The organism is Shewanella vaxholmensis, assembly GCF_031932135.1.
Lineage (GTDB): Bacteria > Pseudomonadota > Gammaproteobacteria > Enterobacterales > Shewanellaceae > Shewanella > Shewanella hafniensis.
This window is the reverse complement of the sequence record NZ_JAUOEV010000017.1, coordinates 57,672-115,342: the sequence shown is the minus strand read 5'-3', so window position 1 is coordinate 115,342 and position 57,671 is coordinate 57,672. Positions and strand designations below refer to the sequence as shown.

General features: G+C 46.3%; 42 protein-coding genes, 2 pseudogenes and 1 riboswitch. Of the genes and pseudogenes, 19 read left to right on the top strand and 25 right to left on the bottom strand.

The window, feature by feature from the left end; translation table 11 throughout:
* Window positions 1–275 precede the first annotated feature (275 nt).
* From Q4Q46_RS15030 to Q4Q46_RS15020, 3 genes are read right to left on the bottom strand one after another with little or no spacing between them, the layout of a single operon-like run.
* The gene (locus tag Q4Q46_RS15030) at window positions 276–1,499 is read right to left on the bottom strand and encodes a lipocalin-like domain-containing protein (RefSeq protein WP_311906368.1); all 1,224 of its coding nucleotides are present in this window, start codon (window positions 1,497–1,499) and stop codon (window positions 276–278) included.
* Entirely contained in the window at window positions 1,499–4,123 is a 2,625-nt protein-coding gene (locus tag Q4Q46_RS15025) for an FtsX-like permease family protein (protein ID WP_311906367.1), read from the bottom strand. Before Q4Q46_RS15025 ends, Q4Q46_RS15030 begins: the two co-directional genes overlap by 1 nt.
* The gene (locus Q4Q46_RS15020; RefSeq protein ID WP_311906366.1) at window positions 4,113–4,823 is read right to left on the bottom strand and encodes an ABC transporter ATP-binding protein; all 711 of its coding nucleotides are present in this window, start codon (window positions 4,821–4,823) and stop codon (window positions 4,113–4,115) included. The genes Q4Q46_RS15025 and Q4Q46_RS15020 overlap by 11 nt, the downstream gene beginning before the upstream one ends.
* Before the next feature lie 451 nt (window positions 4,824–5,274).
* Window positions 5,275–5,404: riboswitch (glycine riboswitch) on the top strand.
* Window positions 5,405–5,654: 250 nt separating this feature from the next.
* Between Q4Q46_RS15020 and Q4Q46_RS15015 the strand changes: the two genes are divergently transcribed.
* The 3 genes from Q4Q46_RS15015 to Q4Q46_RS15005 all read left to right on the top strand — a co-directional run bounded on the left by Q4Q46_RS15015 (window position 5,655) and on the right by Q4Q46_RS15005 (window position 13,552).
* Window positions 5,655–7,013: an alanine/glycine:cation symporter family protein gene (locus Q4Q46_RS15015; RefSeq protein WP_311906365.1), complete on the top strand. Its 1,359-nt coding sequence runs from the start codon at window positions 5,655–5,657 to the stop codon at window positions 7,011–7,013.
* Between the two features lie 143 nt (window positions 7,014–7,156).
* Window positions 7,157–12,487, top strand: coding sequence for a PAS domain S-box protein (locus Q4Q46_RS15010; RefSeq protein WP_311906364.1), 5,331 nt, complete (start codon window positions 7,157–7,159; stop codon window positions 12,485–12,487).
* Window positions 12,488–12,535: 48 nt separating this feature from the next.
* Window positions 12,536–13,552 carry a response regulator gene (locus Q4Q46_RS15005; RefSeq protein WP_028759378.1) on the top strand — a complete coding sequence of 339 codons (1,017 nt, stop codon included), beginning with the start codon at window positions 12,536–12,538 and terminating at the stop codon, window positions 13,550–13,552.
* An 88-nt stretch (window positions 13,553–13,640) separates the two neighbouring features.
* Here Q4Q46_RS15005 and ygfZ read toward each other — a convergent pair whose 3' ends face one another.
* Both ygfZ and serA read right to left on the bottom strand, forming a co-directional pair.
* On the bottom strand, window positions 13,641–14,603 hold the full coding sequence (gene ygfZ / locus Q4Q46_RS15000) for a tRNA-modifying protein YgfZ (protein ID WP_311906363.1): 963 nt from the start codon (window positions 14,601–14,603) through the stop codon (window positions 13,641–13,643).
* A 178-nt stretch (window positions 14,604–14,781) separates the two neighbouring features.
* A complete protein-coding gene (gene serA / locus Q4Q46_RS14995) occupies window positions 14,782–16,011 on the bottom strand; it encodes a phosphoglycerate dehydrogenase (RefSeq protein ID WP_012088338.1) in 1,230 nt (409 codons plus the stop codon).
* Window positions 16,012–16,165: 154 nt separating this feature from the next.
* Between serA and Q4Q46_RS14990 the strand changes: the two genes are divergently transcribed.
* Together Q4Q46_RS14990 and Q4Q46_RS14985 are read left to right on the top strand one after the other, a co-directional pair.
* Window positions 16,166–16,774 carry a DUF2238 domain-containing protein gene (locus Q4Q46_RS14990; RefSeq protein WP_012088339.1) on the top strand — a complete coding sequence of 203 codons (609 nt, stop codon included), beginning with the start codon at window positions 16,166–16,168 and terminating at the stop codon, window positions 16,772–16,774.
* A 396-nt stretch (window positions 16,775–17,170) separates the two neighbouring features.
* Complete coding sequence (locus tag Q4Q46_RS14985) at window positions 17,171–17,836, top strand: helix-turn-helix transcriptional regulator (protein ID WP_006085993.1); 666 nt, start codon at window positions 17,171–17,173, stop codon at window positions 17,834–17,836.
* A gap of 172 nt (window positions 17,837–18,008) precedes the next feature.
* Here the strand turns inward: Q4Q46_RS14985 and Q4Q46_RS14980 are convergent, their stop codons facing one another.
* The 10 genes from Q4Q46_RS14980 to sfsA form a co-directional block, all read right to left on the bottom strand.
* Entirely contained in the window at window positions 18,009–19,499 is a 1,491-nt protein-coding gene (locus tag Q4Q46_RS14980) for a curlin (RefSeq protein ID WP_261273448.1), read from the bottom strand.
* Between the two features lie 14 nt (window positions 19,500–19,513).
* Entirely contained in the window at window positions 19,514–19,933 is a 420-nt protein-coding gene (locus tag Q4Q46_RS14975; RefSeq protein ID WP_107946592.1) for a curlin, read from the bottom strand.
* A gap of 563 nt (window positions 19,934–20,496) precedes the next feature.
* Complete coding sequence (locus Q4Q46_RS14970; RefSeq protein WP_261273446.1) at window positions 20,497–21,024, bottom strand: DUF4124 domain-containing protein; 528 nt, start codon at window positions 21,022–21,024, stop codon at window positions 20,497–20,499.
* 408 nt (window positions 21,025–21,432) lie between these two features.
* Window positions 21,433–22,278 carry a pantoate--beta-alanine ligase gene (panC, locus tag Q4Q46_RS14965; RefSeq protein ID WP_259513117.1) on the bottom strand — a complete coding sequence of 282 codons (846 nt, stop codon included), beginning with the start codon at window positions 22,276–22,278 and terminating at the stop codon, window positions 21,433–21,435.
* Window positions 22,279–22,305: 27 nt separating this feature from the next.
* On the bottom strand, window positions 22,306–23,100 hold the full coding sequence (panB, locus tag Q4Q46_RS14960) for a 3-methyl-2-oxobutanoate hydroxymethyltransferase (RefSeq protein ID WP_106649539.1): 795 nt from the start codon (window positions 23,098–23,100) through the stop codon (window positions 22,306–22,308).
* A gap of 56 nt (window positions 23,101–23,156) precedes the next feature.
* Window positions 23,157–23,645 (bottom strand): 2-amino-4-hydroxy-6-hydroxymethyldihydropteridine diphosphokinase, encoded by a 489-nt coding sequence (gene folK / locus Q4Q46_RS14955; protein ID WP_311906362.1) that lies wholly within the window; start codon window positions 23,643–23,645, stop codon window positions 23,157–23,159.
* Window positions 23,645–25,186 (bottom strand): polynucleotide adenylyltransferase PcnB, encoded by a 1,542-nt coding sequence (locus Q4Q46_RS14950; protein ID WP_311906361.1) that lies wholly within the window; start codon window positions 25,184–25,186, stop codon window positions 23,645–23,647. Before Q4Q46_RS14950 ends, folK begins: the two co-directional genes overlap by 1 nt.
* 19 nt (window positions 25,187–25,205) lie before the next feature.
* Entirely contained in the window at window positions 25,206–26,120 is a 915-nt protein-coding gene (gene gluQRS / locus Q4Q46_RS14945; protein ID WP_311906375.1) for a tRNA glutamyl-Q(34) synthetase GluQRS, read from the bottom strand.
* A 163-nt stretch (window positions 26,121–26,283) separates the two neighbouring features.
* The gene (dksA, locus tag Q4Q46_RS14940; RefSeq protein ID WP_006082967.1) at window positions 26,284–26,727 is read right to left on the bottom strand and encodes an RNA polymerase-binding protein DksA; all 444 of its coding nucleotides are present in this window, start codon (window positions 26,725–26,727) and stop codon (window positions 26,284–26,286) included.
* Window positions 26,728–26,890: 163 nt separating this feature from the next.
* The gene (gene sfsA, locus Q4Q46_RS14935) at window positions 26,891–27,595 is read right to left on the bottom strand and encodes a DNA/RNA nuclease SfsA (protein WP_105251524.1); all 705 of its coding nucleotides are present in this window, start codon (window positions 27,593–27,595) and stop codon (window positions 26,891–26,893) included.
* 201 nt (window positions 27,596–27,796) lie between these two features.
* On the opposite strand from sfsA, the gene pepB reads away from it, so the two are divergent.
* Together pepB and Q4Q46_RS14925 are read left to right on the top strand one after the other, a co-directional pair.
* Window positions 27,797–29,089, top strand: coding sequence for an aminopeptidase PepB (gene pepB / locus Q4Q46_RS14930; protein WP_311906360.1), 1,293 nt, complete (start codon window positions 27,797–27,799; stop codon window positions 29,087–29,089).
* 177 nt (window positions 29,090–29,266) lie between these two features.
* Complete coding sequence (locus tag Q4Q46_RS14925) at window positions 29,267–29,776, top strand: GNAT family N-acetyltransferase (protein ID WP_311906359.1); 510 nt, start codon at window positions 29,267–29,269, stop codon at window positions 29,774–29,776.
* A gap of 572 nt (window positions 29,777–30,348) precedes the next feature.
* Here the strand turns inward: Q4Q46_RS14925 and Q4Q46_RS14920 are convergent.
* The 3 genes from Q4Q46_RS14920 to Q4Q46_RS14910 form a co-directional block, all read right to left on the bottom strand.
* Window positions 30,349–31,236: a phosphoribulokinase gene (locus Q4Q46_RS14920; protein WP_311906358.1), complete on the bottom strand. Its 888-nt coding sequence runs from the start codon at window positions 31,234–31,236 to the stop codon at window positions 30,349–30,351.
* A 90-nt stretch (window positions 31,237–31,326) separates the two neighbouring features.
* Window positions 31,327–31,572, bottom strand: coding sequence for a YheU family protein (locus Q4Q46_RS14915; RefSeq protein WP_311889706.1), 246 nt, complete (start codon window positions 31,570–31,572; stop codon window positions 31,327–31,329).
* A complete protein-coding gene (locus Q4Q46_RS14910; RefSeq protein ID WP_311889704.1) occupies window positions 31,556–32,599 on the bottom strand; it encodes a hydrolase in 1,044 nt (347 codons plus the stop codon). Before Q4Q46_RS14910 ends, Q4Q46_RS14915 begins: the two co-directional genes overlap by 17 nt.
* Window positions 32,600–32,787: 188 nt before the next feature.
* Here Q4Q46_RS14910 and Q4Q46_RS14905 point away from each other — a divergent pair, with 188 nt between their 5' ends.
* From Q4Q46_RS14905 to Q4Q46_RS14895, 3 genes are all read left to right on the top strand, one after another.
* Complete coding sequence (locus Q4Q46_RS14905; RefSeq protein WP_006082960.1) at window positions 32,788–33,294, top strand: hypothetical protein; 507 nt, start codon at window positions 32,788–32,790, stop codon at window positions 33,292–33,294.
* Between the two features lie 69 nt (window positions 33,295–33,363).
* Entirely contained in the window at window positions 33,364–34,959 is a 1,596-nt protein-coding gene (locus Q4Q46_RS14900) for a GMC family oxidoreductase N-terminal domain-containing protein (protein ID WP_311889702.1), read from the top strand.
* Window positions 34,960–35,010: 51 nt separating this feature from the next.
* Window positions 35,011–35,421, top strand: a complete 411-nt coding sequence (locus Q4Q46_RS14895; RefSeq protein ID WP_311906357.1) for a GFA family protein — start codon at window positions 35,011–35,013, stop codon at window positions 35,419–35,421.
* A gap of 86 nt (window positions 35,422–35,507) precedes the next feature.
* Here Q4Q46_RS14895 and Q4Q46_RS14890 read toward each other — a convergent pair.
* A pseudogene (locus Q4Q46_RS14890) lies at window positions 35,508–35,966 on the bottom strand (TIGR02444 family protein); the annotation flags it as partial.
* Window positions 35,967–36,017: 51 nt separating this feature from the next.
* Complete coding sequence (locus tag Q4Q46_RS14885) at window positions 36,018–37,931, bottom strand: ABC transporter ATP-binding protein (protein WP_311906356.1); 1,914 nt, start codon at window positions 37,929–37,931, stop codon at window positions 36,018–36,020.
* Window positions 37,932–38,184: 253 nt separating this feature from the next.
* On the opposite strand from Q4Q46_RS14885, the gene Q4Q46_RS14880 reads away from it, so the two are divergent.
* Entirely contained in the window at window positions 38,185–38,388 is a 204-nt protein-coding gene (locus Q4Q46_RS14880; protein ID WP_012088350.1) for a YheV family putative zinc ribbon protein, read from the top strand.
* Window positions 38,389–38,663: 275 nt separating this feature from the next.
* Here the strand turns inward: Q4Q46_RS14880 and Q4Q46_RS14875 are convergent, their stop codons facing one another.
* Window positions 38,664–38,795 carry a hypothetical protein gene (locus Q4Q46_RS14875; protein WP_311906355.1) on the bottom strand — a complete coding sequence of 44 codons (132 nt, stop codon included), beginning with the start codon at window positions 38,793–38,795 and terminating at the stop codon, window positions 38,664–38,666.
* A 292-nt stretch (window positions 38,796–39,087) separates the two neighbouring features.
* On the opposite strand from Q4Q46_RS14875, the gene Q4Q46_RS14870 reads away from it, so the two are divergent.
* The 4 genes from Q4Q46_RS14870 (at window position 39,088) to Q4Q46_RS14855 (ending at window position 47,456) form a co-directional block, all read left to right on the top strand.
* The gene (locus Q4Q46_RS14870) at window positions 39,088–43,047 is read left to right on the top strand and encodes an NACHT domain-containing protein (protein WP_311906354.1); all 3,960 of its coding nucleotides are present in this window, start codon (window positions 39,088–39,090) and stop codon (window positions 43,045–43,047) included.
* Between the two features lie 453 nt (window positions 43,048–43,500).
* On the top strand, window positions 43,501–44,358 hold the full coding sequence (locus Q4Q46_RS14865) for a pirin family protein (RefSeq protein ID WP_311906353.1): 858 nt from the start codon (window positions 43,501–43,503) through the stop codon (window positions 44,356–44,358).
* A 334-nt stretch (window positions 44,359–44,692) separates the two neighbouring features.
* Complete coding sequence (dbpA, locus tag Q4Q46_RS14860) at window positions 44,693–46,069, top strand: ATP-dependent RNA helicase DbpA (RefSeq protein WP_011847678.1); 1,377 nt, start codon at window positions 44,693–44,695, stop codon at window positions 46,067–46,069.
* 283 nt (window positions 46,070–46,352) lie between these two features.
* Window positions 46,353–47,456 carry a hypothetical protein gene (locus tag Q4Q46_RS14855; protein ID WP_311906352.1) on the top strand — a complete coding sequence of 368 codons (1,104 nt, stop codon included), beginning with the start codon at window positions 46,353–46,355 and terminating at the stop codon, window positions 47,454–47,456.
* 177 nt (window positions 47,457–47,633) lie between these two features.
* On the opposite strand, the gene Q4Q46_RS14850 is transcribed toward Q4Q46_RS14855, so the two are convergent.
* Window positions 47,634–49,178, bottom strand: coding sequence for a DEAD/DEAH box helicase (locus Q4Q46_RS14850; RefSeq protein ID WP_311906351.1), 1,545 nt, complete (start codon window positions 49,176–49,178; stop codon window positions 47,634–47,636).
* Window positions 49,179–49,760: 582 nt separating this feature from the next.
* On the opposite strand from Q4Q46_RS14850, the gene Q4Q46_RS14845 reads away from it, so the two are divergent.
* A complete protein-coding gene (locus tag Q4Q46_RS14845) occupies window positions 49,761–50,807 on the top strand; it encodes a DUF3626 domain-containing protein (protein WP_311906350.1) in 1,047 nt (348 codons plus the stop codon).
* A gap of 112 nt (window positions 50,808–50,919) precedes the next feature.
* On the opposite strand, the gene Q4Q46_RS14840 is transcribed toward Q4Q46_RS14845, so the two are convergent.
* Window positions 50,920–51,438, bottom strand: coding sequence for a type II secretion system protein (locus Q4Q46_RS14840; protein WP_311906349.1), 519 nt, complete (start codon window positions 51,436–51,438; stop codon window positions 50,920–50,922).
* Between the two features lie 278 nt (window positions 51,439–51,716).
* On the opposite strand from Q4Q46_RS14840, the gene cydD reads away from it, so the two are divergent.
* From cydD to Q4Q46_RS14825, 3 genes and pseudogenes are all read left to right on the top strand, one after another.
* Window positions 51,717–53,645, top strand: a complete 1,929-nt coding sequence (gene cydD, locus Q4Q46_RS14835; RefSeq protein WP_311906348.1) for a heme ABC transporter permease/ATP-binding protein CydD — start codon at window positions 51,717–51,719, stop codon at window positions 53,643–53,645.
* Window positions 53,642–55,393 carry a heme ABC transporter ATP-binding protein/permease CydC gene (cydC, locus tag Q4Q46_RS14830; RefSeq protein ID WP_311906347.1) on the top strand — a complete coding sequence of 584 codons (1,752 nt, stop codon included), beginning with the start codon at window positions 53,642–53,644 and terminating at the stop codon, window positions 55,391–55,393. Before cydD ends, cydC begins: the two co-directional genes overlap by 4 nt.
* Window positions 55,394–55,486: 93 nt before the next feature.
* Window positions 55,487–56,074, top strand: a pseudogene (locus Q4Q46_RS14825) (class IV adenylate cyclase).
* Window positions 56,075–56,423: 349 nt separating this feature from the next.
* On the opposite strand, the gene Q4Q46_RS14820 reads toward Q4Q46_RS14825, so the two are convergent.
* A complete protein-coding gene (locus Q4Q46_RS14820) occupies window positions 56,424–56,600 on the bottom strand; it encodes a helix-turn-helix domain-containing protein (protein ID WP_006082937.1) in 177 nt (58 codons plus the stop codon).
* 93 nt (window positions 56,601–56,693) lie between these two features.
* Complete coding sequence (locus tag Q4Q46_RS14815) at window positions 56,694–57,437, bottom strand: DUF599 domain-containing protein (RefSeq protein ID WP_006082936.1); 744 nt, start codon at window positions 57,435–57,437, stop codon at window positions 56,694–56,696.
* Window positions 57,438–57,671: the final 234 nt, after the last annotated feature.

Genomic DNA, 57,671 nt, shown 5'->3' with positions numbered 1-57,671 from the left:
TAAATACGAGAGTTAAACTGTTTCTTTTATGTTATGACAACGTTGTCATTTGATTTTATGATAATGTATTTGGGTTGACTTTAAAATGCAACAATTGGTTGATTATTAGTCTTTAACTCGATCGCAAATAGGGCGTTATTGTGGGCTTGGTCACGTATCTGATGTTGATATATCTTTATGTAACAGTGGCTTAAGATGATTTTTCAACATGGCTATCTTGTTATGTTACTTCGCGCTGACTTAGCATTTCTGGTTATTAATAGCGATGTTTAGGCTCAATAGCCCGTTAGCTCCATATAACCCGTACCTGTATGGCTGCCAGAGAGTTGCACTGGGCCTTCCCAGTAGGGCGTTGATAATGGCATAGCGCTATTGGTATTGAGCGGGGTGATAGTGAGATCGATATTTTCGCTGGGGATTTTTACCTGCCAGCTAACGGGATAGTCGCCATTGACTGTGTGTTGCCATTTAAGAGGCGTCATCTGAATGTCATTGGGATTGTCAGTGGAATTAATGTTGCGCCCAGTGCCATCGGCAAACATTCTTCTGGCGCTATAAAATGCTGAGATAGGTGCATTCTTTGCGGACTCTGCTGGCGACTGATCCCGTAGCTGAAACAACATCAGCGTCGAGCCATCATTTAACCTGAGCGCGAACCAATCCCAGCCCTGTTGCGTTTTAGTGAGAAATTGCGAGCTCCATTCCCTGTCGAGCCAACCTTGGCCTGTGACTCGCTCCACTTTGCCATTGCGGTTGATTTCACCTGAAATTTCAATAAAGGGTTGGCTGTAATAGTAAGAGGCTACTTGGCCGTCGCGGCTTTTAAGGCTATAGCCGTTAACGCCTTGGTATTGCAGTGGCGCTTGGCTATTAAGCTGAAGTCGATAGCTAAAATCAGGATTCTCCACCGTTAAGGTCGCGGGAAAGAGTGCATTGGTTTCGCTCTGCCAGTGCCAGTTATCGAGGCGGATTTGATAAGGATCTAATTTCACCTCGGCAAACTCGCTATGGCGGCGCGACCACTTTTCTTGAGCCAGATGAGTTTGACTCGAGGTTAATGCGCTATGAGCTAAATAAAGCTGCTGAGTCGCCCAAGTGGATTCATTTTGAGGAACCACATCTGTTGCTTGCGGTACTGTTGTTTGTGGCGCGATTGTTTGCAGAGTTGTTTTTTGTGGAGCAAGGGGGTTAAGGGCGACTCTAAACTGCGTCCACTGGGCACCGAGTTGCTCACCTGTTTCTGTGGTTAAATTGGCGGTCAGATACCACCATTCTTGGCGAAAGTTATTGTGCGCCAAGTGATCTCGGGGAAATTCAAATCTATAACCGGGAACAACAGGCGTAAAAGCTAGATCATCTTGATTATTCGAGTTTTTCCCTACCACATTGGCCATGGATTTGGATTGAGTGTTTTGCGTCGATGGCGTTTTATCGCAGCCGCCGATAAGCATTAACCCAACCACTGCCCATACAATACTGTTCAGATTGAGTGTTTTCATCACAGTGTCTCCTGCTGCAGACTGGCGACCAGTGGTTTGCGGGTTTGCCAATACAGCGGCAAGAGCACGGCTAAGGTGCAGGTGGTTAAGGCAATCAGTATTGCTTTGCCATAGGCTTGCCAATCCCAAATCATTTTTATCGTCCAGCCAAAGGCTTGCAAGGTGATCTTATTGATGAGCAGGTAACCTAGCAGTGCACCCGTTGGCATAGCGAGCAGACAAGTGATCAGCACTACAATCAGCATTTGCATAAACACCATACCGCGCAGCGCATTACGACTCACGCCAAGGGAATACAGTCGTGCCAGTGGCGCTTGCCGTGCCTGAGTTAACATTAAACAGGCACTAAAAAGGCCAATCGCGGCGACAATCAGCGTCAAACTATTCAGCACTAAGGTAATCGAAAAAGTCCGCTTAAACATGGCGATAGCTTGGGTTTTAATCTTAGTTTGACTGTAGATTTGCGCTTGCGATAAGCCTAACTCGGCAGCCAGTTGGATTTGCAGTTCATCGAGTTCCGTTTCACTGATCTTGCTGCCTCGCTCTTTACCGTAAAAATTCGCCGCCAAGCTGATCGGCAGCACAGGTAATTGTGCCTTTTGCCATAATGGCTGGCTGATAATCACCTCGTTGCGGGTATTACCGTGGTCATAATAAATGCCGCCGATAATGGCTTGGCTGTTACCGGTTTTCTTAAGCGCATCCAATGACACGCTATCGCCAAGCTGCAATTGGTATTTGATGGCTAAGGGCTCGCTCACTAAGATCACGGGGGCATTAAAGTAGGATTGCCACAGAGTCGGTAGGCTTTCTTTTAGTGCACTGGTGTGGCGAATCGAATATTCATCACGGCTAAGTAGGCTAATTGGAATTGTTTGTGCGCTCGAATTATCCGTCGATACCGGGAGTGAAAGCTGGGCTTCAATTTGCCATTGCTGATAAAGACCGCTGACTCTAGGATCCTGCATCAGTTGGGTTTGAATCGTGTCGATGCGCTGGCTCGGTGGACGGATGTAGAGATCGGCATGCAAGCGGGTTTCTAGCCAAGTCCGCAGGGTTTGCTCGAAGCTACCCACTAGGGTGTTCATCGACACATTGGCACTGAGCGCCAGCAAGATTGCCATCATAGCTAGGGAGAGTGGTGCTATAAGCTCGCGGGTTTCGGCGAGCAGATATTGCCATAATCCGGGGCGCGCCAAGGGCATTAAGGCACTGACGCCCCAATGCAGCAATTGCGGCAACAACAAGGGGATCGCGATAGCGACGATACCGAGCAACACTAAGCTGATGTTATAGCTTTGACTGAAGGGAAATAGCAGCGCCGCTACGGTCAGTAAACCACAGGCTAAGACAAATTGAATACTATGGGTTTTGCGGTGTGCCTGCATCTGCTGATAACGATTCGCCCCTTGTGCCAGTGCTTGGCGCGTAAGATCTAAATACAAGGGCAAGCAAGCGGCAAATGCGGCGCCTAAGGTGAGGGCAATTGCCTCGATAAGCCAAGTCCATTGCCAAATACCGGGGAGTAAGTGGGCGCCATACATTTGCTCTAGGGTCATGGCGACCATAGGTTGCAGCCAGTGGCTGAGTTGTAAACCACTGATAAAGCCCAAACTTGAGCCTATGACAACCAACAAAATTAATTCTAACATTAGCGCCGTCATCAAGGCGCGGCGCTCGATTCCCTGTTGTAATAACTGCACTAACAGTTTTTGTCGTTTCATTAGGCTGTAGCGCACACCGTTATAGGCGATAAAGAGGCCGACAACGAAGGCTAACATGCTCATGGCATTAAGATTAAGGTGAAAACTGCGGGTCAGCGCTATCAGCGCTTGGCCTTGATCTTGCTGGCTAAAACTGGCCTTTTGCGGCGTAATGCCCAAAGTGTCGAGATGGGATTTTAGTTGAGGTAAGTTTTCTCGCTCGCTGAACATGGCGATATAGCTTAATCGGCCTTGCATGTTCAGTAATCGCTGGGCGAGGGAAATATCGGCCAAGATGGCGCTGCCGAGGCCAAAACTGTCATCAACTGTAATAACGTCTAAGGTGCTATTTTCTAAAGCAAGTTTACCGTCGGGTGCTACTTTGGCAGCTAGGCTGCGGCTGATTATCACTGTGGGGGCGCCATTCAGCAGATCGGCAAGCGGTAAGGCATTCATCTGCGGCGAGGTGGTTGAGTGCGTTTCACTCGAGGCGTGACTTCTCGATTTTTGTAGCGTTAATGCGGCAATCAGATCGCTGCCTTCCAGTTGCCAAAACTGACCATTCTTACCGGAGATTTTGCCATTCACGACGGCGAGACTCTGACTTAATCCGGCTCGTCTTAAGTCGAAATAAACAGATTCATCTAAGGTATTTTGTCCAAGAGGCGGCGTGAGTAACACATCGGCGCGTTGACTCAAAAGCTCAGTCGCATCGCTATAGCTGCGCACGGCATTATCGTTGGTCGCTTTAACCCCAATCAGTAGCGTCACGGCCAAGGCGATACCGAGCAGAATGGCTCCTGCTTGTATGGGCGCATGGCGATAATGGGCGATAAACACCTTTAGGCTGAGCCATGTCAGTCTCAGCCCAGTCTGCTGAAGTCCAGTAGATGTTGCTTTCGTGAGCCGTTTATTGTTCATAGATAGCGACTGCACCTTGGGATAAGTGCCAACGTTTTTGCATAAAGGCGGCGCACTCTTCGCTATGGGTCACCATTAAGATACTGGTTTGGCTTTCTCGCGCCAGTTCACACAGTAATGCCATGACTTGCTTACCCGATACATCATCTAAGTTACCTGTGGGTTCGTCGGCTAGCAGCAAGGTCGGTTTATGGGCTAAGGCGCGGGCGATGGCGACCCGCTGTTGTTGACCGCCGGACAGGGCTTCAACTGGGCGATGAAGTAATGGCATCAGCCCAAGTTTTTCAACCAGATAGTCACACCAGGCAGACCACGGCTGCGCGGTTAAACTTAAGGAGAAGGCGATATTGTCTTTCACGTTGAGTGGCGTGAGTAAGTTAAATTGCTGAAACACGACACCTAAGGAATTGCGCCTGAAACGGCTCCAATCTTTGTCTTGCCAAGTTGAGGTGGACGCTTGTTCTAGTAAGATTTCGCCCGAGTCTGGCATTTCAAAACCGGCGATCAGGTTGAGTAAGGTGCTCTTGCCGCTGCCGCTGGGACCTGTGAGTGCCACGGTTTCGCCTCTATGGATCTGCAGGTCAACCGCTTGCAGCACTTGATGATATTGCTCGCCATCACGAAAGCACTTGCTGACTTGGTTAAGCTTGGCGACTGGGTGAAGCTTGTCGACAGGATTTGGTTTAGCGACGTCGGCCATTGAGCAACTCCTTTATATCTATTGGCGGCTTATGTGGTAAGCAGTGTTTGCAACATATCCTGGCTGCAATTTAGCATTGCAATCCCGTGTTCAAGATAAAGCATTTTCTATTCAGATAGATACTGATTTTTCCTGTAATGGGATCATAAACGGGATCACAAAACATAAATCGTCACTTGCCGTAAAAATAGTCAATTGAATTAAATCCTCGACGAACTGTGAGCAAACGGCTTGAGCTGACGCCGCGTTTGTTGCATTCTGTGCGTCCTGTTAGCTTGGGAGTTAATCTCAATCTAACAATCCGTTCGGATGAAGGTAGCAGGAGAGTGGGGAATTGACCCCACACCGACGAGGCAACTTTGGTTTTATTTGAAGCGACGGTTTTATTGAATCGAATCTTCCCATAAAAACAAAGCACTCTTTCAGGTGCCGTAAGGCGTGGACTGTTACTGGACGAGCCTCTGGAGAGACTACCAGTTGCACTCATTGTGCAATCAGGTGGCGCCGAAGGCGAAAGTGTCGTGGTGTTATTGTATAACCTGCGACGCGAAACGCTCAGGCAAAAGGACAGAGGAGAGGATGACTGCACAGTCCCTGTCGTTTGTCGTCGTGGGCTATTTTTACTCTTTTGCTTGAGATGGAGTACTTTTGCTCTTATTGAAAGCACTCGTGTAGAGCTCTCGCTTGCTACGCTTTTAGCGTTCAGCTTAGGCGATTCTCGGCTGAGATTAGGTCAAAATAGCTCGCTATAGCGTCCGACTGCGGCGCGTCACAGCCATTTCTTTTCCTCCTCCGTTTATTAATTTTGTTGTTTAATATTCGAGGAATATCATGAGTTTTCAAGCTTTACTTGCCAGTATTAATGGCATCGTCTGGGGCCCAATCACCCTTTGTTTGCTGGTGGGCACGGGGATTTATCTCACTGCGCGCCTCAAGCTTATCCAAGTTTTTCGTCTGCCTATGGCGCTGGGATTGTTATTTAAACCGGCAAAAGGTCATGGGGATTTATCTTCCTTTGCGGCGCTTTGTACGGCGCTGTCCGCCACTATCGGTACCGGTAATATTGTTGGCGTGGCGACGGCAATAAAAATGGGTGGCCCTGGGGCGTTATTTTGGATGTGGCTGGCGGCATTTTTTGGCATGGCGACTAAATATGCTGAATGTATGTTGGCGGTAAAGTACCGTACCACCGATGCTCGTGGGCAGATTGCGGGTGGCCCTATGTATTATATCGAGCGCGGCCTTGGTCTGCCTTGGATGGCGAAATTGTTCGCTCTTTTTGGGGTTGGTGTGGCCTTTTTCGGTATCGGTACTTTTGCACAGGTTAACGCCATCAGCGATGCGCTGACGATTGCCTTTGAGGTGCCGACTTGGTTGACCGCAACTGTGTTGACTGTGTTAGTTGCCGCAGTCACTTTGGGTGGCGTAAAGCGCATTTCAAATGTGGCGCAAAAACTTGTGCCTGCGATGTCGATTGGTTATGTGCTGGCCTGCGTGTGGATCTTAGTCGGTTTCTCCGAGCAGATTTTACCCGCCTTAGCTTTAGTGATTGAATCTGCCTTTACGCCACTCTCAGCTGCGGGGGGCTTTTTAGGGGCGACAGTTGCACAGGCGATTCAAATAGGTATTGCCCGCGGTGTGTTCTCGAACGAATCTGGATTAGGTAGTGCACCCATTGCCGCCGCTGCCGCTAAGACCAATGAACCCGTTGAGCAAGGTCTCGTCAGCATGACGGGTACTTTCTTCGATACCATTATCATTTGCACTATGACGGGGTTAGTGCTGATCATCACTGGGGTATGGAGTGGTGAGACGGCGGGTGCCGCGATGACGAGCGCGGCATTTGCCCTCGGCGGCTCAGCGGTTGTGGGTCAGTATCTGGTGACCATTGCGCTGGTGTGTTTTGCATTCACGACGATTTTGGGCTGGCATTATTATGGTGAACGCTGTTGGTATTACTTGGTCGGCGAGCGCGGGCTACGCATGTATCAAGTGGTGTTTTTGGTGCTGATTGCCGGTGGTGCTTTTATCAAACTGGATGTGATTTGGTTGTTGGCCGATACGGTTAATGGTTTGATGGCGATCCCTAACTTGATCGCCATTGTGGGCTTGAGGCATATCATCATCGCCGAAACCCAAAGTTATTTTGCTCGTATCTTACCTAATCAAACCTTAGAGACGGCTTCTTAGAGACGGCTTATTAGTGTTGTTAAAACAATAAATTACTTCACATTATTTTAACGTTCGCATTGTCGTCACTGGTTTCTTGGTTTACTTTATATGCACTATTTAAAAAATAGTGCATATAAAATCGAGGACTTTAAGGCGACGCCATGGACAAAAGTAAACTTCGTACTTTTCGCAGCAGAATATTATCCCACATAGCCTTGCCTCTCGTTTTAATCATGGCGAGCGTTTATGCTGTCAATGCTTGGTTTAGTTATCTCTCCACTGAGAATCGGCTTTACCATAGCCTGACGCAAGAGGCGAGTCACTCGGCTTCGCGTCTGCAATTGTTACTCGAGCACGCACAAGCTAATACCCAAGGCCTTGCTGATTTTATTGGTTTTTTGTCGAGTAAAGAAGATATGAATGACACTGAGAGCGTGAAAAGTGTCTTGATGAATCGGCTCAAACGTAATCCTGATTTCTTTGGCTCCGCAGTCGCGTTTAAACCCAACACCTTTCCCAATCGCAAACTCTTTTCTCCCTATGTTTACCGCGACACCAGTGGTAGCGACGATCTCCATTATATCGATATTGGTGCCGAGGGTTACGATTATACCGATGGCACTTGGGATTGGTGGAACAATGCCATCAATCAAGCGGCGGGCTACTGGTCAAAGGCCTACTTTGATGAGGGGGCGGGCAATATTCTGATGGTGACTTATTCGGCTCCTTTTGGTGAGGCGGAGCATTATTTTGGCGTCGCGACGGTTGACTTAGCGTTAGATGGCTTGCCAAAACAATTAGGAATTGCGCCTAATCGACTGGTGGTTTTAGACGATCAAGGACGGCTTATTTATCATGTTGATAAAGACAAAGTACTGGCCACGACTTCGACACAGTTGTTTGATAAAAATAAACATAGGAATGCTGACTTTTGGGGCTTACAAACGAAAGGACTTGATGGTCAGGCTAGGTTTGTTGACGACAAGGATGTGGTGTACCTCGCGAGTATTGCGACTGTCCCACAGCTAAAATGGCGCGTTATAGTGCTAGCACCAGAGCAAGATTTGTACACAGCACTGCTCGATGATATCGCATCCATAATACTCAATTTAAGCTTATTAACCCTCTTATTATTGCTGACTTGTTATCTGGCGGCGAAACGGTTAACTCGGCCGTTAGAGCTACTCGAGTCGGGTATCTTGTCCTTTGGACAGGGTAAAACTCAGCAGCTCATAATTCCCCAAGGTGCTGTGAGTGAGATTGTGACGCTGAGTAATACCTTCAATCAAATGGCGGAATTACTTGCAGAACGTGAACAAGCCATTCTTGATTCCCGCGGTAATCGCTTTGCGCGCCTAATTGATGGTATGAGCGATAAGTCTTTCTATTGTTCCCTCGAACCTAATGGCCAACTCGCCCAGGTTAGTGAGGGGGTAACTAAGGTGCTGGGGATCTCCCCTGATTTGCTCAAGCGCAAATATCAAAGACTCTTCTCGGCTAATCCCCTCAATGAGAAGAACTGGGAATATACCGATTTAGCCTTAAAGGGCCAGAATGTGCCTTCGCATCAAGTGGAAATGCTAGATGAAAAAGGGTATTTAAGAAGGCTCGATGTCTTTATGCAGCCATTATTATCAGATACTGGTGAGTTAATGTCGGTGGAAATGTTATTTACCGATGTCACAGAGCAGTTTTCAGCGGCGGCTTGGTCAAATGCCGTGCTTGAGGCTGCGCCTGAGGCCATGTTGATTGTCGACCAACAGGGGTTAATCGTTTTTACTAACAGTCGTTGCCAGCAGCTTTTTGGATTTGATACAGGGGCTATGTTGGGTTTGCAAGTTGAGCAGTTACTACCACAAGAATTGGGTACCCGACATGTTCTTGAGCGACAACAATTCCTTCGCGAAGGCCGCGATAGAGGCATGGCAAATGCGCGTCATGTTCGGGCTTTAAAAGCCGATGGTAATGAATTTATTGCTGAAATTGCGCTGAGTATGCTCCCTGCGGATGCGGATGGACAAAAGCAAGTTGCAGCTTCGATTCGCGATATGACGGATAAAATTGCGGTTGAACTTAAAATTCGGGAGAGTGAGGAGCGTTTTCGTGGATTGGTCTCCAATATCCCTAGCGCCGTATATCGTTTACGTATTGGCGATATTTGGGTAATGGAATATATCAGTGACAATATTGGTGAAATTACGGGATATGCCGCAAGCCAATTTATCAATAATCAGAATCGTACTTATATCTCTTTGATCATCGAGGAAGATCGGGGCTTCTGCCTGCACGAAATGGATAAAGCACTCGCACTTCAAGCTACCTTTGAAGTGGAATATCGTATCCGCCATCGCGATGGCAGTGTGCGCTGGGTGCATGAGAAAGGTAAGGCAAGTTATACCGAAGAGGGCGTTCCACTTTGGTTCGACGGCAGTATTGATGACATCACAGAGAGTAAGTTTGCTATAGGGCAGCTAGAGGCTTCGCGCCTGCAATTGACCAATATTACAGAGTCTATTCCTTGTACCGTGTACCAATTGTTGTGGCACTCGCCTACTGATCGCAGATTTACCTTTCTCTCTGGTGCGGCAATGAAAATGCTGGGGCTACATCGTGATGATCTTATTAGTAATTTTGACATCATCGCTGAGCGAATTTTTGATGAAGAAAGGCCGGATGTCGTGCTGGCACTTTCGGGTAAGAGTGAAGATAGGTTTCAATGGATCCGCGAGTTTCGTTATCGCCATCCCAATGGCAGCATACGTTGGATGGAAGCTGGTGCGAGCGGCCATGTAGAAGAAGATGGCGCTATTACTTGGAATGGGTATGTAATGGACATCACCCAACGCAAGAGCATAGAACAAGAGTTAGCCCTCAGTGAAGCGCACTTTAAGGCACTGTTTGATGGTGCGACCATTGGTATCGTCAATGTGGATGTTAAAGGCGTTATCTTAGATTGTAATGATCAATTCTGTGCCGATATGGCGCGGTCACGGGAGAGTTTACGCAATACCGCAATTTTTGAGGTCCTTAGCGCGCAAGATAAGCTTATCGCCAAGGAGCAATTTAAGGAATTGGTCGGTGGCAAAATTGACCATTATCGTGGCGAGAGAAGCTTTATTCGTCCTTCTGGTGCACCTTTATGGATGACGGTCAATGTGTCGGCACTGTTAGATGCCCAAGGACAATTTGAATCGGCTGTGATAAGCATGGTCGATATGACAGAGCTTAAATTACTCTCCGATGAACTGTTACTTGCCAAAGAGCAAGCCGATGCCGCCAGTAAAGCCAAAGGTGACTTCTTGGCGAATATGTCCCACGAAATACGCACCCCAATGAATGCCATTATCGGCATGTCGCAGCTGTGCTTACAGACCGAATTAGATAAAAAACAGAAAAACTATGTGGAGAAGATTGAGCGGGCATCGCAGTCTTTACTGTCTATTATCAATGACATTCTGGATTTCTCTAAGATTGAAGCGGGTAAGCTCGACATAGAATCTGTGCCATTTCAGCTCGATACTATGCTGGAAGATCTCAGCGATATGTTTTCTGAGAAAGCCGCCCACAAGCAGATTGAATTGTTATTTGCAGTCGCCCCTAACGTGCCGCGTTACTTATATGGTGATTCGCTGCGATTAGGGCAAGTGTTGATTAATCTGATGAATAACGCCATTAAGTTCACCGAGCGGGGTGAAGTATTACTGTCGTTAAATCTTGTTGAACAGCAAGATGATGATGTCGTGCTGCGTTTTAGCGTGCGTGACAGCGGCATAGGCTTAACTGAGCAGCAGCAAGCAAAATTATTTAAATCCTTTACCCAAGCGGATACTTCAACCACCCGTAAATACGGTGGTACAGGCTTAGGCTTGGCTATTTGCAAGCAACTCGTTGAACTCATGGGGGGCAATATTGGTGTCGAAAGTCAATTTGGTCATGGCAGCACCTTCTATTTCACTGTGAAGTTACAAATTTCCGAGGGCCAAAAATTAGTGCTTGAGCAAGAGCTTGAGGGCATGTCTGTGCTGGTGGTAGATGATAACGCGACCGCCAGAGACATAATGCGTACAACGCTCGAAAGTATGGGCTTTAGAGTCGATACGGTTCGTTCAGGAGAAGAAGCAATAAGCCGCTGTTTACTGCAGACCTATGAAGTGGCATTAATCGATTGGAAAATGCCCAATATGGACGGGGTAGAAACCGCCCGTCAGATCCAACTACAGGCTAAGTCTCAGCCTAAGATCTTGATGGTATCCGCCCATGCGAATCATGAATTTATCACTCAAATTGAGCAATTAGCACTGGCGGGGTACATCAGTAAACCCATCAGCGCCTCACGCATGCTCGATGGCATAATGAATGCGATTGGCCGTGAAGGCATATTACCAGTGAGACGCCGCACCGAAGAGCTGGCGCCGCAGTTATTATTGCCACTTCAAGGGAAACGTATCTTATTAGTGGAAGATAACGAGATGAACCTTGAAGTCGCCAGCGAGTTTTTAGAGCAAGTGGGGATTATTTTATCCATAGCGACCAATGGCCAAATCGCCTTAGATAAGCTATCCCAACAGCATTTCGATCTAGTGTTAATGGACTGCCAAATGCCGGTGATGGATGGTTATCAAGCCACTAAAGCGATAAGGAAAAGGCCTGAGTTGGCAAATTTACCTGTCGTCGCTATGACTGCTAATGCGATGGTCGGTGATAGAGATATGTGTCTTAGGGCAGGGATGAATGACCATATTGCCAAGCCCATAGAAGTGAATGTGCTCTATCAAACCCTATTGAAATACCTCGGATCTTCTGGAATTTCTGCTGCGATAAGGGCGGAAGCCTCAACTCAGTTAACTTCGTCCAGCGCACAGGGGGAAGTCAGCAATGGCGCTGATAAAACGGTATTGCTCAAGTGGCCAGAACACCCTGAGTTGGATATTGATAGAGGTTTGCAACTGGTGCAGCATTCGACGCGTCTTTATCAACGAATCTTTGATCGTTTCGTGAGCAGTCAACGTAATGTGGTGGAGCAGGTTCGCAAAGCCATCGCGGCGAATCAAGTCGACGATGCCGTGCGTATCGCCCACACCCTTAAAGGCTTAGCGGGTAATTTAAGTTCGGCTAAATTGGTGGAATTAGCACGTTTGCTTGAGTTGCATTTAACAGAGAAAGCGCCCTATGAAGATGAGTTAGTTCAAATTCAACCGCTAGTGGCCTCTATCTGCGATGCGATTGAACAGGCGAAGCCTGTGATAGTGTATCAAGCCGAGCCCCAAGCGGTGGACTTGCTATCAGATGAGGACTTGAGAGCCGCATTACGGGTCTTACGTCAGAATCTAGATGAAGCCGATGCCAGCGCTGTGGCAAAGATTGATGCGTTAAAGCCGAAGGTGAGTAGTGCAATGTGGCAAACATTAAGCCCCGCTTTATCTATGATTAACCAGTATCAGTTTGATGAGGCAATCGACTTAATTGACGATGTGATTACACAGTTAGGATAGAAAGCGGTAGCGCGAATTTATAATGTGTGACATTGAGTGGAGTTGTTAATGGAAAAAGCAACAATATTAGTCGTCGATGACACACCTGAGAATATTGATATTTTGATCGGTATTCTAGGTGATGATTACAAAGTCAAAGTGGCGATCGATGGGCCAAGGGCATTAGCGTTAGTGACAAAATCGCGGCCTGACTTGATTCTGCTCGATGTCATGATGCCAGGTATGAATGGCTATGAAGTCTGCAAGCTGCTAAAGCAAGAGCCGCTGACCAGCCATATTCCGGTGATATTCGTGACCGCCTTATCTGAAATTGCTGATGAAGCCCAAGGTTTTGCATTGGGCGCGGTGGATTATATTACTAAGCCTGTCAGTGCGCCTGTCGTTAAAGCGCGGGTTAAAACGCATCTTGCGCTCTATGATCAAAAACGTCTACTCGAACAACAAGTTAAAGTTCGTACCCACGAATTAGAAGAAACCCGTTTCGAGATTATCCGTCGTCTTGGCCGTGCTGCTGAATACAAGGACAACGAGACGGGTCTACATGTTGTGCGTATGAGCCATTACGCCCGCATATTAGCGATAAAGCTCGGCTTACCGACAACCTTTTGTGACTTGATTTTTAATGCGGCGCCTATGCACGATATTGGTAAAATCGGTACGCCCGATGCTGTGCTGAAAAAGCCAGGGAAACTTGATGCGCAGGAATGGGAAATTATGCAGCAGCACGCCGCCATAGGTGCAGAAATTATTGGAGAACATAGCGATCCGTTATTGCAAATGGCCCGTCGTATCGCCTTAACTCACCATGAGAAGTGGGATGGTTCAGGTTACCCCAATGGCTTGGTAGGTGAAGAAATTCCCCTTGAAGGGCGTATCACCGCGATTGCGGATGTGTTCGATGCGCTGACTTCGCAACGGCCTTACAAGCAGGCTTGGACGATTGAAGCAACTATGGAGCTATTTGAAAATCAAGCGGGAAAACATTTCGATCCTAAGTTGGTGGAGGAGTTCAAGCAAATCCTGCCAGAAGCAATTGCCATTCGAGATACTTATTTAGAAAATTGATGCTCGAAGTGCATTGACTAAGGTAAAGGCGCCATTGGCGCCTTTATTTTGCTTCAATATTTTATACTAATTATATTAAATCAAAGCATTACGCTTCATCTAATGAGTAGGGCAGGGCTTGGATCGTTAAATGTGATTGTTCATCGTCGGCAAAACGCAGCTGAGTATCATTAGGCGTGTCATTAGGAAGTACGGCGGTTAACAAGACTTGATTGCCACGCTGTACAAACTCAATGATTTGACCGCCACGGCGAAAACTGTCTTCCATCGCGATTTCGAGGCCTGATGCTAGGGTGATTTGAAGACTAGTGTGACCGCGCAAAATATACAGGGCGCGTTTATTACCACCGCGATATTTCATGCGCGCTATGGTTTCTTGCCCCATGTAACAGCCCTTATTGAAGCTGATACCGTTAACCGCTTGTAGATTACACATCTGCGGTACGTACTGGCTGGCATGGCTGGCGGCAAGGTTGGGGTAACCTGCTGCAATCTCTAACGCTTGCCATGCACTGGCGTCAAATACACTCAGTTCCGATTGCGCAACTAAAGCTGCTGCGGCATCTGGTGTTAATACTAAAATAAAACGTTCAGCGTCTTTTAAAATCGCACCCTTTTCAATGAGTGTGAGCTCTTGCTGAATGTCACCAAAATGTTTGTTCACGAATTGGCTTGCCTGTTCACCAGCAACGCCGAGCAGAGTCCACTCAGCGGATGCATTGCTTAAGGTGGCTTTACTAAACACGGCATATTTTTGTAACTGGGGTAAATCGACTTCGATGGCATCCTTTGGCATCAACATAAAGAGTGCATCTTGAATGGCAAAGGTTCTGAAACTGGCCAGCATTTTACCTTTAGGATCGCAATGGGCGCCCCAGCGCCATTGATCTGTGGCCAATGAGCTGATATCTGTGGTCACTTGGCCATGGATAAAACTGCGGCCTTGTTCTCCAACGACTTTGATGAGGCCCAAATGAGATAAGTTGGCAAGCATAAGTGGAGGCAAGGTAGCGTCCAGATCCCAATGGGGCGTAGAAACTGAAATAGTCATAGCGAGATCCTGAAAATAAAGACGATGTGAGAGGCTAGATTGTAACGGAATTCCAGTTGGCTCAAAAGCATAAGGCGCACATATCTGTGAATGATCTGTGCGCCTTATTATGTGTGCTTTAGTCGATAGGCTTAAAGCGAGTGGAGTTTAAAGTTTAAAACAGCACGCGGGTACGCAGTTAAAACAGCACGCGGGTACGCAGTGTGCCTTCAATGGCCTTCAATTCCACTAAAGCTTCTTCGGCTTGGTGGGTGTCGACTTCCATGACCACATAACCAATTTCTGCGGTGGTTTGCAGATATTGCGCGGCAATGTTGATGCCTTTTTCCGAGAAGGCTTGGTTGATCTTGATCAGCACGCCTGGACGGTTTTGGTGAATATGCAGTAAGCGTGAGGTGCCTTTATGCATAGGCAGCGAAACTTCAGGGAAGTTAACTGCAGATACGGTCGATCCATTGTCTGAGTATTTAGCGAGCTTGCCAGCGACTTCGATACCAATGTTTTCTTGGGCTTCAGCAGTACTACCACCCACATGCGGTGTCAGCAATACGTTATCAAGACCTCGAAGTGGGCTGATAAATTCATCGTCATTCGATTGCGGCTCAACTGGGAACACATCAATCGCCGCGCCCGCAAGGTGGCGCTCTTTGAGTGCGACTGTTAAGGCCTCGATATCGACTACAGTGCCGCGTGATGCGTTGATAAAGATGCTGCCCTTTTTCATCGCCGCAAATTCAGCTGCGCCTATCATGTCTTTGGTTTGTGGGGTTTCAGGTACGTGTAAGCTCACTACGTCAGCTTGCGCCAGTAATTGTTCCATTGAATGAATTTGTTGTGCATTGCCTAGCGGCAGTTTGTCTTCGATATCGAAGAACACCACGCGCATGCCCAGCGTCTCAGCCAGAATACCAAGCTGAGTACCGATATGACCGTAACCGATTACGCCTAAGGTTTTTCCGCGCACTTCGTAGCTGCCAGCGGCGGTTTTCATCCAGCCACCACGGTGGGCGATGGCGTTACGCTCAGGGATACCGCGCATCAGCATAATGATTTCGCCAATCACGAGTTCGGCAACACTTCGCGTGTTGGAGAATGGTGCGTTAAATACTGGGATACCAAGGGATTCGGCGGTGGCAAGATCAACTTGGTTGGTTCCGATACAGAAGCAACCGATCGCGATCAACTTCTCGGCACGTTTCAGCACCTCGGCAGTTAATTGGGTACGTGAACGAAGTCCCACGAAATGTGCATCTTTGATGGATTCAATTAATGCTTCATCGCCTAATGAGGCTTTGTGGTATTCGATGTTGGTGTATCCCGCACGCTCAAGTACATCGACTGCAGATTGGTGGACGCCTTCCAACAGCAGGATCTTGATCTTATCCTTGTCCAGCGAATGTTTCGCCATGATATGGGTACCCTCTAATTAATAGAAATGTTTCTTATGATATGCTGACAACCTTCACCCACCAAAATAGCACTTTTTTTACTCAGTGTGGAGGGCTAGATGGCTAAAGTTAATATTCTAAATTAAGAACAATATCGCATAAGAGGAAGAAACATTGAATAACAAAATCGCGTGGTGTGCTATTTACCTCTTAGTGCTCGTTTGGTCGGCAATAAATCCCGCAGATCCTTTCACTTGGTGGCTCGAAGCGGCTCCCGCATTAGTGGCTGTGCCACTGCTATTTTTTACCCGCAAACGCTTCCCATTAACGCCGCTGGTGTATGTTTTAGTGTTAGCCCATTGCTGTGTGCTGTTTGTCGGCGCGCATTACACCTATGCTGAAGTGCCATTATTCGACACGATTGCCCATTGGATGGGTTCAGAACGTAATAATTACGACAAGTTAGGTCACTTTGCGCAAGGTTTTATCCCTGCCATGTTAGCGCGTGAAATTATGCTGCGTAATCAAGCGGTCAAACCCGGTGCTTGGTGTGCGTTTTTGGTCACATGTTTTGTGCTCGCGTTTTCGGCGTTTTATGAACTCATTGAATGGTGGGTTGCAGTGGCAACAGGTGAAGGCGCTGAAGCCTTTTTGGGAACCCAAGGCTATGTGTGGGACACTCAATCAGATATGTTAATGGCATTAATTGGCGCAATTGTCGCACTCGTTTTATTGTCTCGTTTTCAAGATAAGCAAATAGCAGCACTTAAACTCAGACGCTAGTGGCCGTGAGTTGCTGATTGTTTCAGCTTGAGTCATAAGTTCATTCTTCCATAAAGCTTCTAACATGAGTGTGATGGCATTTAGCTGTCACACTTTCTTATTGCCTGTATGTTATTTTTGTGTTGCAACTTTCGATGGGTGTCTTCATAGTTTGAAAGTACTAGATTTCGTGAGTCGGTTAAACCTAATGGAGTTTTATGCTGTTATTCCAATTATATTCCGTCAGTTAGTCGAACTTACTAGGATTTAAAAGGGAATAGTACATTTGGGTGATGTTTTTCAGTCTTTAACTAGTCAGAATCAACTAGGTTAATGGAATGTTTAAAAATCTAACTAAAGAGGCTGGTCAAACATACCATTTTGCTAATAGAAAATACTTTTCAGGGAGGAGAGTCATTGAGCACAATTAATGAATTAGTTTTTTTACATCAAATGGCGGCACCATGTCATTTAGCGTTACTCGCTGAATCCATAGGCTTGAAAACTCGTATCGTTAAGCATGCGGCGGAATTAGATTTAGATAAGAGTCGTCGAAGTTTTTATCTGATCACCCAAAAGGGCGCTGCACTCGATAACAAGGGGATCCCTTTACTGGCTTCGCGCTTAGTATCACATTTCCCCGTGGCGCTGTACCAAGTTGAGCGTGACTCTTTAGATCAAGAGTCGGCTATGTTACTCGGTATTCGTGGCCTGTTGTTTGCCGATCAACGTTTGGATTTGATGTTGACGGGTTTGCGTAAAATGGTGGCAGAGGAACTTTGGTACGACAGAACATTACTGAGTAAAGTGTTCCGTCGTGTAGTACAAAAGCTCGATGGCAATAATGAGATGCTCTCCGATACAGTGGCTATGCTACAGATGCTGACTTCCCGTGAGCGCACTATTATTCAATTTGTGTCGAGTGGCGCGAGGAATAAAGAAATCGCCCACAGATTGTGCATCAGCGAACATACGGTGAAGGCTCACATTTCCTCTATCTTCCGTAAAACCCAGTCCCGTAATCGTGTTGAGTTGTTGCGTTGGGCACAAACCTATCAGACCCACTTTGAGCTGTGCAGCTAGGTAGTTAAAGATATTGATCGTTAGCTTTTCGCTTTGAGTGGTTAATGTTAATAATTGCTGGTTAGTCAGAATAGAAAAGCGGGAATGTTTGTTTAAACATTCCCGCTTTTTGTTCAACACCCTTTTGATAAACCACCAAAGAGTGTAGCTGTGGTGGTTTTAACAGGATTGACTAGTATTGCACTACAGTAGCAACGTTCATATTACCTGATTGATTAACGCTGATGCTGTTGTTATTACCAGCTTGAGAACCTAGTACTAAGTTATCGTTACCTGTTTGAGTGATCAACAGGCTGTTATTATCACCGCTTACTTCAAATGAACTACTTGCGTCACCACCAATCCAGTTACCGTTACCTGATTGAGCAATTTGTGCAGTGTTTTCATCACCTTCGATAATCAAATCGATAAGGTTAAGATCGCCATTTTGCAGTGCAGTGACATCGGCATTATTGTTGCCAGCAATGGAAATGACGGCTTCGTTTTGAGCGCCATCTTGCTCAACATCCACTTCGTTATCGCTACCTACTGCATCGACATAGGCAAAGTTAGTATCACCTTCTTGGCTAACTTCAATACTGTTATCTTGACCATCAGCAAAGGCAACGATTTCGTTGTTATTGCCTTTAGAAGATAAATCGAAGTCGTTATCTGTGCCGTAGGCGCCAAAGGTTGCGAAGTTAGCATCGCCTTTTTGTTTCAAGTCAACGTCGTTGCTATCGCCCCATACTTGGAACTCTGCACCGTTGACATCGCCTTTTTGAGTGATAGTAATATCATTATCATCACCTTGGATATCAGCCACTAAAGTATCGCCGATTGTGTTGCCGCTGCCATTTTGGGTAATATCGACAGTGTTGTCATCACCCGTAGTCATAGCAAGATAAGCTGTGTTGCCGTTACCTTTTTGATCCATTGAAATATCGTTGTCGCTGCCAGCAAGAGCGTAAACGAAGCCAACATGGTTATCACCTTTTTGGACCATGTCTACTGTGTTGTTGTCGCCTGCAATACCTTTAGCCGCGCCAAAGTTATTGTTACCCGCTTGATTAACAGAAATGTCGTTGTTGTTACCCACGTTAGCGGTTAAATCAAGGGCGATTAGACCCGCTTGGTTGTTGTCACCTACTTGGGTAATTTTTCCGTCGTTGTTGTTGCCTTCAACGCGGAATACTGCAAAGTTAGCATCGCCTTCTTGCTCAACAAATACGCTGTTTTCAACGCCAGTGATTTCAACTTGGCTTTCGTTGACTTCGCCTAATTGACTCACGATTGCAGTGTTATTGTTGCCAGTAACATCATTGCTGCTTTGGTTAAAGAAACCGTCTTGCGACACATTGACATTGTTGTTGTCACCGACAACATTTGCACTTGCCACATGCCAATCAGCTTGTTGTGTTATCTGGACTTTGTTTTCTGCACCCGTCGAATTAATTGCGGCTTCATGCCACACACCGTCTTGGATAACGGTTGCGGTTTGATCGTTACCTGTTTGCACAACTGCTGCAGCGTTAAGGCCACCCGTTTGTGAGACTAAGGTGTCTTGGGCTTGGCCTGACTGTACTACGCTAATTTCGCTCACTGTACTGGCAGCAAAGGCTTGACCGCTTAAACCTGTTGCAATGGCCAAAGCAATAAGTGATTTTTTAGCTTGTGATTTCATGTGACGCTCCCTGTTTAATATTGAGTTATTGAGATTGCAGCACCGTCTGCAATCTGTTGAATCGAAAAATTGCCGCTTCCTAGCTGGTTCAGTTGCACGAGATTGTTATTGCCAATTTGTGTCACTGAAGCCGTATTTTGACTGCCCACTTGCAGTAGTTGCACTTTATTGTTTGAACCAATCTGCGTGATTAGCGCATCGTTATCATTGCCGACTTGTGTCACATCGGCTTTGTTATCGTTGCCTGATTGGAACAGTAATCCTTGGTTAGCATTGCCTTGTTGCACCAGTTCGATAAGGTTATCGCGACCGGAACGTTCCAGTAATGCCTGCAGGGTTATAGGTAACTCATTGACATTCAGCTCTTGTGCTGAGGTCATACAACTACAGAGCAGGAGCAGCGGTACCAAAAAGCGTATAGAGGTATTTGGCACGGGTGACTCCTTGCATCAAATATCTTGGGCTGTCTAAAACAACAGACACTCCAAATTCAGCCCTGAAGATACGAGTCCCGTTAATATGCCGCAATTGGCCAAAAGGGTATTTATTACGCAAAGGATTCACAGTAGATAAATGATGGATTTATCGTTATCCAATTGATTCAGTTATTTTTATCTGTTTTTTAGAGAGTGTTTTTTTAGGCCGAGTAGTCTAGTTGGTCTAGTAGTTAAGTCGTACTCGTTGCTAAGTTATCCTTCAGTTTTTAAACAATGCTGCAACCAAATCAAGCAATGCATCGATTATCACGTGATATTTTTCGGGGAAACAAGTTATAGGAAATATGGTGAGAATAGTGTTGTGGGATTGACTCAATTCAAGAGCTATTTAGCGGTATTAAAGCATGTTTAAAGGCGAACTATATGGTGTTTATCTTCGGTTGACTTTAAATCACAATGAAGATTTTAGTGAGCGGTTTTATGAGTAAAAAAATTCGACCATAGTGGTCGAATTCCTTGGTGAATGAGTGACAAGCTGAGCACTAACCTTTTATATGAGATCAGTGTTTCTCTGGCTCCTTCGATTCTTCAGGGGAGACCTCTGCACTGATCTGGTTTTTTCTATCCTTCAGTTGCTGCATTGCGCTGTTATTGTTCACAGTCAGCGCATTGAAGCGAGTATTGATATCGTCCATTTCGTTGATGTATTCAGGATCGCTTTTTTCTTTATTTTGCCAATAACGTTTACGCTCTAGTTTTTGTAATTCACTGGCGCGCAGAATTTCAAAATAGCTGTTCTCCTGTTTAAGTCGATAGATTTCGCCATCGAGTAATTGCAGCAATTTTTCTTTAGAAATGGTTTGGCGATTCAGTAGCGCTTGCAGGGGATCGACTGGAATGTCCCTTTTATCTGAGTCGACTTCTGTGGTGATCCCCAACTGATATTCGATTTTATGTTGGCTAAATTCCTGCGGGCAAGCGGTTTGGCTAAAGACAATTTTGTCATCTTTACGGCATTTATAAATGGTATTTGCCTGTACTGCACTTGGCAAAATAACACAGATTAGGGTGAGTATCAGTCTTACCATTAGGCCACAAATCCTTTGTACACTTGCATAGCGATTATGATTTAGTTCTTTGATTACAATCGATAAATAGTAAGCTTAATGCTTGCGCTATTAAGTCTATTCAATCAGTGATTTATGCCTCGTCCCATGGGACGTTGGTTTTTTGGGCCATTAAACCTAAGGTATTAAAGTATTAGCTATATATCAGTAAAGGGGCAAATTTACTGTGTTTATTGTAGTGGCCAAGATTTTACTTATCGCTAACATCTGCATCATACTATGGCGTAAGTTAAGGGATAAAACCAGTTTTTTGACGATTCAATTTTTTTGGCGCTAAGGTTGATTCTAAACGATAAATTTAATGGTGCGCGGCAGATTCAAAGCATAAAAAAGGGAGCGAGAGCTCCCTTTATTGATTGACGCTAACTATTAGCGATCGAACCTTAAGTTATCGATAAGCCGTGCTTTACCTATATAGGCGGCGGCTAAAATCACTAAGGCTTGATCCTGATGTTGGGCCTGTTCTAGCGTGTGAGCGTGGCGAATTTCGAGATAATCCGGCGTAAAACCGGCCGCGACTAACTTGGCTTTTGCTTGCTCGGTCACTTGTTCAAAACTTTCACCTTGCTTGATCCCAGTGGCCATGGCATCTATGGCTTGTTTTAGTGCAGGCGCTGCGGCTTTTTCTGCGGCAGTGAGGTAACCATTGCGCGAACTCATGGCTAAGCCTGAGTCTTCACGTATGGTATCAATACCGATAATTTCAATCGGTAATGACAAGTCTTCAACCATAGTTTTGATCACTAACAGCTGTTGATAGTCCTTATTACCGAATAGCGCCACATCGGGCTGTACTATGTTAAACAGTTTACAAACGATAGTCGCAACACCACGAAAATGTCCCGGACGGCTCGCACCACAAAGCACGTCGGAAATCCCTGGGACTTCGACATAGGTTTGCTGCTCTAGACCCTTGGGATACATCACGGCTGGCGTCGGGGTGAATAATAGCTCAGCGCCAGCAGCCGTGAGGGCTTCGCTGTCGGCAGCCAGCGTGCGTGGGTAAGCATCTAAATCTTCGTTCTGACCAAATTGCATTGGATTAACGAAAATTGAGACCACCACATGGTCACACTTGCTCGCGGCTTCTTTGACTAAAGTAATGTGTCCCTGATGGAGATTGCCCATGGTGGGCACAAAGGCGACGGTTTCGCCCTTGGCACGCCATGCACGCACTTGGGTGCGAATATCATCAATATGGGCGCTAGTGATCATTGAGCCTTACCTTGCATAAATCGGTTATTAATTAAAAGTGTGTTCGTCGCCAGGGAATGTTCCTTGGGCAACTTCGTCGATATAAGCACGCACGGCCGAGCGAATTTCACCAGTTTGTTTTAGGTAGTTTTTCGAGAAACGTGGAATATAACCACTTGAAATACCTAACACATCATGCATGACCAAAATTTGTCCATCGGTTGATGCGCCTGCGCCAATCCCAATAACTGGAATCGTTAAGGCTTGAGTGATCGCCGTTGCGAGTGGCGCAGGAATACATTCCACAACCAATAGTTGAGCACCAGCCGCTTCTAATGCTTTTGCTTCGTCGAGAATGCGCTGGGCATTTTCGGCGTCGCGGCCCTGCACTTTAAAACCACCAAATACATGGACTGACTGAGGCGTTAAGCCTAAGTGAGCACACACGGGAATACCGCGTTCCGTGAGCTTAGTGACAGTTTCAAGCAACCAGTGGCCACCTTCGACTTTGACCATGTTCGCGCCAGCCTGCATCAACTCAGTGGCGTTAACCATAGCTTGTTCTGGTGTGGCGTAACTCATAAAGGGCATATCGGCGATCAGCAGGGCACGTTCGATACCGCGACGGACACAGCGAGTATGGTAAGCGATATCTGCCGTAGAGACGGGTAGGGTATCGTCATGGCCTTGGAGAACCATTCCTAGAGAATCGCCGACGAGCAGCACATCTACACCTTCGCTATCGAACGCGCTGGCAAAACTGGCATCATAGGCTGTCAGTGCCGTGAATTTTCTACCTTCCTGTTTGTATTTCAACAGGGTTGAGCTAGTAATTTTAGACATATGGATGATCTTCAAACCAAATAGAAGTGGTGTTATAAGCTAACTGGGGACGGACTTCAATGATCAATGCCCAGTTGTTGTAACTCGGCCAACATTTTTGTATCGATAAGACTGCCGATTGCAGTGTTGCACGGCAGAATAAGATTTGGTGCGATTGCGGCTAAAGGCACGAGCACAAAGCTGCGCTCTTTCATGCCGTAGTGGGGCACTTTGAGTCTAGGTATGTCAATGTTCTCATTGCCATACAAGAGTAAATCGAGATCTAAGGTTCTGGGCCCCCAACGTTCAAGGCGTACTCGACCTTGGGTGTTTTCGATATGCTGCAATGCATCGAGTAAGGCTAATGGCTCAAGATCGGTATCGAAACTGACCACCGCATTAACATAATCGGGTTGCACGACATCGCCCATAGGCGTCGAATGATAATAAGGAGAAACCAGTAGACTATTGCCTAAGGCTAATGCGGACAATGCCGTGACGGCATTGTCCAATTGAGTCTTGGGATCGTCGAGATTCGCGCCTAATGCGACGTAGACGCGAGGCATTATTCCGTCGCTTTCGCTTTTGGTGTGCCACTTGCCTTAGGTGCGCTCGTCGGCGCTGAACCATCGGCATTCGGCGCGCGAGGACGGCGACGACGTTGAGTGGCATTACGGTTGCGATTTGGCGATTTACTGCCGCTACGCGCAATGGCTAAGCGTTCAGTTTCATCGGCTTCAACAAACTGTTGCCACCAAGCGGCACTCTTAGCGACATTACCCGCTTCGACTTCGCCTCTGAGCAAGAGTAAATCGTATGCGGCTCTAAACTTAGGATGTTCCATCAGTTTAAAGGCGCGAGTGCCTTGGCTACGATCAAAGCGTAACTGTAACTGCCAAATGTCTTTTGCTGGCGTACTAAAACGGCGTGGAATGCTAATGGTTTGGCATTGCTGCTCCATCACATCGCCCATAGCGGCAAAGAAGGCATCGTATAAGGTCAGGCCACTTTCAACGGCAATATCTTCGGCGCGTTGACGCAGTGGATACCAGAGAAGCGCAGCATAGAAGAATGAAGGCGTCACCGGCTTATCTTCGTTAACTCTTTGATCTGTGCTCTTCATAATGGCTTGCACCATTTTCATGGTCGTGCCTTTAGGATCATCTTTTAGCAGAGCGGCCACTTGCGGAAACAGCGGCGCGAATAGCTTGTATTCTTGCATCAGTTCGAAGTTGGCTAAGGCTTTGCCTGCAAAGAAGAGTTTGAGCACTTCTTCGTACATACGCGCTGCGGGAATATCTTTTAGCAGTGGCGCTAATTGTTTAATCGGCGCAGCTGTTACTGTTTCGATACCCATGTTGAGTTTAGTGGCGAAACGCACCGCCCTTAACATACGCACCGGATCTTCACGGTAACGGGTTTCTGGATCGCCAATTAATCTCAACGTACCTGCTTTGAGGTCAGCCATACCGCCGCCGTAGCTGCGGATCGAGTAATCGCTGATATCGTAATAGAGGGCATTGACGGTAAAGTCGCGGCGCTCGGCATCTTCGTCGATTTCGCCATAAACGTTATCACGTAGCAAACGCCCTTCGGCATTGGCTTTAGATACTTTCTCATTGCTTTCGCCATGGTGACCACGAAAGGTCGCCACTTCGATAACATCGCGGCCGAAAACAATATGGGCCAGACGGAAACGACGGCCAACGACTCGGCAGTTGCGGAACAGTTTTTTGATTTCTTCCGGTGTCGCATTGGTCACTACGTCGAAATCTTTCGGTTCAATCCCTAAGAGTAAATCGCGTACACCGCCGCCGACTAAATAGGCTTTAAAACCTGATTTATTCAGTCTGTATAACACCTTAAGGGCATTTTCGCTGATTTGTTTGCGCGAGATGGTATGGGCATCTCTTGGCACTAACTCTAAGCTTAACGCTCCAGAACTTTGTTCAGGCGTTGTTGGTTCAATCTGAGCTGGAGTCGGAGCGGTCGTTTTAGGCGCGTCTTCAAATAGCTGTTTGCAGAATTGGCTGATACGGCGAAAAATGGGACACCTCGAAATATGATCTGTTATTTGATTAAAAATCTGGCGGCTATCATATACCAAATGCAGCCTAATGAGTATATCAGGGCTCGATCAGTATCTCAGATTGTTGCGGTATAGTGGATAATTGAAATTGCCCCACGGCTTGATCGAGCATTTGTGCTACAGAACCTTGGGTCTCAACGGGTTGTTGGCCTAAAAATGCCAGCGCCGCATTGAGGCTCGCCTGCGGATTAAGCGTATCAATTGCCTGTGCATGATTTTGTTTTGAGAGCTTAAAACCTTTACTTAAACAGGCGAGTGGCAAGTGCAACCATTGCGGTGCCGCTAAGTCAAAATGTTGATACAAACTCAGTTGGCGACAACTGGCTTCGATTAAATCACAACCTCGAACCACTTCAGTGATGCCTTGATAAGCATCGTCGAGCACCACGGCTAATTGATAGGCGTACAGACCATCGCTGCGTTTGATAATGAAATCCTCGGCGGCAAAATGGCTATCGACGCAAATATGCCCCATGAGGTTATCGTCAAATTGCTGCACTTGCGCGGTATTGACTATCCGCACCGCCCCAGATTTAACCACATTTCTAGCTTGTGTTTGTGGCAAGCGGTGACAGCGGCCATCGTAGACGCCGCCCATGGCTTGAATTTGCTTGCGACTACATTGGCAGAAATAGGCCTTATCTTGGGCGAGCAGCGAATCTATTTGTGCTTGATAGGCCGCGGTGCGCTGGCTCTGATAAAGCGGCACATCATCCCACTCAAATCCATAGGCTGCTAAGGTGCGTAAGATATCATCGGCAGCGCCTTTGACTTCCCGCGGAGGATCTATGTCTTCAATGCGAATCAACCATTTGCCCTGTTGCGAGCGCGCACGCAGATAACTGCCAAGGGCGGCGATAAGCGAGCCAAAGTGCAAGGCACCCGAAGGCGAAGGCGCAAAACGGCCGACATAGGGGCGATGAGTTGAAGTTGGAGAAGATAAAGTCGCCATAGTACTGAGTAAGCAGCTAGTGTCAGTCAAAGTGGGCGTATTTTAGAGGGATACAAGGATAAAAGCGAATCGGGGTAAATTGGAGTGAGCTTGGCTTAAGCTCGTCGAGCTTAGGAGTTGTTAGAAACAAATAGGCGGGGAAATCCCCGCCCAGTATGCTTGATTAACCAGCCATTTGTTTCTCTTTGATCTCTGCAAGCGTTTTACAGTCGATACATTGATCGGCTGTTGGACGCGCTTCGAGACGGCGGATGCCGATTTCGATACCGCAAGAATCACAGAAGCCGAAATCGTCTTCTTCAATTTTTTGCAGTGTTTTTTCGATTTTTTTGATCAGCTTACGTTCTCTATCGCGAGCACGAAGTTCGAGGCTGAACTCTTCTTCTTGTGCTGCACGGTCAACAGGATCGGGAAAGTTTGCGGCTTCGTCCTGCATGTGGCTAAGAGTACGGTCGACCTCTTCACGCAACTGATTGCGCCAAGCTTCAAGAATTGTCTTGAAGTGACCCAGTTGCTTAGCGTTCATATACTCCTCACCCGGCTTTTCCTGGTAAGGATTTACACCTGCGATAGCGAGTACGCCAAGTTTTTTGGTGCCTTCAGGCATAACGCATCTCCTGTAATCATTTGCGTTTGTAGGGCGTCCTTAAGAACGGCCGCTATCTATAGCAGAATCTTCACATCGAGGCAAACTTTTCATTCTGCTTTGATTGAATTTTTTGACTATGTTCGCTAATTCAAATGAAATCAAATTTAACTCAGCCTTAACATCATACTCGTACATCGCAGGCTTGGGCTAGGTGAATCTCTGTAGGGGAGATTTTACAGCGATAGGCTAGCACTTCAACGCCGGCTAATACAGCCATTTTCAGTAACTTAGCATATTCAGGGTCGATATGTGCTGCGGGGGCAACACTGAATATTTCACTGTGCTGCACCACAAACAGCAATACGGCTCTATGGCCTTGGCTCACCATGTGCATCAATTCACGTAAATGTTTTTGACCGCGTAGGCTCACAGCATCGGGAAAATAACCTTGGCCATCTTCGAGCAAAGTACAACTTTTGACTTCTATATAACAGGCGGGTTTTTGAGCACCCTGTAGCAGGATATCGATGCGACTATTTTCATCACCGTATTTGACTTCACGGCTTAGGCTATCATAACCCGTGAGTTCCTTGATGATACCTTTATTGATGGCTTCTTCGGCTAAGGTATTCGCCTGACCCGAGTGGATACCGATTAAGCCTGCATCTGGCGTGGTCATTAGTTCCCACGTATGGGCATATTTACGTTTAGGGTTATCAGAGGTAGAAAACCACACGGTTTCACCGGGATACAGGCAATTACGCATAGAGCCGGTATTGGGGCAATGTAGGGTGATCTCACTGCCATCGCTTAGCTGCACATCTGCCAGAAAACGCTTATAGCGGCGCAATAAAATGCCCTGTTGTAGCGGCGGTGTAAATTCCATAGGTAGACCTATCTCGGCTGTTCTAGGTCGCAAAGCCTAGCAAATTTCGCAAATGTTTACAGATTTTACCTGAGTAACTTCAGCCAATCGCTTTGCGTCATCGCCTGCTAGCAGTAAACTGCCGCCATAAAGTTTGTTCTGATTGCTGATTGATTGTTCTGATTGATTGTTCTAAAACGAATCGAAAAATAAGGAGCCCTAATGAGTGAACTAAAAGTAACTGAATTAATGAAAGTGCAATTAACCAAAGAAGCGCCGGCCGCCCACTGGGGCAAAGCTGATGTGACTTATACTGCCGACGGTGCGCAAATTCATTTAGCGGGTGGCGATGAGCTGCGTCAAATTCAAATGGCGGCCCGTAAACTGCGCAATCAAGGTATTAGCTGTGTGGAATTAGCTGGCCAGTTTTGGGATCTCAATAGCCAATGGGTATTTGCCCAAGGTTTCGCGACGGCAAAACCAGGCTATCAAATCCACTGGTGTGGTGATGAGTCTGTGCAAGCAGAATTGCAATGTCGACTCGATGTGGCAACCTTTGCCCGTCAACTGATCAACGATACGCCTGAAAACCTGTCGCCAGTGAAGCTTGCACAACAAGCGGCAAAATGGTTGGCTGACGTTGGTGGCGACAAGGTGAGTTATCGGATTATCGAAGGCGAAGCGCTGCTTGAAGAACAGTGGATTGGTATCCATGCCGTCGGTCGCGGCAGTGAGCGTCCACCAGCAATGTTAGAGTTAGACTTCAACCCATTAGCCGCCGATGCACCCGTGTCTGTGGCGCTTGTGGGTAAAGGGATAACCTTTGATTCTGGCGGCTACAGCATCAAAGCTTCTGAAGGCATGTTAGGCATGAAATGCGACATGGGCGGCGCGGCGACTGTGACTGCAGCACTTGGTTTAGCGATCAAGTCTGGCCTTAACAAACGCGTTAAACTCTTCTTATGCTGCGCTGAAAACTTGATCAGTGGCCGCGCCTATAAGTTAGGTGATATTCTGACCTACAAAAATGGTGTAACAGTTGAAGTGGTGAACACAGATGCGGAAGGGCGCTTAGTGTTGGCCGATGGACTACAAGCTGCATCTGCTACAGGCGCACCTTTTATTATCGATGCAGCGACCCTTACAGGCGCCGCTGTGATGGCGGTGGGTTCTAACTACAACGCGATTTTCTCGCCACAGGCGGATGTGTTGCAACTGGCCCAGCAAAAAGCCACTAGCGTTGCCGAGCGCGTATGGCCGCTGCCACTGGATCCTTGGCACAAAGAAATGTGTCCATCTGCCTATGCTGACACCGCAAACAGCCGCGCAATGAAAGGTGGCGGTGCAGGTGGTGCTTCTAATGCCGCTGGTTTCTTATGGCGTTTCGTGTCACCCGAAGCTAAATGGTTACACGTTGATTTAGCGGGCGCTTTTGAAGATTCAGCTTCTGCCATGTGGGGCGCGGGTGCAACGACCCACGGCGTATTGACTATTAGTGAATTGATTAAAGGCTAAGCCTAGCGCTAAGACTAAATCAGATATGTTAGCTAAAGATCCATTAAGGTTCTGTAGCTTTGATTAAACTGCCTACGGGCGGTTTTTTATTGGTTGAAAGATGAGAACACTCGTTTACTTGGCGTTTTAGCGGCTTCATGGCATGTTATGGCTGAGCATTTTTAATAGGGAAACATGATGATAACTATACGAAAAGCAACGAAAGCGGATGCTCAGGCCTGCTGGGATATCCGCAATGCGGCGATCAATAAGGGCTGCGCTGGATTTTATGATGCGGGCGATCTGGTGATTTGGACCGAGGGCGAACTGACCGAGCAATTTAGCCGTATCGTCGATGCACATTTTTATGTGGCAGAGTTGTCCTCTGACGAGTCGCAGCTTAAGACTGTGGTCGGCACTGCCATGTTGGATGAACCCTATGCCCAGTTAGAAGCCTTGTTTGTTTCCCCCAATGCTATGGGGTTAGGTATCGGCAAGGTATTGCTACAATTTATTGAAACTATGGCTTTTAATCAGGGGATAGCCCAACTCAGATTGGAGTCAACTTTAAATGCGGTGGATTTCTATCGTCACTGTGGTTTTGGTGGTGAAGGTTTAGAAGAGGAATCCATCTACTGCTCGCCCAGAGGCATAGCCTTAGAGTGCATGGTGATGTACAAGAATCTCGTGCGTAGAAAATCAGTTTAAAATGCAGACTGACTCAAGCACAGGTATGGAGTTAACTGTTTATTAAGTGGTTGCTGGCGAACCGAAGGGAATCAATGGATGTGGAATTAATTCTTCATAAGAGGTTGCTGACATACTCAAGGAAATCAACAGATCAAGTATGGATGTGGAATTAACTCTGAAGACTTAAAGGTTGCTGACATACTCGAGGGAATTAACGAATCAAGCACGGATGCGAAATTAACTTATATAGTTTCGTTAAAAAGGTTGCTGAAATATTCGAGGGAATCAACAGATCAAGCATAGATGTGGAATTCATTCTTCATAAAAGGTTGCTGACATACTTAAGGAAATCAACAGATCAAGTATGGATGTGGAATTAACTGTTCATAAGAGGTTGCTGACATACTCGAGGGAATCAACAGATCAAGATGGGGGAATTAACTCCCAAGAGTATGCCAACTATCGTTCTTTCGCCTGAAATCCCGATGCCGATAAGATTAGCGCTAATGGCTTAAATCAAACTTAATCTATTGCAAAAAAAGACTTTATTTCCTTAGCCTTTAGTCAAACCCGCCCCAATTCGCTAGGGTTTAGTTCGCTTCTGGAGTATTGAGTTGCTGGCGTTTTTCCATCAAATCTTTAATCAAAGGCGTGAGGATAAGCTCCATGGCTAGCGACATTTTACCGCCGGGCACCACTAAGGTGTTAACCCGTGACATAAATGAGCCTTGGATCATATTAAGGTAATAGGGAAAATCGACATTATTGATGCCGCGAAAGCGGATCACCACAAAGCTCTCGTCTAGGCTCGGAATATCTTTGGCGCTAAAGGGGTTAGAGGTATCGACCGTTGGCACTCGCTGAAAGTTAATGTGAGTGCGGGAGAACTGTGGCGTCATGTGCTTAATATAGTCATCCATACTGCGCACAATTGAGCCCATGACTTTTTCACGGCTGTGGCCGCGCTCCGAAGTGTCACGGATAATTTTTTGGATCCACTCTAAGTTGACTATGGGCACCATACCGATCAATAGATCGACATGCTGGGCGACATTGGTGTCACCGGTAACCACGCCGCCATGCAGGCCTTCGTAGTAGAGCATGTCGGTATTTTCTGGCAAGGGTCGCCATTGGGTAAAAGTGCCGGGCATCTGGTTAAAAGGCACGGCCTCATCGAAGGTGTGTAAATAGCTGCGGGTTTCACCTTGGCCTGTGGCGCTGTAATCGCGAAAGCATTGTTCCAAGCGGGCAAAGTTATTGGCCTCTGGACCAAAATAACTGAGGTTACGGTTTTCAGCTTGGGATTTACGGATCATCACTTCCATTTCAGCGCGGGTAAAATGATGAAAGCTGTCGCCTTCGACAAAGGCGGCGTTGATCCCGAGTTGGCGAAAAATATGGCTAAAGGCGGTGGTGGTGGTGGTGGTTCCCGCGCCTGATGAGCCTGTAACTGCAATAATGGGATGTTTTGCTGACATTTTTTCTACCTAGCTAGGAACCAAAAGAGCCGCTTATGGGGAAGCGATAAAAACGCGAGTACTATTTATACGGTACAGAGGTAGGACTGGTCAATCTTGCTGCTGTGCTATTTGATCCGCTGAGCGTATCGCGAAGGACTCATCGTCCTCACTGTACTCTAATTTCAGCTTACCTTGTTTAAGTGCTTGTTGACATTGGACTATCGCCTGCGCCAGTTCCTGCTCATCAAGACTGGCAAAGCTGCCATCCTCCACTTGACCGAAGAGATATTCGCGGATCAAATTGGCGAGCGTTTCCTTCGGGAGTTGTAACAGGGCTTCATAGGGAATGAGCATCGGTGCTTCCTTGGAGAATATTGTCGCCGTTGATGGGGTCTACGCTAAGTGGGTCAACACTTTGATCGCCGAGTAAAAAGTGTAAAATCCGTCGCTCAAGATAGAAGCGCGGTTTCCAAGGTGTACCGCCTTCGATAAAGCCAACATGACCGCCATAGGGATGCAGTTCGTATTCTACATAACCCGATAATTGGTTTGGCTGGGGGATCACTTCATCTGTCATAAAGGGATCGTCCTTGGCATGGATGATAAGCGTCGGTTTAGTAATGCGGCTGACAAAGGGTAAACCACTGGCACGCGTATAGTAATCGTCTACGCCGTCAAAGCCGTGCAATGGCGCTGTGACTTTATCGTCAAAACCATAGAAGGTATTTAAACGGTCGACCTGCAACTGGCTCAGCGGCATAGAGATGGCTAAGTCGGGATCGTTCAGCTTATGGCTGATTTTTTGCTGTAACTGTTTGATTAAATAGCTTTGATATACCTTCGAAAAACCATTTTCTAAACGTTTAGCGCAGGCGGACAATTGCAGCGGCGCCGAGACAACCACTGCGCGAGCTAATAAACTGTCATCCTGATATTCGCCCTGATACTTAGTCAGCACATTGCCGCCTAAACTGTAACCTACGGCTAATAAGGGCGATTGCGGATACGCGCTTTTCAGTGTTGATAGACTAAACTGTAAATCGTCCGTGTCACCACTGTGATAACTGCGCGCGAGGCGATTGGCCTCACCCGAGCAACTTCTGTGATGGTGCACGACTGCTGCGAGTTGCTGTTCTTTACAGGCTTGCAGTATCCGCCGCGCATAATGGGACTGAGCACTTCCTTCTAAGCCGTGGATGATCACCACGATAGGTTTGCCAGACTGCGGAAAATCCTGCCAATCTAAATCGACAAAATCGCCATCGGGCAACTCTAAGCGCTGCCGCTGTAATGCTGGTTTGGCCACTTTAGTGAATACGGGTAAAATCGTTTGTACATGGGGACTCTTGGCCCACCAAGGCGGCATAAAGGAATTTGGCATGGGTGTTTATCTTGGTATCGGCTATTGCTGAAAATTAAAACGTGTGTTTAATTTATATCCAAGCGACTTCAAAATGCTGAAATTCTTATTTTGAGGTCGCTTGGATATAAACGCGTGGGCAGTGTAGCACAATTGTTTTTTATGCTGATATTTAGGCCGACATTTAGATTGATATTTAGGAGATAGAGATGAAGCGACGAACCTTTTTGATGGGCGCGTTTGCCGGTACGGCGGCGTTAGCCTTAGGGGTCAATCTCTATTCTCCTGAGTTTAGTTTGCCCGAGGACAGCGAAGGCAAAGATTATCGTTTGCTGTTTAGCGTGCTTTTACCTGTGATGCTCGACGGTGCTTTGCCGGATGTGGCAACTCACAAGCTCGCGGCGCAAAATCGCACTTTAGATGCGATCAAACAGTCCATTTCTGTGCTACCCGAGGAGCAGCAAACCGAGTTATTTGAACTGCTCGATATGCTCGAAAATCGCCTCGGCTTACTCGTACTGACCTCAAGCATGACACCGTTATTGATGCGCTCTCCCGCCGAGTTAACTGAAATGCTAGAAACCTGGCGCCACAGTTATTTTGCGCTATTACAAACCGCTTATCTCGGGTTGCGGGAATTAGTGATGGCCAGTTACTACGCTTGCCCTGAACACTGGAGCCGCCTGCATTATGCCAAACCTGAACTGTTCAAATAGCTCGCCCGTTTGTAACCGAATAAAACGCCCAATAATAAGCATCTTACCCGCGACAGTGGAGTACTCAAGTTGGCAGTCATAGATCCTATAGTGAATGGTTTAAACTCAGGTTGGTTACATACCGACGCGAGCCAATTGCAAGAAAACCAACAGTTTGAAGCCGATGTGATTATTGTCGGCACAGGTGCTGGCGGTGGTGTGGCGGCTGAAATCCTCACCCAAGCAGGGCTGAGCGTGATCATGATTGAGGCTGGACCACTAAAATCCTCCAGTGATTTTAATATGGAAGAGCGGGTCGCTTATCCCAACTTGTATCAACAAGCCGCGGCGATGAAAACCGCCGATAAGGCGATTGGCATTTTTCAAGGCCGCGCAGTCGGTGGCTCAACCACAGTTAACTGGACCACTTCAATCCGCACTCCGACCGAGGCGTTAGCTTTTTGGGCGCAACATAAATCGGTTGCTGGGCTTAATCGCGAGAGTTTAGATCCTTGGTTTGAGCAAATGGAACAACGGCTCAACATTCATGAATGGAATTATGAGCCTAATCGCAATAATGCCGCCCTGAAGCAAGGTTGTATCAATCTTGGCTGGGAACACACAGTCATTAAACGCAATGTGGCGGGCTGTTGGAATACTGGCTATTGCGGCATGGGTTGTCCGGTCAATGCGAAGCAATCTATGTTAATCACCACCATTCCCTCGGCACTTGAGAAAGGCGCGCAGCTGATCAGTCGCGCTAAAGTGACTAAGATTGAGCACCATAATGGCCAAGTCTTTGCGTTAAAGGCGAAGGCGTTGGATGTGAATTTACGACCCACTGACGTTGAGCTGTTATTTAAGGCCAAACATTATATTTTGAGTGCGGGCGCTATCCATACGCCGACGATTTTGATGCGCTCGCAGGTGCCAGATCCCCACAAGCTTTTGGGTAAACGCACTTTTTTACATCCGACTTTGTTATCCGGTGGCGTGTTTGCCGATTCGATAAACGGCCATAGCGGCGCGCCGCAATCTATCTATTCCGATGAATTTGTGTGGAAGAATGATGCCGATGGTGAGCTGGGCTATAAACTCGAAGTGCCGCCAGTGCACCCGATTTTAATCGCCTCTAAAACTTTAGGATATGGCGCGAGTCATGCCGAGTTGATGGCGCAGTTCAATCAGTTGCAAGTGACTATTGCCTTAATCCGCGATGGTTATCATCCCGACAGTCAGGGCGGTGAAGTGCACTTAACGCCTAAGGGATTTACCTTAGATTATCCCTTGACCGATGCCTTTTGGCGGGCCGCGAGACGCGCTTTTGCCAGTATGGCGGAGTTACAATTCTCGGCGGGCGCCTTAAAAGTCTTACCGATCAGTGATGGTATGCCTTACTTATCTTCGTGGAAAGACGCCAAAGAGAGCATTGCGCAGATGTCACTCGCGCCACTGCGCACTATCGTCGCATCGGCGCACGTAATGGGTGGTTGTCCCTTCGGCGAAGATAAAAAGCTTTCTATGGTCAACAGTTATGGCCAGTCGCACTATTTAGAAAATTTATCTGTAATGGATGGTTCTATCTTCCCGACCAGCCTTGGCGCTAACCCGCAGCTATCGATTTATGGCATCACGGCACGTAATGCGACCGCACTCGCACAGAAGCTTACTGACGGTAAAGCCTGATGTTATCTTATCAAAATGCAGCTTAGCTTGATAAAGCTTGATGGGGTGTGAATGTCTGAAAACATATTACGGGAAGGTGGCTGCTTGTGCGGCGCGATTCGTTATCAGATTGAAGGTGAACCCTTCGATGCGGATTATTGCCACTGCCGTTCGTGCCAAAAGAGTACGGGCTCTGCATTTGGTGCTTGGATGGATTTCAACACAATCCAAGTTATTTGGCTTAAAGGTCAAGTAACTGAGTTCGCATCGTCTGAGCTTATTCGCCGTGGATTTTGTGACCAATGCGGTACATCGTTAACTTACCGACATCTTCAATATCCCGATTACTCGACCTTGAGCATAGCGAGTCTGGACAACGCTAACCAAATTCAGCCTAAGTATCATATTTACACTGAGAGTCAGTTGAATTGGTTGGTGATCAAGGATGACTGTCAACGCTATCCACAAGGCCGCAGCTGTTAGCGGCTCAGATGATTATAGTGTTAATTTGATTGAGCTCGAGCTAATTTGGCGGTGCTTGATTTAACGTGATTTGTTTGGATTAGATCAGGGGCGATTAAGCCGATTTCGTTGGCGTCAATGTCACTGAGTCCAAACAGGCTTAAGTAACTCACGAGATTTGTCGCTTGGCCGCTTGGGCTGAGTTCATTGAGTTTATTCAAGATGGTTCGCTGCGCTTTACGTTCCATCATTAGCTCAACGGCGAGCATCTGCTGATACTCTTGCTCATTTAGGCTGGACTTAGCGAGTTTACGTAATTTGCGGTAGGGCATGAGAAATCTTTCATCCCATTCACCTACGGCATTCATCAGTGTTTGCCATTGGTCTGTGCTGTATTGCTGCGGCCCAGACACATCCATAGTGATATCTAAATATTGTGCCAGTAGCAGTAGATTGACGTTCACTTGACAGCTATTTTGCAATTCGAGACAGAGCGCTTTGTTTTGCGCATAGCTCATATCACACCATTGCCAGAGTTGACTGTCGAACTGAGTTAAAACCGCCATACTATTTCCTTGTATTGCTGCTACTGACTTTTATGTAAAAGAACGCTGGAGTTATTGTTGCTCCATGACCTCTTGCTCCATTGCATCTATCTCTTCTTGCAACTCGAGCCATTGCATTTCACTGTCTTCTAAGGTTTGCGTCAAGCTCGTTCGCTCGGTTAGTACCGAGGTTAGCTTGGCTTTGTTATCTTGATCATACAATTCGCTATCGGCCAGCAAGTGTTCTAGCTCGGCGAGGCGTTCGCTCAGCTTTTGCTGCTCGGTTTCTAACTTAGTTTGTTTGCGCTTGAGCGGCGATACCTTTTGGCGGATTTCGGCCTCGAGGCGTTTTTGCTGCTTTTTATCAGCGGCAGGTTTGATCTCGTCGCTGGTGCTGTTTTGATTCGAGTTGGCTTTCGCCGCATCGAGCAACCATTGGTGATAATCGTCTAAGTCACCGTCGAAGGCGCGCACTTCACCTTGATCCACCAGATAATAATCACTACAGGTTAATCGCAGTAAATGCCTATCATGCGAGACGACAACCATAGCACCTTCAAAGGTTTGCAATGCCATCGTTAGGGCGTGGCGCATCTCTAAGTCTAAATGGTTGGTGGGTTCATCGAGCAGCAATAGGTTAGGGCGTTGCCAAACTAATAGTGCTAACACTAAACGGGCTTTCTCGCCGCCAGAAAAGGGGCGTACAGGTGAGAGCGCCATATCGCCATTAAAACCAAAACCGCCTAAGAAGTTGCGCAGCTCTTGCTCTCTGGCATTAGGAGCCAGACGCACTAAATGCTGCATCGGCGTATCGTCGAGGCGCAAAAATTCGATTTGATGCTGAGCAAAGTAACCGATATTGACGCCAGGATTAGGTTCATACAAACCTGTCATTGGCGATAATTGGCCCGATAACAGTTTGATTAATGTCGATTTACCTGCGCCGTTACGGCCAAGCAAACCAATGCGTGCACCCGGTACTAAGTTTAAATGCACCTTGCTCAGGATTGGCTTGTCGCCATAACCGATCGCGACTTGCTCCATTTTAATCAGTGGATTGGGCAGGGCTTCAGGGGCGCGAAACTCCATATAAAAGGGGCTGTCGGCTTGAGACGGCAACAACTCAGTCATGCGCTCTAACGCCTTTAAGCGGCTCTGCGCTTGTTTGGCTTTACTGGCCTTGTAACGGAAACGGTCAACGAAAGACTGCATATGTGCACGTTCTTTTTGTTGACGCTCGAAGGCAACCTGTTGCTGCGACATGCGTTCGGCACGAATGCGCTCAAAGGCACTGTAATTGCCTTTGTAGAAATTGAGTTTTTGATTTTCAACGTGGACGATTTCATCAACGATTTCATCGATAAAGTCCCTATCATGGCTGATTAAAATCAGCGTGCCTTGATAGGACTTAATCCAACCTTCGAGCCAGTACATGGTATCTAAGTCTAAGTGGTTGGTGGGTTCGTCGAGGAGCAATAAGTCAGAGCGGCACAGTAACGCTTGGGCTAAGTTGAGGCGCATACGCCAGCCGCCCGAAAAGCTTTTCACTGGATTGCTTTGATTGGCTTCACTAAAGCCCAGACCCGCTAACAATGAACCCGCGCGCGAATGAATCGCATAACCACCGATAGCGTCGATTTTGCCGTGTAAGAGTGCGATGGCATTGCCATCGTTATCTTCTTGGGCCTTGTGTAATAGCGCTTCTAATTGACGATATTCGCTATCGCCATCGATCACATATTCCAGTGCCGAGACGTCGAGCGCAGGGGTTTCTTGGGCCACAGTGGCAATTTGCCAGCCAGAAGGCAGACTAAATTCACCTTTATCTAGGCTTAAGTGACCTAAAATTAATGCGAGCAGTGAAGATTTGCCTGTGCCGTTAGCACCGACTAAACCGACCTTATGGCCGGGATAAATCGTGAGAGAGGTCTCATCTAGCAGGGTTTTGCTGCCACGGATTAATTGCGCTTGGTTGATGCTGATCATTGACTACAACTTGGTTAGAACGTAAATTCGTCAGGGCACAGATAATAGCGTACAACCCCGTATCAAACCACAGCCTGACCCGATAACTAGGACAATTATTCGACTTTTCAGGATGATCTTTAGCGAATCGCATCACATCGACCTAAGGCCTCATACTTTCAGGTAACGCTGGTATTCAATCATCAGTGTGGCAAAATAGCGGCAATTTCTTCGGCCGAGTCCCTTGGCCCTGCTATCTGGTCCTTTATCTATTATGACAAACACTAAAATCAAAAAGCGTTTCGTAGCCGGTGCTAAGTGCCCAAAATGCAGCGCTAAAGACAGCATTTTACTCTACAAAGAAAACGGCATCGAAACCGTTGAATGCACAGAGTGTGACTACCGTGAACAGCAAACCGATGAAAAGGTCACTGAAAAAGCCACCGGGGCAGTGATCGGCGTGTTTAAGCCTGACTAGGTTGAAGTTTCAATTTACGTGAGAATCTGAATGTGACCACTTTTAAGGTCACATTCCAAAGCTTGGCTAACCATTCAAGATAACGGTATCGTCAGTTGTGCAGCATGAATTGTCATTGTTTCCCCAGTGACTCGCCGCCCTTTTATTTAAAAAGTATCCCTATAAGCTCGACGGCGGCATCCGTGTCGCCAACGTTCACTGGTGCAACAATGACAATCTTAGGAATGTTCTCTATATCTCAGCCTGTCCTAAAAAGCTCATGCACCAAAGCAAGATTACTTTGTCGTCAGTTGTTCAGCATGAATAGTCATTGTTTCTCCAGTGACTCGCCGTAAATATATCCCTATAGGCTCGACGGCGGCATCCATGCCGCCAACGGTCACAGGTACAACAATGCCAATCCTCACGAACCCTCTTGCTGTTCGTTCAGCTAAAAAGCTATTGCCCCAAAATGATTTTCGCTGTTCAAAAGATAAACTTGGGGAGTTAAGGCCTGGCTATAGAAAGCTAATGCAAAAGGGCCACGTTCAACCTAAAAGTTATGCCTGTCCTATCTTTTTTCTTGTCTGTCAGCAGACGTGAATGACTGATTAGTCATACCGCCAACATAGATAATGTATTGCTTTTTTAAGAAGCCATATGTGCTAACTGTCTAAAATATGGTAAGTTTTCTGTACTAACAACTTTGACTATACTTGTATGTCTAACTCTTATATTGAACTTAACCGGCTGTTTAATGAAATACCAACATCTTTAAGTGATGAAAAAGATCTTTCGGATTTTTATTCTCTTGGAACAAAAAATGGAGATACTTGGGATTGCTTATTAAATAAAGACCGAATAATTATTTTGGCTGAGGCTGGTTCAGGTAAAACTGTTGAAATAAAAGAGCAAGCTAAGAAACTCTCAGCAAAGAAAAAGTTTTCATTTTTCATAAAAATTGAAGACATAAAGGATAACTTTGAAGGTGCTTTTGAGTTTGGCGATATATCTCAGTTGGATAATTGGTTGTCAGGTCAAGAATATGGTTACTTTTTTTTAGACTCAGTTGATGAGGCAAAAATTGCAAATGAAAAAGACTTCCAAAAAGCACTCCGCTGCTTTAGCAGAAAGATAAACAAAGGAATAAGTAGAGCAAAAATATTCATAACATCCAGAGGTTCAGCTTGGCGGCCAAAAACTGATTTGGAATTTGTTGATGATTTATTATCACTTAAAAATCATAATGATAAGTCTAACTCTAACTCCTCTTTTGAGATATATTCTTTTTCTGACTTAAGTTATGAACAAATTCGTATCTTTTCTCTAGAGAAAGGTATTGAAAATGTTGATATCTTTATGGACGAGGTAAAAGGCAAAGAAGCTGATTTTTTTACTAGAAAACCATTAGACTTGCTATCGGTAGTTGAGTTTTGGAAAAAGAATCAAAGAATTGGTTCTCGCTCCGAGTTATTGCAAAACCTGCTAACTATTAAGCTAGAGTTAATAGAGGTCGGTCGTGATAAGTGTGATTTATCTTTATCAAAGGTCCTTAAAGGTGTACAAGAAATTGCGGCGGCATTAACTTTTGTTAAAAAGTCTAAAATTTCTGTTCCTGACGCAAAGGTTAATCATGAGGTTCTCAATATTCATCAAGTCCTTCCTGATTGGACTAATGATGAAATCACTACATTGCTTAATCGAGCTGTATTTGAGCCTTCTGCATATGGCACTGTCAGCTTTGCAAATAGATTATTAAGGGAGTATTTAACTGCTCAATGGGTGTCAATAAAGTACGCGAGTAAAGGTAGCGAAAATAAGCTTCGTTCTTTATTTTATAGTACTACTTACGGTATAGAAGTTCCTATACAGACATTAAAGCCCATATTGTCGTGGTATGCTCTCATGAACAATAGCTTTGCTGAAGTAGTGGCAAATATATCGCCGGAAGTGTTTATAGAAGATGGGGACCCTTCTAAGTTACCAATAGAACAGCGTCAAACTTTACTTGAAAAGTTCTGTGAGATGGTTGGCGCAACAGATGATTCATTTATTTCATTTGACGCTAATGCTATTGCTAGGTTTAGCCACCCTGATATGGGGAGCATATTTCATAGTCTATTGGAGCGATACTCAAGCAATAAACAATTAAGGCAAATATTGTTGCAAATGGCATTATGTATTGAAGCTAAAGAGTGTGAGGATGTAGCATGTGAAATATCAAAAGCAGTTGAAATGGATGTGTTATCTAAAACTTTAGCTGTAAGGCTATTAAAGAAAGTGGCGAGGTCAGATGTGATTAAGGCTAATGCAAGTGAATTACTTGCCGCTTTTTTAGATACTAATAATGAATCTCTAGCTTGTTTGATACTTGATGAGTACGGGAATCAATTAGAAACAAATGAATTGTTAGGAATATTACCTTGTATCGTCAAGCCCAATCAATACAGCTATCGAGCTATACAGTCATCAGTTGAAAACTATATCGAACGATTAAATTTTGACTCTATTTTAACTGTAATAGATTCATTGTTTGGCATGATTGATACTAAACCATATACCGAGCACTATGTTTGTTTAGTATCTGAGCGATATGAATGGTTATTTGGCTGTGTAGAGATAGCTTTACTTAGGGTCATTAAATTAAAAGAAATATCACATTTATCAACTAATGTACTTGAACTCATATCAAGAGCTCAGACCTACTATCAGTGCGGCAGCTATAGTCAACACGAGAAAAAAATTCCCGAAGCTGTTAAAAACTGGAAGGAACTTAACTATCAACTTTTTTGGCACGATGTAGCTAAAGAAAGGAGCAGGGTAGAAGAGGAGAATAAAAAATCCCCAAACCCTAAGTCCGTTGATATGTGGTTTCAAGTTCATGTTTATCAGGAGTTTTGGGGGTTTAATTACGATGACTTTCAGCAGGCAATAAAATGGGTTATGTCTAAGTCGATTAGAGATGACAAGTGTATCGCCTTTTCGTTGGCGTGGGCGTTAGCAAAAGAAAATGGTCTAGCTTTAGAAGATCTTGAAAAACTTAATAATGCATCCTATGAGTTTGATGGTGGTGTTGCTCTTTTAAAGGGGTTCTTAAACCCCGTAAAAGAAGATTGGCAGAAAGAATACGAAGCTCAAAAGGAAAAACTTTCAAAGCAGCGTGAAGAAAAAGAAGAGTTAAGAAAGAATAATTTTATTGAAAGTGTTTCCTCAATAAAAGCTAAGCCTGAAATTATCTTAGATATAAGGCATGCTGTGACGGGGCAGATAAATGGTTTTCAAAGCTATTTATTTAACTGTATAAGGAACAAATCTAAAGATACAAATCACTGGTGTTGCTTAAATTGGGAGGTGTTGACTCCTGATTTTGGAGACGAGGTTGCTTTAGCGTATAAAAACGCTTCAATTTCGTATTGGCGCTCTTACAATGCACCGTTATTAAAGTCAGAAGGAAATGATTTAAGCTCTGCTACTTATGGTTTCACTTTTGCGCTAAGTGGTGTCGGTATTGAAAATGAGACTATTGAAAATTGGGAGGCTTCATTATCTGAAATAGAAGTGAAGCAAGCTATAAAGTTAGCTCTTTGTGAAATGAATGAGTTACCAAGCTGGTTTGAGAAGTTATTTATAGCTCACCCTGTGTCAGTTATATCAATATTAATGCAAGAAATTCAGTGGTTGCTAATTAATAGTGAGGAGTCTAATTCAGGCCGTTACGTTTTAGGGCAAATACTAGTAAATGGTCATTACTTATTTGAAACATTATCTCGACCATTGTTTGACCTTATATCTGTATCAAACAACCCAAGTCATCAAATTAACAAAAATATTTTACGCATATTGACTACATCAAAATATATATCCAATGAACAGCTTGCTAGTTTGTCTGAGTACAAAATTAATAATAATAGCGACAACCTTAAAGGCGTGTGGTGGGCTATATTAATTAGTTCGGATGCAGTAAAAGGTGTACCACTATTAAGTACGGAGCTAAAAAAACAAACTAATGAAGATGCTACTAACTTAGCTATATCCGTACTTTCTGAGCTATCTAATAAGCGTAGTTATGACAAGTTGAGTGGTAGGAAGTCACATCATACAGTTACTTCAACTATGGAATTATATAAATTGATGCATCTATACATACGGGAAGAAGATGATATAGATAGGGCAAACGGGGGGTGTTTTTCACCGACATCAAGAGACGATGCTCAAGATGCTAGAAATAATCTATTTAACTCATTGAAAGAAATCCCAGGTGAAGAAACTTATAAAGCTTTGATGGAGATTGCCAAGATGTGGAATGATGTCCCTTACAGAAGGTCATGGATAGAGCATTTAGCTTTACAGCGAGTGATAGAGGATGCAGATAAAAAAGTTATGACAGAAACCGCTTTTAATAAGTATTCTCAGGAATTAAACCTTGGTGTAGAATCAACCGTACTTTTGACTAAAATCGAGAATAATGTGAGTAATAACTTCAACGGACCAGTATCTAATTCTGTTATAGGCGACAATAATAAGGATATACAAATTACTCAAGACAGCAATAAAACTGAAAATATCCCTGAGCCGATTAAAGCTAGTAAATGGCACGAAAGTTTTTTAGGGAAAATCATCGTAGGAGTAATTATTGTATTTATTGGAGTCGCTATAAAGCAGTACATGTTTTCCGTTTAACCTTGCTCATCATAAGGTGTGGAAATGAAGCGGGCTTCGGGGGGAGGTTTTGTACTTTGCATGATAAAGGTACTTTTTCTAATCCAAGACAGGTTAACTAGAATCAATACTCTAAGTGGTTTTTGTCCCAAAACTTGCTGGGTATCTCCTTCATACAGACTGGTTACACTAGTGCCAAAAAGGTGAGCCATGGTGATTAGCGAGACGACCGTCCGCCCCATGTTCGGACTGGCTGCGAGTTGACGAGTCAATGCGATGGCAAGTCTGTGTGAGTGAGTGGATATCAGCAACCTACCGTTCTATTTTTTCGAATGTTTAGGACGTGATTTCGCGTTATTCTTTTGTAAACTTCCTTGTTATTCTGCCTCCATCAGCAAAGCGTTTGCGTCTTGTGTTAGCCGTATGATCTTGGCGTTTCACGCACCGCTTTGCTCAACCGATAGGAGAGCAGCAATGAAAGTGTTAAGTCAGTTTTCCGCCAAAGCCGCGATGGATGGCGATGGGGTCAATATTCGCCGTGTCGCCGATTTTGTGACGACTAAATTTGATCCTTTCTTGATGATCGACGAAATTAAATCCGATGATGAACAAGACTTTATTGGCGGTTTCCCCGCACATCCCCATCGCGGGATGGAGACCTTTACTTATATTCGTAAGGGTGGCTTTGAGCACCGTGACCAAATGGGTAATGTGAAGGCGATTCGTGCCGGCGATGTGCAGTGGATGAGTACCGGGTTCGGGGTAGTGCACTCTGAAATGCCACTTGCCGATGCTGTCGATGGTCTGCATGGATTCCAAATTTGGGTCAACATGCCCGCCAAAGACAAGCTGCGTCCAGCGAAGTATCAAGATACTGCGGGTAGCGCGAGCGTTGAAGCGACCAATAACACTGGCGCTAGCTTAAAAGCCTTAGCGGGTGATTGGGGCTTTAAAGATCAACCACTGATTAGTGCAGCCATCCAAGGATTAGCGGGCGAAGCTGCCGTTGCTGATTTGAGCCTAGCGCCAAACGCTGAGGCCACACTTGATTTGTCTCAACACGAGTTTGTCGCCTTGTACTTGTACCAAGGTGACTTAAGCAAGGGTGAAGATTCACAGTGGTCATATCATCAGGGCGAGTTTTTAGTGCTCGATAGCCAAAGTGTGCTTAAGCTTAAAGCCGATGAGCGCGGCGCTGGGATGCTACTGTTTGCCGGTAAACCTATCCGTGAAAAAATCGTCCAGATGGGTCCATTTGTAATGAACACCCAAGCGGAAATTCAGCAGGCGATTCGCGATTATCAAGAAGGGCGTTTCGGCCAAATCGCGTAATTTGTTAAATCTGCCGCACTGAGCTAATTCTAAATCCAAGCCTAAATCTAAGTCTAAGTCTAAGCCCTGTATTCCTACAGGGCTTTTTTGTTGCTGTTCACGCCAGCTATCTCTATTGCTTAAGGACTTGAGGCAAAAGCCGCGCTTTGTTGCTACAATAGCCATGCTTTTGGGTTGAGCGAGCCTAGCGCTTTATTCTTAACTCAAGCTAGCCTGAATCTTGATAGACCAGTTAAATCGATAAGTAACGCAATTTCAGTAACCTAGCAGCCGCTTCGTTACCCACCACAGGATATTCACCTTGAGCAACTCTGATACTAAGCCTAATCCATCAATGGCTTTTTCGACTCTTAAGCTAAAACCCGAACTGCTTGAGAACCTTTCTTCTATGGGCTACAACGAGATGACGCCAATTCAGGCGCAAAGTTTGCCACCCATTTTAGCGGGGCAGGATGTGATAGGTCAGGGTAAAACTGGCTCGGGTAAAACGGCCGCCTTCGGCTTAGGATTACTGAACAAGTTAGACGTTAAACGCTTTCGTATTCAAACCTTAGTGTTATGCCCAACCCGCGAGTTGGCCGACCAAGTGGCGCAGGAAATCCGTACCCTTGCCCGTGGTATTCATAACGTTAAAGTACTGACACTTTGCGGCGGTGTGCCTATGGGGCCACAAGTCGGCTCGCTGGAACACGGCGCACACATTATTGTGGGTACGCCGGGTCGTATCGTCGATCACTTAGATCGCAATCGCTTAGATTTAAGCAATCTCAACATGTTAGTGCTCGATGAAGCTGATCGCATGTTAGAAATGGGCTTCCAACCCGCCCTCGATGCGATTATCGAACAAGCCCCGCGTGAGCGTCAGACGTTGCTATTCAGCGCGACCTTCCCAGAGCAAATTCAATCGATTGCTAAGCAAATCATGTATGACCCAAGCATGGTTAAAGTTGAAGGTAATCACGACAGCTTGAGCATAGCCCAACATTTTTATCATTTAGACGATGACAAGGCGCGTATGCAAGCGCTGCAATTATTGTTGTTAGAACATAAGCCTGAAAGCGCAGTGGTGTTCTGTAACACTAAACGCGAAACCCAAAAAGTGGCCGATGAGCTTGAAGGCTTAGGCTTTAGCGTATTGGCTTTGCACGGTGATTTAGAGCAAAGAGACAGGGACGAAACCTTGCTGCAATTTGCTAATAAGAGTGCCTGTGTATTAGTGGCGACCGACGTTGCCGCCCGTGGTTTAGATATCGATGCGCTGGATGCCGTGTTTAACTATCACGTTGCCTACGACACCGAAGTCCACATTCACCGTATCGGTCGTACTGGCCGTGCGGGCAGTAAAGGCGCCGCTTATACCTTCTATAACGATCAAGACGGTTACAAAATTGCCTTGTTAGAAGAGTATTTAGAGCGCGAAATTACCAGCGAATCACTGCCATCTGAAAGCCTGCTCGGCAACACGCCTGCAGCGCCAACCATGATCACTTTGCAGATCGATGGCGGTAAGAAAGAAAAACTGCGTCCAGGGGATATCTTAGGCGCGCTGACGGGCGAAAACGGTATCGAAGGCTCACAGGTGGGTAAAATCCAAGTGACCGATTACCGCGCCTATGTGGCCGTTAATCGTAAGGTTGCCAAGAAAGCGCTGAACAAAATTACTGGCGGCCGCATTAAAGGAAAATCTTACCGCGCTTGGCCAATGAAGTAAGCTTAGCTTGAGTTGAATCGTACCTCGATTTAATTCACTTCACCTTTAAAGGGAATAAACTCAGGTTTATTCCCTTTTTTGTTGGGTGTGATTAATGCAATGACTGAGTCTTTTTGTTTTTTAAATGCTAATTAAGGTGGGCAGTTAAGTAACACTTTGTATTCGCCTGCTTAATTAATATGCCCCTCAGCTTGCCTGTGGTAGAAGTGATTCTGAGTAAAAAATAAATGAGCAGATTAACGGCTTTGTCAGGTGATAAGGCGTACATCGGTTTGGAGTATTTATGTTTCGAAGGACGATTTTACTAAGTATCTTTTTGAGCGCAGCGAGCGCTGCATCAATTCAACCAGAGTTACAACCAGAGTCACAACCAGAGCGGCAATTAGAGTCTCAGCCAGCGTCGCAACCTTTACAGCACTACATTTACATTAATCATCGTGAGGCAAACGGAGAAAACATTCGTGCCGACAAGGCGCTGCGCGATCCTCGTTTTGGCGGTGCGCAGATTGTTTATACCTGGCGCAGTTTAGAGCCTAAGCAGGGCGAATATGATTTCAGCGCGATTAAGGCCGATATTGCGTATCTCGATTCGATAGGCAAAAAATTGTGGATCCAGCTGCAAGAGAAATCCTTTACGCCTAGAGTCAATGTGCCGGCTTATTTGCTCGATGAGCCTATTTATCAAGGCGGCGTGTTTAAGCAAAGCATGCTGAGCGCGCCAGAGCGTGATCCCAATAAACCTGTGACGGATGACGAATACGGTTGGTCTGCCAAAATGTGGGAGCCTTCAGTACGTGCGCGTTATCAACAATTGGTGCGCCAGCTAGGTCAAGAGTTTGATGGGAAAATCACTGGTATTAACTTTAGTGAAAGCTCAATTGAAGTGGGGACTGAAAACGCCGACGGAACAACCACCTTCCCCAGTGATTTTAATCCTAAAGACTATATCGATGCGATTGGCGAAAACATGCAGGTATTAGCTGAGTCATTTCAGCATTCAACCGCTATGGTGTATTTGAACTTTTTACCAGACGAATGGCTGCCATGGAATGACAAAGGCTATATGCGAGGCTTATTTGCGCAAGCCAAAGCGCTCAATATGGGCGTAGGTGGCCCAGATTTAATGCCATATCGTAAAGGCCATATGGGACAGAGTTACGCCTTTATTAAAGAATATCCAGCGGCATTGGTGAAAGGTATGGCGGTGCAAGACGGTAATTTGCGGCAGATTAATCCCAAGACAGGTAAAAAGAATACTGTGCCTGATCTGCTGGATTTTGCACAAAACTACCTAGGGCTCGACTACATTTTTTGGGTTGAAGATGAACCCTATTTTACGGATGAAGTCCTGCAGCAGTTGCCAACTCCAGATACTAAGACGAATTAACTTAGGCTGTTGTTTAAGGTTGTTGTTTAAGGCTGTGATTGTTCAAGCCGATTATTGGTCAAAGCGTAGAACAATAAACAAAGACAAACAAAAACGCCCAATTCCATGCGGAGTTGGGCGTTTCTTTTTAGGGCTTAATGCGGCTAAATCGCCAAGCGAGTTCGCTCAGTGGGTGCATTAATCCTGTGAATTTCTTGGACGACTCGCACCGTTATTTGGGCGACGGGTATTTTTCTTTGGGCCATTGGCGTAAGGGTTCTCACCCGCTTGGCCACGATTTTCGCCAGAACCTGAACGGCTTTCATTTGGACGACTAGCGCCTGCGCTATTGGCACGGCCATCGTTTGAACGTGGCGGACGTGGTTTAGCATCGGCACGGGGTGCGCTACTGGCTTCACCGCTGTGTCTTGGGTTCTTGTCGTTTGGCTTGTGGCCGCGCGCGACGTCACCGCTGCGTTGACCGTCTTTATGCTCGGCGCTTCTTGGGGCACCATCGCGTGAGCTAGGTTGGTTTGAGCTGCGGGTATTTCTACGGCTTGGTACTGATTTACCGCTGCTTTTTCCGCCGCCACCTAAACGTGACTCAGGCAATACATGGTTAAAGCCTTCAACCATTTCTCGGTCTAATACGCGATTGATCAAACGCTCGATATCGTTCAGCAGTTTGATTTCTTCGTTGCTCACCAGTGACACGGCTTGACCCGATGCGCCAGCGCGGCCAGTACGGCCGATACGATGCACATAATCTTCTGGCACGTTCGGTAAGTCGAAGTTAACCACTTGTGGTAATTGGTCAATGTCCAAACCACGGGCGGCGATATCGGTTGCAACCAGTACGCGAGCTTGACCATTTTTAAAGTCGGCCAAAGCTTTAGTTCGCGCTGTTTGGCTCTTGTTACCGTGGATAGCGGCGGCTTTAATGCCCGCATCTTCAAGGCTTTTCGCCAGACGGTTAGCGCCATGTTTAGTGCGCGAGAATACCAGCACTTGTTGCCAATCGTTTTGCTTGATGAGTTGGATCAACAGTGCCGATTTTTGGCTCTTATCGACTGGGCAAACCCATTGTTTTACTGTGGTCGCCGCCGCGTTACGTGGCGTGACCGAAATTTCGACCGGATTATTCACTAAACCTTTTGCCAGCTCACGAATTTCATCGGAGAAGGTGGCTGAGAACATCAGGTTTTGGCGTTGCTTAGGTAAAATGGCCAGGATCTTACGGATATCGCGGATAAAGCCCATGTCGAGCATGCGATCGGCTTCATCTAATACTAAGATTTCAAGCTGGCTGAATTTCACCGCTTTTTGATTGTACAGATCCATCAATCGACCTGGTGTGGCGACTAATACGTCGACACCGTGGCGCAATTTCGCGATTTGTGGATTGATAGGCACGCCACCAAATATCACCGCTGAGCGCAGTGGTAAATTCTTACCATAGGTTTCAACACTTTCTGCAACCTGAGCCGCCAATTCGCGTGTCGGAGTTAACACTAATGCGCGCACTTGGCCTGCTTGGGCACGGTTACCTTTACTCAGGAGTTCGAGCATAGGTAGGGTGAAACCTGCTGTTTTACCTGTTCCTGTTTGGGCGGCCGCCATCACATCTTTGCCTTGAAGCACAGCGGGAATTGCTTGAGCTTGGATTGGCGAAGGTGTGTCGTAGCCTTGTTCGGCAACGGCTTTAAGTATCGGGGCCGATAAGCCCAGGGAGGTAAAACTCATAGATTGGTCTCTTGTGGCAACGCTTTGCTGCATTTATGGTCAATAGCCAGGTCTGCTGGCGGGCGTGCAGCTTACAGGATCGGGGCCCTAAGTGCCATCGAATAAAGACTTTTACAGCGGGTTTCATTCATATTGGCACATAAATCGCTTGTCAGCGGCTTTCACTCGGTCTCGCTTATCTTTTAGGCGCAAGTTTCCTCAGCCGAATTTGAGCTTATTGAGGGCGAATCTGCGTCCTACGAAGTGCCGTTTTGTATTGGTAGAGGCTTTGGGCCGCACTTTTACTGTTATTTTTGGGTGCGGTTGAGCCTAATGGACTCACCAAATGTACAGTATGGCTATCAGGCTGATTCAATCTACTAAACAGATCGGTTTAAAGTTAACTCGTCGACTCTTTTTATCTAAAAGTTAGAGTGAGTTAGCGGTAGATCACGCTAGATTAATTTGAGTGGTATAAACTCAAGACGATAGGAGTAGAATTCATCAATATCTATTCTCTGCATGCTTGCGATGACTCTCGTGTTTATTTTAGGATGAGCTAACGCGGGAAACGGTTAAACGCCTCTCATTTATAGGTGGATTATGACAGCGATACAGCATATTGAACGCCTTGCTCGAGGTCGCAGTGAACAGGCCGTCGCTGTGATTAAAAATGTGCAGCAGATGTCGAACATCCCCATGCATGAGATGCAACTCGCCCTCAAACAATTACTTAACTGCGGCCGAATTGCGCTGCATTTTCACCCCGATAGAATTGATAGTCGTGGTATGACAGTGGCCGAAGGTTTGCTGCGCGATGGTCAATACCGCAGTCAGTTTGAGACCCATATTTCCAACGGTCAGTTATCCCCTGAATTAGGCGGTCCACGGGATCACTGGGAAAATCAGCTATTTGGTGATGTATACAAGGGCACTAAATCTCGGCCTAAATATGGCGCACTCGATCTGGGCATGTGGCAGGACGGCCCCGCGCCGCGTTTTGGTAGCTGCTATTTGCTGACCTACGCCAGTGTGATGGCACGTTCAACCTTTTGTTATCTCGACTCGTACCGCAATCCGAAAGAGAAGGGCACGCTATCATGCTTTGATGATGTGTTAGCGGCGCTGCTGACCGAGAGTTTTGAGCGTCACTATGCCCTAGGCAAATCCGACTTTAAGCCGTTGAATGTGATTCATTATTTGGGGCATCAACTCAATGCTTCCTTGCTGTCACGTTTTGAGCGGCCGTTATCGAATAATCTCGATCACTATATCGAGGCGCAGATCCACGGTGATGTTTCCCTCGATGAAGATATCGCCATGCTGGTGGCGGATCCAAGCTTTAAGGGCACTGATATTGGCGCCAGCTTAAGTAAGATTTGCGACAGATATGATATCGAGCTGCAATATCATGATGGTTTTAGCCTACATACGGCGCAGATCCCAAGCGATTTTCGCGGGCCGACTATGCCATCGCTCGCTAATCGTATCGCCATAGAAGACAGAGTCGATGCCTATGCCATAGGTGTGGCCGCGCGGGATTTATATCATTCACCCCAGCATTGGCGCGAACGCGGTAACCGTGCTCAAGTCGCCCACGAACTTAAGTTACTCTGGCATGTGCTAGTGAAATACGGCGCAGTGCAGTGAGGGTTACGTTTTTAAAAAACGTTTGATTGTAAAATGTGACGCTAACAAAAACAGCGAGATAACCTCAGGTTAGCTCGCTGTTTTTCTATTATATTTCAGCTTTAAGGTCGTTCTAGCAACCTGTGTCGACCTTGTTATAGGTGGGGATTCCCGTCGTCTCCCACTTGTAGTCGATATAGCAATTTGTCGCTTCGACTTGCGCTTGAGTCGGCGTATCAAGGTTCAGTTTTTGCTTCGGTGTGGCAATGACTTGGTAGGTACCGCCAGTAGTATGGATTCGATAGGACCATTCATCGACATTGAGCCCAGCAGCCTTAAAGATCTCTGGCGGCGTAGTATAAGCGGCGCTTGGTGCTGTACCGCTGGCACTGGCTGCCCAAGGTTGGTAGTTTTCGCCACGGATCCCGTCGTAAACGACTCGATTGGTGGTGCTGCTGTTAGCAATTTCCGACTTCGCTTTGAATAGGGTGACGGCGGATTTCATCGAAGCCTGTGCACCTGAAAGCTGACTCTTATAGGCATCTGATTGTATATTAATGAATTTAGGTGCAGCAACTACAGCTAATACTCCTAGAATAATAATGACCACAACGAGTTCAATCAGGGTAAAACCGGCATGTTTATTTGGCATAGGTAGGGGATAATTAATACAAAGAGGTTCATGCTACCTAAGTTTCCCCAAACAGGCTAGTGCTAGGGAAAGTTCCGTTAACTCAGGGATTTGTTTATCTTTAGCTCGTTTTTGTGAGTCTGCTAGCAAAAGTCTGTAATAGGGTTTCATCTGTTTTAGATGCCTGCGATACTGCGCCCCTATCGGAACTTTTTAGCCGTTGCAAGCCCCGTAAACTGAGTATTATCGATAGCCGATCCCCGCTACGAGTCGCTTAATTGTTTTCTTGTTGGAGCACCATGGATAAGTCGTTAGAAAAATCCCTTCTTGTTTGGCTTAAAGCCCAGAAAAAAGCCTGTGGCTTGTTCCTTAAATTGTCGTTATTGCTTGGGATGATAAGTGCCGTCGCTATGGTGGCGCAGGCTTATATTATCGCGACGATTCTGGATGGCGTGATCATGGGGCAGCAAGTCGTACCGCTCACTGACAATGTCCAGATGGTCAGTTCCAGCGTGAGTATTGATACCTATACATCTCATTTTATTGCGTTAATCGCCTTGATGTTACTGCGCGCCTTACTTGCTTATGGTCGTGAACGCGCCAGTTTTGAGGCGGGTAAGCGCCTTCGTGGTCATATTCGCGCGGCAGTAATGGACAAGTTGACTAAGCTAGGTCCGGCGTTTATTAAAGGTAAACCCGCAGGCAGTTGGGCCAGCATAGTGTTAGAGCAAGTCGAAGATTTACAAGACTTTTATGCCAGATACCTTCCGCAAATCAGCCTTGCTGGTTTTATTCCCATCCTCATTTTAGCGGCGATATTCCCGATTAACTGGGCGGCAGGCTTAATCCTGTTACTCACAGCGCCGTTAATCCCTATGTTTATGATTTTAGTTGGCATGGGCGCTGCCGATGCCAATCGCAAGAATTTCAGTGCGCTTGCAAGATTAAGCGGCCACTTTATGGATAGATTAAAAGGCTTAAGCACCTTGAAACTCTTCCACCGAGGTGATGCTGAGCTAAAGGTGATCGCCACTGCTTCGGAAGAGTTCCGTAGTCGCACTATGTCGGTACTGCGGATGGCTTTTTTAAGCTCGGCGGTATTAGAGTTTTTTGCCGCGGTTTCGATTGCTGTGCTGGCGGTTTATTTTGGTTTCAGTTACTTAGGTCACTTAGATTTTGGCTACTATGGCGCCCATGCCAATATCAGCTCGAGTACAGATCCTCAAATAGTCGGTATTCCTTTTAGCCTGTTTACTGGGCTGTTTATTCTGATTTTAGCCCCTGAGTTTTATCAACCGCTGCGCGACATGGGCACTCATTACCATGCTAAGGCGCAGGCTATAGGCGCGGCAGAAGCCTTGATTACCTTGCTCGAACATCCCGAACCTGAGTTTGTCGGCCAAGTGCACATCAATAGCATAGAAACCCTGAGTGCTGATCATCTTGAAGTGTTTAGTGTTGATGGCACGCGTTTACTCGGCCCGTTGAGTTTTGAGTTAAATGAGGGTGAACGTTTAGCCTTAGTTGGCCCAAGCGGTGCGGGGAAAACCAGTTTACTCAATGCCTTATTGGGATTTTTACCCTATAAGGGCCATTTGCTGATCAATGGCCATGAGTTATCCGCATTAGATTTAGCCCATTGGCGACAGCATTTAGCTTGGCTGGGCCAAGAACCGCAGTTATTCCACGGTACTGTGCGGGATAACGTAGCTTTAGCCGCCCCCACTCTGCCCGACGATAGGCTATGGAACTTGCTCGCAGAGGCCAATATCAGCGACTTCGTTAAGGCGCAGCCACTGGGGTTAGATGCGCCAGTCGGTGAGCAATCCTCCGGTTTATCCGTTGGCCAAGCTCAACGTATTGCCTTAGCAAGAGCGCTTGGGCAGCAGGCGAGTCTGTTTGTCCTCGATGAGCCTACGGCCAGTTTAGATAGCCAGAGTGAGCAGGCGGTGAGTTCTGCGTTAAATCGGGCCATGACGGGTAAGATGTGCATTATGGTGACCCATAGATTAGATCAGTTAGATCAAATGGATACTATTCTTGTGCTCGATAAAGGTTTGATAGTACAGCGGGGCGACTTTACCTCTTTGTCTAACACGCACGGCTTATTCCAAACCTTACTGCGTGAGAATATTGAGTCCGTGGCGGATATTGAACTTGTACCGTTATCAACCAGCGCCACTTCGGTCGATATTGCCGCCGAGCCAACTAAAGGAGAGGCCCAATGAAAGTGCTAATCCCCTTTATTCGATTGTTCTCGCGCCAGTGGCTGATGATGTCCGTGGGCTTGCTGCTGACCATCATTACCTTGATGGCTGGCATAGGTTTACTGTCACTTTCGGGCTGGTTTCTTTCCGCTACCGCGGTCGCGGGTTTGACGATAGTCACGGCGCAGTCCTTTAACTTTTTTACTCCTGCGGGCGGCGTACGTTTCTTATCAATTGCCCGTACTGCCAGTCGTTATGGCGAGCGTTTAGCGACCCATGAGGCGACCTTTAAGTTGCTGACTGAGCTTCGCGTTTGGGCGTGGCGTAAACTCTTGCCGCTAAGTGCTAAAAATCTGCAGGGGCTACGCCGTGGCGACATGCTTAATCGCTTAGTTGCCGATATCGATACCCTAGATCATCTATATCTGCGACTGCTCACGCCTATGGCTGCATCACTGCTGATGACTGGGCTCTTGTATCTATTTCTCGCATGGTTCGATGCCAAACTTGCCCTCAGTCTTTGCCTGTTTTTAGTCGCCATTTGGCTGGTGATGCCACTGCTATTTTATCGCCTTGGACACGCGCCGAGCCGGACTATGCTCGAAACCAAGCGTCATTATCGGGTGCAGTTGTTAGATATGCTGCAAGGTCAAGCCGAACTCAGCCTATTTGGCGCCAACGACAGATTCAGGCAGAAACTGAATGATGCGCAAACAGAGCTGTTTCGCAGCCAAAGTGCGATGGCCAATATCACAGCGCTCAGCCAAGCCATGTTGATCCTCTCCACTGGTTCAGCCTTGATCATGATGCTTTATTTAGCCGCTCAAGGTGTGGGTGATGCGGTGCCGCCGGGCCCCATGTTTGCGCTTATGGTGTTTGCCACTATGGCCTGCGTTGAGATGATGATGCCGATTGCGGGCGCGTTTCAGCATTTGTCTGGCTGCGTATTGGCGGCGACACGGATTAATGAAATCACCGAACAAGAGGCCGATATTCAATTTGTGGCCGATACAGGCCTGAGGGCAAAATCTGGCGCATTGCAGATTGAAGATATCCGCTTTGGTTATCGAGACGATCAACACGTGCTGCAAGGCTTGTCCCTTGAGATAAAAGCGGGGCAAAAAGTCGCGCTACTTGGGCCAACGGGTTGCGGTAAGTCGAGCTTACTGGCGCTGATTACCCGCGAATGGCAAGCGCAGCAAGGGCACATCAAGCTCGATGGTCTTCCTCTTTCAGATTACAGCGAGCGCGGCCTTAGGGATGGGATAACTGTGATTAGCCAACGCATCTACCTGTTTGCGGGCACCTTGCGGGAAAATTTAGTATTAGCGCTACCTGTTATCGAAGGTGAGAAACGCACGGCCCACGACGCACGTTTGATTGATGTGTTACAGCGGGTCGGACTTGGCGCTTTACTCTCAGGTGATAAACCGCTGGATATGTGGATAGGTGAAGGTGGACGTCAGCTTTCGGGCGGCGAGCAGCGCCGAATTGGTGTTGCAAGAGCGCTGCTGCGTGATGCGCCGCTGCTATTACTCGATGAACCGACTGAAGGGCTAGATAAACGTACCGAGCGAGAAATTTTAAGTTTACTGTTTGAGTTTGCTCAGGATAAAACCTTGCTGATGATTAGCCATCGTTTAACTGCTATGGCGAAGATGGATCACATTCATCTACTCGGTCAGGGTAAGATTATTGCGTCTGGCACTCACCAGAGCTTAATTGAAGACAGTGCAGAGTATCAGGCCTTATACCAAAGACTTGCTTAAGCCTCCTGTATTCAAGCCTTTAACGTTCAAGTCTTTGACGTTCAATATGATGAATAGCGATATTTTTTACCCATTAAAAGCGGATATAAATCGATGAACCCTGCGATGCCAGAAGCGTTAGCCCCACAAATCAATGCCCATTTTAATGGTAAATTTTAGGTCGAGCTTAAATATCGCTTATTGGATCGCCACGCTTTTTTCGCTGTCTTGCAGATGAGAAATCCTGAGATCATGCTCGAAGATAATCTTGAGCATGACTGTTACTTTGATCTGCCATCACAATCACTTAAAGGCGAGCACAAGAGTTTGTGTATCCGTGAGATGCAGCCATCGGGGATTATGCTGTGGATAGTGAAAGGGCCGGAAAAAGACCGCTGTGAAGCCGTTAATATCACAGAAGCGACCAAGGCAAAGAGTATGCTGCATACCTTAGGTTATGAGTGCGTACTGGAAATTAAAAAGCGCCGCAGTATCTATTTTCTCGGTGAATTTCATCTAACAATCGATCATCTCGAAGGCTTAGGGGATTTTGCCGAGCTTGCGATTATGACTAACGATGAAACCCTGTTGCCTAAGTATGAAGCGCAATTACAACAACTCGCCGCCGATTTGGGTTTAAGTGAAATGCAGCGGGAGTTGTTATCCTATCGGCAGTTGCAGCAGGCTTTAAATGATCAGTGATGGTTCAATCTTGTTGGATTAAAAGCTTAAAGTTCATGGCTTAACGTTTAAGAGCTTAAAGTTTAGCGGCGTAAGTTTAATGGCAGGATGCTAAATCCGGCTAAGCAATCTCTCGCAACAAACCGCTATGGCTAAGTTCAAATCCCTTTGAGCGTCACTGTCCATATCGCATTCACTGTTTGTTTTTAACTCGCTATCGACGACTTAAACTTAAGCCTTGTATTTAAACTTAAGCATCGCATTTACATTCAAGCCACTTTCACAAACTTAAACTCAAATTCAAACTCAAAATCAAACGATTTAAGCAGCGGTTACCCCGCTTTATTTGCCGTTAATTGCCTAATGCGTTTTAGCCTAAGCGTTGTGAAAAGGCGAGGTAGCGTTTTACTTCCGCTTCAGGAAATTTCAATTCGTCACCATCTTGAACACTCGAGAGTAAATTCTCCCGAGCGAAACGTTTGATGGTCGCAGGTGTTTTATCTAACATTTTGCACACTTCATCTAAGGTTAATAAGTTATCGCTCATAGCACTCTCCCAGTATTTCAATAGAAACATAACCCAAAGAGTATAGAACAATAATTTCAACCAAGATGATACCTGCGACCTAAACCGCTAAGGTTATGACTCTATTTTGTGGTTGCGTGCCGTTTCCCGCACTTGACTCTCTATTTGCAGATGCCCTTTTGCCGCTGTGATCGCCAGAACCGCGCGGGACTTAAACTCGCGGCGATATAAGGTCGCGACCACAAATAAGCTCGCTGAGATAAAGAGTATCGGGTGCACAAACCAGCACAATACTGCCATCGAAAAGTAATAGGCGCGTAAGCCATAGTTATAGGAGTGCGCCGCTTGATCTTGCACCGTCGCCATTTGCCTTGCGTAGGCTTTGAGATTGTCGTTCGAGCCATCGCTGTCTAAAGGACCCGCGCCTATCATCACGTTCACAAAACCGTATTGGCGCATCGACCAAGTAAACTGGAAGAAGGCCATCACAAAAATACTGACTAGCAAAGCAAGTTTGACTTGCACCAGCGCATGATTCGGTGGTGTGGCGAAGGGAATCGTCGCAATAACACTTTCTAGTCGTTCAACTTGTGCAAATAAGGTCAGCACACCCGCGAGTACAAACAGCGTGGTCGAGGCAAAAAAGGCAATATTGCGCTCAAGGTTGGCCAGCAGCGCCGCATCACCCACACGCACGCCGCGGGTCATTACCTCTAGCATCCAGTAAATTCTATGCTTATGCAGACCTCGGGCAATACAGTCGGTATCTTTCGCCTTACGACGGGCAAAGGCGGTATAGCCAGCCCAAGAAACGATAAACCACACCAATGCAGAAATATCTAATAGCGAGAATGTCATAGCAACCTTGAGAAAGTGACCTTGATAAAGTGAAAACCAATCAATTGATTGAAGGCTGATTATGAAGGTTTTTATCTCTTAGGCGCAATCCCCTAGTATCACTTTGAAATCTATCCTATTCACAATTTGAAGCCGCTCACATTGGTTTTGAAGTCTCTCGCAGGGTGAGGCTTATTGGTGGAAGAGTGTTGAGGGATTACAGCCAAGCGGCAAGGATGGTTGCTTAACGTTTGC

What these genes read in the sequence shown, in the direction of transcription:
- Q4Q46_RS15030 (WP_311906368.1), bottom strand. Translation starts at nt 1,499, where the DNA reads ATGAAAACACTCAATCTGAACAGTATTGTATGGGCAGTGGTTGGGTTA.
- Q4Q46_RS15025 (WP_311906367.1), bottom strand. Translation starts at nt 4,123, where the DNA reads ATGAACAATAAACGGCTCACGAAAGCAACATCTACTGGACTTCAGCAG.
- Q4Q46_RS15020 (WP_311906366.1), bottom strand. Translation starts at nt 4,823, where the DNA reads ATGGCCGACGTCGCTAAACCAAATCCTGTCGACAAGCTTCACCCAGTC.
- Q4Q46_RS15015 (WP_311906365.1), top strand. Translation starts at nt 5,655, where the DNA reads ATGAGTTTTCAAGCTTTACTTGCCAGTATTAATGGCATCGTCTGGGGC.
- Q4Q46_RS15010 (WP_311906364.1), top strand. Translation starts at nt 7,157, where the DNA reads ATGGACAAAAGTAAACTTCGTACTTTTCGCAGCAGAATATTATCCCAC.
- Q4Q46_RS15005 (WP_028759378.1), top strand. Translation starts at nt 12,536, where the DNA reads ATGGAAAAAGCAACAATATTAGTCGTCGATGACACACCTGAGAATATT.
- ygfZ (WP_311906363.1), bottom strand. Translation starts at nt 14,603, where the DNA reads ATGACTATTTCAGTTTCTACGCCCCATTGGGATCTGGACGCTACCTTG.
- serA (WP_012088338.1), bottom strand. Translation starts at nt 16,011, where the DNA reads ATGGCGAAACATTCGCTGGACAAGGATAAGATCAAGATCCTGCTGTTG.
- Q4Q46_RS14980 (WP_261273448.1), bottom strand. Translation starts at nt 19,499, where the DNA reads ATGAAATCACAAGCTAAAAAATCACTTATTGCTTTGGCCATTGCAACA.
- Q4Q46_RS14970 (WP_261273446.1), bottom strand. Translation starts at nt 21,024, where the DNA reads ATGGTAAGACTGATACTCACCCTAATCTGTGTTATTTTGCCAAGTGCA.
- panC (WP_259513117.1), bottom strand. Translation starts at nt 22,278, where the DNA reads ATGATCACTAGCGCCCATATTGATGATATTCGCACCCAAGTGCGTGCA.
- panB (WP_106649539.1), bottom strand. Translation starts at nt 23,100, where the DNA reads ATGTCTAAAATTACTAGCTCAACCCTGTTGAAATACAAACAGGAAGGT.
- folK (WP_311906362.1), bottom strand. Translation starts at nt 23,645, where the DNA reads ATGCCTCGCGTCTACGTCGCATTAGGCGCGAATCTCGACGATCCCAAG.
- gluQRS (WP_311906375.1), bottom strand. Translation starts at nt 26,120, where the DNA reads ATGGCGACTTTATCTTCTCCAACTTCAACTCATCGCCCCTATGTCGGC.
- dksA (WP_006082967.1), bottom strand. Translation starts at nt 26,727, where the DNA reads ATGCCTGAAGGCACCAAAAAACTTGGCGTACTCGCTATCGCAGGTGTA.
- sfsA (WP_105251524.1), bottom strand. Translation starts at nt 27,595, where the DNA reads ATGGAATTTACACCGCCGCTACAACAGGGCATTTTATTGCGCCGCTAT.
- pepB (WP_311906360.1), top strand. Translation starts at nt 27,797, where the DNA reads ATGAGTGAACTAAAAGTAACTGAATTAATGAAAGTGCAATTAACCAAA.
- Q4Q46_RS14925 (WP_311906359.1), top strand. Translation starts at nt 29,267, where the DNA reads ATGATAACTATACGAAAAGCAACGAAAGCGGATGCTCAGGCCTGCTGG.
- Q4Q46_RS14920 (WP_311906358.1), bottom strand. Translation starts at nt 31,236, where the DNA reads ATGTCAGCAAAACATCCCATTATTGCAGTTACAGGCTCATCAGGCGCG.
- Q4Q46_RS14915 (WP_311889706.1), bottom strand. Translation starts at nt 31,572, where the DNA reads ATGCTCATTCCCTATGAAGCCCTGTTACAACTCCCGAAGGAAACGCTC.
- Q4Q46_RS14910 (WP_311889704.1), bottom strand. Translation starts at nt 32,599, where the DNA reads ATGCCAAATTCCTTTATGCCGCCTTGGTGGGCCAAGAGTCCCCATGTA.
- Q4Q46_RS14905 (WP_006082960.1), top strand. Translation starts at nt 32,788, where the DNA reads ATGAAGCGACGAACCTTTTTGATGGGCGCGTTTGCCGGTACGGCGGCG.
- Q4Q46_RS14895 (WP_311906357.1), top strand. Translation starts at nt 35,011, where the DNA reads ATGTCTGAAAACATATTACGGGAAGGTGGCTGCTTGTGCGGCGCGATT.
- Q4Q46_RS14885 (WP_311906356.1), bottom strand. Translation starts at nt 37,931, where the DNA reads ATGATCAGCATCAACCAAGCGCAATTAATCCGTGGCAGCAAAACCCTG.
- Q4Q46_RS14880 (WP_012088350.1), top strand. Translation starts at nt 38,185, where the DNA reads ATGACAAACACTAAAATCAAAAAGCGTTTCGTAGCCGGTGCTAAGTGC.
- Q4Q46_RS14870 (WP_311906354.1), top strand. Translation starts at nt 39,088, where the DNA reads ATGTCTAACTCTTATATTGAACTTAACCGGCTGTTTAATGAAATACCA.
- Q4Q46_RS14865 (WP_311906353.1), top strand. Translation starts at nt 43,501, where the DNA reads ATGAAAGTGTTAAGTCAGTTTTCCGCCAAAGCCGCGATGGATGGCGAT.
- dbpA (WP_011847678.1), top strand. Translation starts at nt 44,693, where the DNA reads ATGGCTTTTTCGACTCTTAAGCTAAAACCCGAACTGCTTGAGAACCTT.
- Q4Q46_RS14855 (WP_311906352.1), top strand. Translation starts at nt 46,353, where the DNA reads ATGTTTCGAAGGACGATTTTACTAAGTATCTTTTTGAGCGCAGCGAGC.
- Q4Q46_RS14850 (WP_311906351.1), bottom strand. Translation starts at nt 49,178, where the DNA reads ATGAGTTTTACCTCCCTGGGCTTATCGGCCCCGATACTTAAAGCCGTT.
- Q4Q46_RS14845 (WP_311906350.1), top strand. Translation starts at nt 49,761, where the DNA reads ATGACAGCGATACAGCATATTGAACGCCTTGCTCGAGGTCGCAGTGAA.
- Q4Q46_RS14840 (WP_311906349.1), bottom strand. Translation starts at nt 51,438, where the DNA reads ATGCCAAATAAACATGCCGGTTTTACCCTGATTGAACTCGTTGTGGTC.
- cydD (WP_311906348.1), top strand. Translation starts at nt 51,717, where the DNA reads ATGGATAAGTCGTTAGAAAAATCCCTTCTTGTTTGGCTTAAAGCCCAG.
- cydC (WP_311906347.1), top strand. Translation starts at nt 53,642, where the DNA reads ATGAAAGTGCTAATCCCCTTTATTCGATTGTTCTCGCGCCAGTGGCTG.
- Q4Q46_RS14820 (WP_006082937.1), bottom strand. Translation starts at nt 56,600, where the DNA reads ATGAGCGATAACTTATTAACCTTAGATGAAGTGTGCAAAATGTTAGAT.
- Q4Q46_RS14815 (WP_006082936.1), bottom strand. Translation starts at nt 57,437, where the DNA reads ATGACATTCTCGCTATTAGATATTTCTGCATTGGTGTGGTTTATCGTT.